Here is a 57,671-nt window from a genome sequence, read left to right on the forward strand (position 1 = left end):
CCGTCACATCAAAACGCGCCACACACGACTTCTACCAGCACCACCCAACACACCACCGAACCTTGAAGAGATCCGAATCCCAAACAGCTCCTAGGTGTGTCGTCCCGGCAGCGCCGGATCTGTCCGGGGCCGCCCCCGGACCCGGGCGTCATGAGCCGTACGCCCGGGTCCGGCGGCCGACCAGCCGCCGGTCGTCAGCTTTCGATATCCGTCGGCAGCAGGACCGGTTTGACCACCCGGCCCGCCTCGCAGTCCCGTTCGGCCGCGTCCACGGCGTCCAGCGGGTACGTACGGATCAGCTGGTCGAACGGGAAGAGACCGGCCCGCCAGAGCCCCGTCAGCCGGGGGATCAGCACCCCCGGCACCGCGTCGCCCTCGCAGAGATGGGAGATCCGGCGGCCCCGGTCGAGCGTTCCCACCTCCAGGGGGAGCGGATGGTGGAGCCGGGCCGCGAGCGCCAGCTGGCCGGTCGGGCGCAGGCCCCGTAGCGCTTCGTTGATCAGCCGGGCGGAGCCGGTGGTGTCCAGCGCGTACCGGGCGCCGCCGTCGGTCAGCCGCCGGACGCAGTCGGCGAGGCCCGGCGGACCTGCCGGGTCGGCGGGCAGCGGGGTCGCGCCGAACCGTTCGGCGAGCGCCAGCCGTTCGGGCCGCCGGTCGACGGCCACGGTCACCGCCCCGGCGGCGGTCGCCGCCATGACCGCCGCCAGCCCCACCGCCCCCGCGCCGTAGACGGCGACGGTGTCGCCGGGGCCCGCCCCGAAGGTGTTGAGTACGGCTCCGGCGCCGGTGAGGAAGCCGCAGCCGAGGGGACCGAGGAGTTCGACGGGCAGGGCGGAGTCGACCACGACGGCGTTCCGGGCCGGGACCACGGCGTACTCGGCGAAGGACGACTGGCCGAACCAGCGGGGCGCCAGCGGGCCCCCGGCGGCGTCGGTGAACCGGTCCCGGTGCTCGGTCCGGCCGCCGAAGAGATTGAGGGCGGCGAAGGAGTCGCAGTAGGCGGGGGCGGCGGAGAGGCAGCTCCGGCACTCCCCGCAGGAGTCGAAGCTCAGTACGACGTGGTCGCCGACGCGCGGGCCGCCGGTCCGCCCGCCGGTCTCCACCACGGTCCCGGCGCCCTCGTGGCCGAGGACCGCGGGCAGCGGGGAGCGGCCCCCGGAGCCCCGTACCGCGAGATCGGTCCGGCACATGCCGCAGCCCGCGATCCTGACCAGCAGTTCGTCCTCGGCCGGGCCCGCCGTGAGCCGGACCTCCTCGACGGCGAACCGGGCGTCGTACGACCGCAGTACGGCCGCGCGGAAGCTCAGGGTCACCGTACCTCCGGCTCTTCGGGGCGGTGGACGACGAACGGGCTGAGATTGCCGTACAGCCCGAACGGCCCGCCCGCGACCCCGACTCCGCTCTCCTTGACGCCCGCGAAGGGCTGGGCGAGGGAGAGTTCGGCATGGTGGTTGAGCCAGACCGTGCCGCACTCCAGCCGCTCGGCAACAGCCTCGGCCCGGTCCAGGTCGGTGCCCCAGACCGAGCCGCCGAGTCCGAAGCCGGTGCTGTTGGCGGCCGCCACGGCGTCGTCCGTGTCCCGGTACGGCAGTACGGGCAGCACCGGGCCGAACTGCTCCTCCACCACCACGGCGCTCTCCGGTGGGACGCCGGACAGCACGGTCGGGGCGAAGAAGTAGCCCGGCCGGTCCGGCCGGTGCCCGCCGGACGCCGCCGTGGCCCCGTCCGCCAGGGCCCGGGCCGTGAGGTCCTCGACCCGGGCCAGCTGGGGTGCGTTGTTGACGGGCCCCAGCTCGATACCGGGATCGAGTCCGGCGCCGACCACGACGGACCGGGCGCGCTCCGCGAGCGCCTCGACGACCCGGGCGTACAGCCGCCTCGGGACGTAGACCCGTTTGACCGCCATGCAGACCTGTCCGCAGTTGCGGAACGCCGCCCAGAACAGCCGGTCCGCGATCCGGTCCACATCCACGTCGTCCAGCAGCACGGCGGCGTCGTTCCCGCCCAGCTCCAAGGTGACCCGGGCCAGGGAGTCCGCCGCGCCCCGGCTCACGGCCCGCCCGGTGGGGACCGCCCCGGTGAAGGTCACATGGCGGATCCCCGGATGCGACACCAGCCGGGCGCCCAGCGGCTCCCGGCCGGTGACCACCGTCAGGACGCCCGCCGGGAGGGCGGCGGAGAGCACCGACGCCAGCAGCCGGGTCGCCAGCGGTGTCCGGGGCGACGGTTTGAGTACCACCGTGTTGCCCGCCGCGAGCGCCGGGGCGAACTTGGCCGACGCGAGCTGGAGGGGGAAGTTCCACGGCACGATCGCGGCGACCGGGCCGAGGGACCGCCAGCGGATCTCGCTCCGTACCGGTCTGCCGTCGGCGATCGGCCGGGGCTCGGGCACCAGCCCGGCGAAGTAGCGCAGCCGGGCCGCCGTCCTGGCGACCTCGGCGGCCGACTCGGCCAGTGGCTTGCCCTGCTCCCGGGTGAGCAGCGGGGCGAGTTCGGGCCCGGCGGCCGTCACGGCGTCCGCCGCCGCGAGCAGCGCCGCCGACCGGGCCGCCGAGTCGGTCCGCCACTCGTACCAGGCCGTACGGGCCCGTTCGAGTACGGCGTCGAGTTCGTCCGGGCGCTGGTCGGGCGCCTCGTCGAAGGGCTCGCCCGTCGCCGGATCGAGCACGGTGAACCATCCCTCGCGGGTCGCTGCTCCACGGCGGGACCGGCGCGTCGGCATACCGGGGTCAGCCCGTGGTGGTGGGCGCCGTGAGATCCCCGGTGTGCCGGTCCATCTCGGCCCGGAACGCGGCCACCAGTCCGGGCCGGATCCGGCCCCTGTCCCGGTCGCCGCCCTCGCAGACCGCGCCGCGCACTCCGACGATGTCGGTACCGATCCGGGTCAGGATGCCCAGGTCCTCGGCCCGGACGCTGCCCGCGAGGGCCGCGAGCAGGGCGGACTCGTGGGCGAGCCGGACGAATTCCGCGCACAGCTCGGGCCGCATGTGGTCGAAGAGCCGTGTCCCGTCCTTGATCGCGGTGTCGAGCATGGCCGCGTCGCAGCCCGAGCGCCGGGCGATGTCGGGCAGGGCCAGCGGGCCGACACAGCCCACCCGGTGGGAGTCGGCGTAGCCCGAGGCGACCACGAGCGCGTCCGGCCGGTACTCCTTCACCGCCCGGACGACCCCGGCCATCACGTCGACGCCCTGCTCGGGGGTCGTACAACCGTAGAGGCCGACCTTGATGTACGTGGCACCGGAGACGACCGCCCCGAGCGCGGCCTGGGCCACCGTCCCCGGCTTGTACGGCACGTCCCCGACCGTGGCGGAGACCGGCTTCTCCGCGGGTACGGTCTCCCGGATCTCCCGGATGACCCACGGGAAGTTCGCCCCGAGGGAGCCCTCGTCGGGCTTCTTGACGTCCACGATGTCGAGATACTCCGCCGCCTTGGCGCACTCGCGGGCTTCCTCGACGCTCTCCGGGGAGACGAGCAGCAGCAAATCGGGCTCCTTCCACCGTGTCCACGCCCGCACCCGCGCCCGTGCCTGGCACGGCGCGCGGACGGGCGGTGACGACAGGATCTTCGGACGGTCGGCTCATCATCGGGGGGCCGTCGAGCGCGCCGGTAGGGCGCGGAACCGGATCACCGCCCGCCCTCGCACGCGCCGCGTGCGCCGGTGCATGACGTTTCCCGCGTGCCACCGAGGCCGTGTTTTCAGGATGGCGCCGTCGGCCCGTAGGGCGGGGCCCGGGGCGTCCGGTGCGTGCGGTCGCGACGGCGGTGGGCCCCGGTGGAGCCAGGGGGTGGTTTCCCTCGTACGGGGCGTACTCGGGAAATCCCCGACAACGCGGGGGGCTCCGCCCGGGGATCCCGGTGGGCTACGGGGGCGAATGCGCGTTCCGGGCGCGATTTCGACGACACGGCCCAGGACGGCCCCGGGGCCGTCGCCGAGGGTGGCCGGAGCACTTCGCGCTGGCCGCGCGGCAGCCGGGAGGGCACGTCGGCCACGACGAGGACACGGCCCACGCCGCCCCCGGGCCCGGTCGCCGAGGGTGTGTCGTGAGCCCGCCGGGGTCCGGACGGGACGGCTATGCGGCGTTCTCCTCGGCACAACCGGGGGCGATGCCCTCCCGGAGCCGGAGCAGACCGCGCCGGGTATGGCTCTTCACGGTGCCCAGCGGGAGGCCGGTGCGTTCGGCGATCTGGGTCTGGGTCAGATCCTCGTAGAACGCCAGCCGGAGCACTTCGCGCTGGCCGCGCGGCAGTCGGGAGAGCGCGTCGGCCACGACCACCCGGTCCAGGACCTCGTCCGGGGCGTGGTCGCCGGTTCGCCGGACACCGGGGTCGGGGCCGGTCGCGGTGTCGATCAGAACGGGCCGCCGGGTCCTGGCCGACAGCGCGTCGACGATCTTGCGCCGGGTGATCCCGACCAGCCAGCCGCCGAGCGGGCCGCGTTCCGAACGGTAGCCGTGCCGACCGCGCCAGGCGCCGAGGAAGACCTGCTGGGTGACGTCCTCGGCCTCGTGGGCGTCGCCGAGCGAGCGGGTCGCCATGGCGTGGACCAGGGAGCCCCAGCGGCGGTAGACGGCCGCGAAGGCGATCTCGTCGGCGGCGAGCAGACCCCGGACGAGATCGTCCTCGCACCGGAACTCCCGGGCGGCCGGGGAGTCATCGGTACCGGCGTCGGCGTGTCGTGTGTCGGTGGGCATGGTCCGTTCCTCCTGCCGTCTGTGCCCGGGACATCGCGGAAGACCGCCTGCGGCCGGGTCGGGCACGGCGGGTGCCGTGGTCACCGGCCGGTGCGGTGCAGTCTGTTGAGACGGGACGGCGGGCACAACACGCGTCGTTTGTGCGTCGTAATCTGAGGGCGTGGTCATGACGACGGACGACGACGGCGCCGCATCCGGCCCGCCCGGACACCCCGGCCCGCCCGATGCGGCCAGGCCGGGTACCGGCGGGCTGACGACCGGTGAGGTGGCGCGGCGGCTGGGCGTGGCGCCGACGACGGTCCGCTCCTGGGACCGCCGTTACGGGCTCGGCCCCGCCGCCCGCAGCGGTGGCGGGCACCGCCGCTGGACCGCCGCGGATCTGGCCCGGCTGGAGCGGATGTGCGCGCTGACGGCCACCGGGCTGCCGCCCGCCGAAGCCGCCCGGCTGGCGCTGACCGAACCCGGCCCCGATCCGCGCCCGGCCTCCGTCCCCGTACCGGTTCCGGTTCCCGCGGCGCGTGGCCGCAGCCGGGCGGGATCGGGCCTGCGGCTGGGCGACGTCCGGCAGGAGTGCAAGGGGATCGCCCGTGCCGCCCTGCGCCTCGACGCCGCCGCGCTCGACGGACTGCTGACGGCGGCCGTGGCGGAACACGGCCTGATCGCCGCCTGGACGGAGGTACTCGTACCGACGCTGCGGGCGGTCGGCCGCAAATGGGAACGCGAGGGGGAGCGATATGTGGAGGTCGAGCACTTCCTCTCCTGGCACGTCTCCGGAGCCCTGCGGCGGTACGCGCCCGCCACGGCCGCCGACCGTCCCGGCGCCACCACGGTGCTGGCCTGCGCCCCCGCCGAACACCACACCCTGCCGCTGGAGGTGCTGGCCGCCGCACTGGCCGAACGGAACCTTCCGGTACGGATGTTCGGCGGCGGGCTGCCCGCCGAATCCCTCGCGGCCGTCGTCCGCCGGACCGGTCCCGCCGTGGTCGGACTGTGGGCGCAGGCCAGGGCCACGGCCAACCGCCCCCTGGCCCGGCACATCGCGGCGATCGAGTGGGGTGTGCGCGGCGCCCGCGGAGGGCCCGCCGTCCTCACACTCGGCCCGGGATGGGCCGGGCGGACAGTGCCGGGACTGGCGTGTCCTCGGAGCCTCGCGGAGGCCGTGGCCGCCGTCGAAGCGGCCGTACGCGGCTGAACCGGCCGCCTTCTGGGTACCCGGACACGACCGCGCCCGGCCGCCGGACCCACCGGCCCGGCCCGGACGTTCCCGGTCCGCCGGGCCTGTTCGGGTGAGCCGCATCCGGCGGCGGCTGTAACACGGAAGAGATCAGAGACGACACCGAGAAGATCGAAGAGCACGGCAGAGACGGCGGGCCCGGCGGACCGGGCCCGCGAACGGAGCGGAGATGAACCCCGACGGCGCGCAACCGCCGATGCCCCCGGCCACCGGTGCCCACGGCGGCGGCCCGCGTACGGTACCGGCGCCCCGCCCGCGACCGGGGGCGGCCGGTGCCGTACCGCCGCGTACCACCCCGGACGGCACTCGTGACGCCGAACGGCACACCTGGTGAACCGGACGGACCCCGCCCACCGAACCCGTCGGAGGATCCGGGCGGGTGAGGCGCCCGGCGGAACGCCCGATGTGATCATCATCGGCGGCGGCGCGGCCGGACTCAGCCTCGCCCACGAACTGGCCGCCCCGGGCAGTGCCGCCCCCGCCGTCACTCTCGTGGAGGCCCCCGAAGGCCCGCTCCGGCCCCCCGAACGGACCTGGTGCTACTGGGGCCACGGCCCCGACGGACTGGACGAGGCGGTCAGCGCCTCCTGGTCCCGGCTGCGGGTCCACGGCCCGGACGGCCGCGCCGTCACCGTGACGCCCGCCCCGCTGACGTACCGCATGCTGCGCTCCACCGACTTCGAACGGCTGGTCCACGCCCGGCTCGCCCGTTCACCCGGCGTACGGATCCTGCGCGCCACCGCCGACACCGTCCACGGCACGCCCGAAGGCGCGGAGGTACGGTGCACCACGCCCGGCGGCCGGGCGCTCTCCCTGTCCGCCCGGTACGTCTTCGACTCCCGCCCGGTCCCCGCCCCGCCGACCGCGAGAACCCGGCTGGTCCAGCACTTCCGCGGCTGGTTCGTCCGGACCGACACCGACCGGTTCGACCCCGGTGTCGCCGAGCTGATGGACTTCCGGGTCCCGCAGCCCCGCCACGGACTCGCCTTCGGCTACGTCCTGCCCCTGGCGGCGGACCGGGCGCTCGTCGAGTACACCGAGTTCTCCCGGACACCCCTGACCACCGAGGCGTACGACACGGCGCTGACCCGGTACGCCCGGGACGTGCTGGCCCTCGGCGGATTCACCGTGGAGGCCGCCGAACAAGGCGCCATCCCCATGACCGACGGCCGGTTCACCCGCCGGGCGGCACCCTCCGTCTTCCGGATCGGAACCTCCGGCGGCGCCACCCGCCCGGCGACCGGCTACACCTTCGCCGCCGTCCGGCGGCAGAGCCGGGCCATCGCCGCCGCGCTCCCGGGCGGCCTGGCCACCGTCCCGCCCCCGCACGGGCGACGCGCCCTCGCCCTGGACGCCGTACTGCTGCGGGCCCTCGACACCGGCCGGATCGACGGCCCCGGCTTCTTCACCGGCCTGTTCCGCCACGTCCCGCCGGAACGGCTACTGCGCTTCCTCGACGGCGGCACCTCACCCCGGGAGGAATGGACCATCGGACTCCGCACCCCGGTCGGCGCCATGCTCCGTACCGCCGTCGAACTGCCCTTTCTGCCCCGCAGGCCGCCACCGGCCCCGCACCAGGGAGACCACCGCCGATGACGTCACCGCTGCGCGACCACGACCTGGCCCGCGCCTTCGACCACGCCGCACACCGCTACGACCGCCTCACCGCCCTCAACCCCGGCTACCGCACCGACCTCCGCCGCTCCGCCCGCCGGCTGCGGCTGCCCCGGGGCGGCGCCGGGCTGCGCGTCCTGGACCTCGGCTGCGGCACCGGCACCTCCACCGAGGCCCTGCTGCGGGCCGCGCCGTACGCCCGGATCACCGCCGTCGACGCCTCGGCGGGGATGCTGCGACAGGCCCGGGACAAACCCTGGCCCGCCCGGGTGACCTTCCGGCAGCTGACCGCCGAGGAGACGGCGGACCTGGGGGAGGGGCCGTACGACGCGGTGTTCGCCGCCTACCTGTTCCGCAACGTCACCGACCCCGACCGGGTCCTCGCCACGGTCCGCGCCCTGCTCGGCCCCGGGGGACGGCTCGCCGTCCACGAGTACAGCCTCAGCGGCTCCGCCGTCCACCGCGCCCTGTGGACGGCCGTCTGCCGCAGCGTGATCATGCCGCTCGGCGCCGTCGGCGGCGACCGCGCCCTCTACCGCCATCTGTGGCGGAGCGTCCTCGACTTCGACACCGCCCCCGCCTTCGCCGCCCGGCTCGCGGACGCCGGATTCACGGCGGTCCGCGCGGCCCCCGTCGCGGGCTGGCAGACCGGCATCACCCATACCTTCCTGGCCCGCAACGGCGCCGCCCCAGCTCTGGAGGACACCCGGTGAACAGCCCCCGGCGGACGGCCCGGCGGGGCCGCGACCGCAAGGCCGAGATCCTGCCGCCCCCGGCGGGCAGGCCCCGCTTCACCCCGCACGACGCGCCCCGGATCGCCGTCGCGGGCGGCGGTATCGCCGGACTCGCCGCCGCCACCCTGCTGGCCGAACGGGGCGCCCGGGTCACCCTCTACGAACGGGAGGCGTCACTCGGCGGACGGCTCGCGGGCTGGCGGACCCGACTCGCCGACGGATCCACGGCCACCATGAGCCGAGGCTTCCACGCCTTCTTCCGCCAGTACTACAATCTGCGCGGCCTGCTGCGGCGGACCGATCCCGGACTCGACCGGCTGCGCCCCCTGCCCGACTATCCGCTCCGGCACAGCGGCGGACTGACCGACAGCTTCGCCCGCGTCCCGCGCACCCCGCCGTTCAGCGCCCTCGGCTTCGTCGCCCTCAGCCCCACCTTCGGCGCGCGCGACCTCACCGCGATGGACGCCCGCGCCGCCCTGCCCCTGCTCGACGTCCGGGTACCCGAGGTCTACGCCCGCTTCGACGACATCAGCGCCACCGACTTCCTGGACGGTGTCGGCTTCCCGCCGGCCGCGCACCATCTCGCCTTCGAGGTGTTCTCCCGCAGCTTCTTCGCCGACCCCCGCGAACTCTCCGCCGCCGAACTGCTGCTGATGTTCCACATCTACTTCCTCGGCTCCGCCGAGGGCCTCCTCTTCGACGTACCGGCCGAACCCTTCCCCCAAGCGTTGTGGGACCCCCTCGGCGACTACCTCGGGCGGCTCGGCGCCGACCTCCGCACCAACACCCCCGTCCGGTCCGTCCACCCGCTCGACGGCGGCGGAGCCGAGGTACGGACCGACCGCGCGGCGGACCGGTACGACGCCGTCGTCCTCGCCCTCGACCCCGGCGCCCTGCGCGCGACGGTCGCCGCCTCACCCGGCCTGGGAACCCCCGACTGGCGCGCCGACATCGCCGCCGTCGCGACCGCCCCGCCGTTCCTCGTCTCCCGGCTCTGGCTCGACCGCCCGGTCCGCGCCGACCGCCCCGGCTTCCTCGGCACCAGCGGCTACGACGGCCTCGACAACATCAGCGTCCTCGACCGCTACGAGGGCGAGGCCGCGCGGTGGGCCGCCCGGGGCGGCGGCTCCGTGGTCGAACTCCACGCCTACGCCGTCGCCCCCGGCACACCACCGGCGACCGTGCAGGACCGGCTCGTCGACGGGCTGCGCCGGATCTATCCGGAGACCCGGGACGCCCGGATCGTGGACGCCCGGCACGAATGGCGCTCCGACTGCCCCTTCTTCCCCGTCGGCTCCCATGCCCGGCGGCCCCCCGTGACGACCCCGCATCCGGGGATCGTCCTGGCCGGGGACGCGATCCGCTGCGAGCTGCCGGTGGCCCTGATGGAACGCGCGGCCACCACGGGCTTCCTGGCCGCCGGGGCGCTGCTCGCGCGGTGGGGCGTACGCGGGCAGACGCTGTGGACGGTGCCCCGGGCGGGCCGCTCCCGGCTGCTCCGGGCACTGGCCGGAGCAGGAGTCGGGGCCGGAGCGCGCTGAGTCCGGGCGGGCCCCGACCCACGAGCTGGTGAGGGGCCCGGACGGACCGGGCGAGGCGGCGCGGGAGCGCGGTCCGCCCGGAAACCGGCGCGGGCCCCCGGCGGAGACAAAAGGCGATTTCCCGGTCCGGCCCCGTACGGCACCCGACCGAGGACCCCCCGGCAAGCCGGGCCCGCCGCGCCCGCAGGGCCCCCGGGGGTGAGCCGGGAGCCCGGGGCCGGGCCGCGCCCGGGGACGCCCCCGGCTCACCCCGGGAAGCGGCCCGTGCTCCGCAGCTCCCAGCGCCGTTCCGCGTAGGCCAGATCGTCCCGCCAGAGCCGCGCCGAGGTTCGCCGCATCAACGGGCGCAGTACCGGCGCCGCGGCCCGCGCCAGGGCGAAACCGCGCCGGTCGGACGCCGCCACGACGGCCTCGACCACGGCGGTCCTCGGCCGGGCCGCCGACGCCCGGGTCAGCGGCGTGGCATGGGTCTCGACCACGGACGTCGCCCCCTCGCCCGAGGTGATCCGCATGACGACGGTACGCGGCCCCGGGGCGGTGAACTCCGCCCGCACCGGCACCACCAGACGGCGGCTCACCCGGAACGACACATCGACCACGAACGCGTCGTCGCTGTCCCCGTCGTCATCGAGGGCATCGCCGCCTTCGCCGACGCGTGGCGGCCGGGCCACCGTCAGATCCACGAACGCGTACGGATGGAACCACGCGCCGTGCCACGGATCGAGCCGGTTGGCGACCACGTCCTGCGGCTCGCACCGGCCGACCCCGGTATGGACCGCGGCAACGCCCAGCCCGGGCGCGGGCCGGACCGGCACCATCGGCCGCTCCGACGGCTCCTCGCCGCCGACCGCGTCCAGCCGTACCCACACCAGGACACCGTCGTCGTGGACCGGATACGGCTCCCAGCCCGCGAACGGACCACCGTCGAGGGCCAGTCCGTGCCAGTGGCACACCAGCGTCCCGCACACCACCCGGCTCTCCCGCAGCGGAGCCCCCAGATGCGGGCAGATCCCGGGGCCCGCGTGCGGCTCGCCGTCCGCCGACCGCCACAGCACGATTTCGACCCCGCCCACCGTCCGGCCGTACGGTCGGTCACCGGCCCGGATCTCCCGGGAGGAGCCGACCACGAACCAGTTCCCGGCGGGCCGCGCCCCGGCCCGCTTGAGCGCGTCCGCGATCACCGCCGGACGGGCCGCGCGCCAGGTCGGCTCCTGGTCGGCCCAGGCCGTCCGGCGCCACCGCCGCAGCGGGGACGTCCAGCCGCCCGGTCCCGTCGTACGGCCGCTCATGACACGGGTCCCTTCCGCAGCGGGGTTTCGACGGCGCCCGGCTCCGGAGCCCGCGGCCCGGTACGGGCCCGCAGCCTGGCCGCGACGACCCGGCCCACCCCGGCCGCCGCCGTCGCCGCGCGCCGCCCCCGGGACACCACGGCCCGCCGGTGCAGTACCGCGTACCCCTGGTCGGCGATCGCGTCGAGGATGCCGCCGTAGAGGGTGAACGCGGCCCGGATACAGGGCCGGGTCCGGGGATCGAGCAGGGCGATTCCCGGCTCCGCTGCCCGGTACACCCCGCGCGTCAGGGCCTCCGCGGCGACCAGGGCCGACCGGATCCTGGGATCGGCGCGGCCGGTCCGGCGGCTCCACTCCAGCAGCGGCCGGTCCACCCCGTGCGCCGCGAGCAGATCCGCCGGAAGGTACACCCGGCCCCGGTCCAGGTCCTCGCCCACGTCCCGGAGGAAGTTGGTGAGCTGGAAGGCGACCCCGAGATCGGCCGCGTACGGCGCCGCCTCCGCGCGGGCGCCGACCGTACCGAGGACGGGCAGCATCTGGAGCCCGATCACCGCGGCCGAGCCGTGCATATAGGACCGCAGATCGGCATAGGCCGGATAGTCCGTGACCCGCAGATCGCTGCGCATCGAGGCCAGGAAGTCCGCGAAGAGGGTGTGCTCGATCCCGTACCGTCCGGCCGTGTCGGCGACGGCCCGCACCACGGGATCGTGGCCCTCGCCGGTCCGCAGGGCGTGGGCCAGATCGCCCTCCAGCCGGCGCAGCAGCCGGTCCCGGTCCCCGGGCGCCGGAGCCGGGCCGCCGCTCCCGGCGGCATCGTCGGCGAGTACGTCCACGATGTCGTCCGCGCGACGGGCGAAGCCGTACAGCGCGTGGACGGCGGACCGGCGCTCCACCGGCAGCAGCCGGGTCGCCAGGAAGTAGCTCCGGCCGTGCAGGGCGTTCAGCCGCCGGCACTCGGCGTAGGCGGCGCGGAGCGAGGGCTCGGTGACGCCCCCGGCGTCCAGTTCACGACGGGTCATGGGCTGCCTCCCCGGCCGGGGCGCCGGTCCGGACGCCGGAAGAAGCCGTACGGATCCGGGTACGCGTACCCTGCCGACGGCCCCCGGACGACCGGCCGGACCCGGCGGATTCACCGGTCTCCCCGGTCACCCGCGCGGCGGCCAGCCGGCCACTGATCAGAACCGTCGGCACCCCCACCCCGGGAGTGGTCCCGCACCCCGCCAGCACCACGTTCTCCAGCCCGCGCACCAGATTGCGCGGCCGGAACGGACCGGTCTGGGCGAACGTATGGGAGACCGAGAACGGGCTGCCCGCCGCGAACCCCCGGTCCGCCCAGTCCACCGGCGTCACCAGCAGCTCCCGCTCCACCCCGGCGGCGAACCCGTCGAGCCCCCGGCGCTCCAGCTCGGCGACGAGCGAGTCCCGGTAACGCGGCCCCAGATCCCGCCACTCGGCACCGGACGGGCCGATGTCCGTATTGGGGCAGGGCGCCAGCACGTAGTGCAGATGCTTCCCCGGCGGAGCCAGCCCCGGATCGTGCGTCGTCGGCCGGGTGATCAGCAGCGACGGATCGCTCATCAGCCGCCCCGAGCGGGTCAGCTCCTCGAAGGTGCGCTCCCACGCGGAGCCGAAGGAGAGGGTGTGATGCGCCAGTCCTGGCCACGTACGGTCCGTTCCGGCGTGCAGGACGACCGCGGACGGCGCGTGGCGCAGCCGTACCGGACGCCTGGGAGCCCGCCCCAGCAGCCCGTACGCGGTGGACAGCTCACAGCTCAGCACCACGGCGTCACAGGCGATCCGCTCGCCCGACGCCAGCCGTACGGCCCGCACCCGGCCGCCCGACCGCTCCAACGAGGTCACCTCGGACGACCACCGGAAACCGGCACCCGCCCCCGCGGCGGCGTCCGCCATCCCCCGGGGCAGCGCGTGCACACCGCCCTTCGGGAAGAAGACCCCGGCCACCGTGTCCATATAGGCGATCACCGCATAGGCCGCGAGGGCCCTCGCCGGGGCGACCCCGGCGTACAGCGACTGGAACGAGAAGACCCGGCGCAGCCGGGGGTCGCCGATGAAGCGGCCGATCCGCCGGTCCAGCCGGCCGAAGCCGCCCAGCGCCGCCAGCCGGGCCAGATCCGGATGGAGCAGCCGCAGGGGCGAGTCGAAGTTCGTCGCGATGAACCGCCGCATCTGGGCCCGGTAGAGCCGCTCCAGCCACCGCCGCAGGTCCCGGTAACCGGCCGCTTCGGCGGGCCCCGCGAACCGCCGGACCTCCTCCTCCATCGCCGCGCCCTCGGTATGGACGTCGAGCGCGGAGCCGTCCGCGAAGCGGGCCCGGTACGCCGGGTGCAGCGGCGTCAGCTCGACATGCCGGTCGAGCCGGTCGCCGACGGCGGCGAACGCCTCGTCGGCCAGATCGGGCATGGTCAGCACCGTCGGCCCGGTATCGATCTCGTAGCCGCCGAGCCGGACCCGGCCCGCCCGGCCGCCGGGCCCCTCGTCCCGCTCCACGACCGTCACCCGGCGGCCCGCGCCCAGCAGATGCAGCGCACAGGCCAGCCCGGACAGCCCGGCGCCCACCACGACCACATGGTCCGTGGCCCCCGGTACCGTCCTCACGCCGCCTCCCCGGCGGCCCGCGACCCGACCCCGGCCGCCCGTTCCACCAGGGCGGCGAACTCCCGCCGTACGAGCGGATCCGCGCCGATCAGATCGAAATGCCGCAGGGCGGCCGAGGCCAGCTCGTGAATCGTCGACTCGACCACCGTCCGCGCCCCGGTGCGCTCCAGCGCCGCCCTGGCCCGGCGCACCGCGGCGTCGGACGGCCCGGCCGGGGCCGGGGCGAGCGCGGCGGCGGACTCCCGGTCGCCGGAGGCCCCGGCCAGCCCGGCGCCGACCGCGAGCAGACAGGTCAGCTTGCCGGACCGGAGATCGTCGTCGGCCGGTTTGCCGGTCAGCGCCGGATCGCCGAAGGTGCCCAGGAGATCGTCGCGGAGCTGGAAGGCGAGCCCGGCACACCGCCCGGCGGCCCGCAGCGCCGCCACGACCGGCCCGTCGGCGCCCGCCAGCGCCGCGCCCAGGGCCAGCGGCCGTTCGACCGTGTACAGGGCGCTCTTCAGGGTGGCGACGGTCAGCGCGTCGTCGAGTTCCCGCGCCCCGGTGGCCTGCGCGTGGAGGTCCCGGTACTGCCCGGCGACCATCTCCTCCCGCATCGCCCGCCATTCGACGGCCAGCCGATGGCCGTACGGCGAGCCGATCGCCGTCTCCATCAGCAGATCGTCCGCCCAGGCCAGCGCCAGATCACCGGCGAGTACGGCGCCGAAGGCACCGAACGTCTCCGGTGAGCCCGTCATCCGCGCGGCCTCGTGCGCCCGGGCCAGACCCGCGTGGACCGAGGGCGCGCCGCGCCGCAGCGGCGAGCCGTCCATCACGTCGTCGTGGATCAGGGCGCACGCCTGGACGAGTTCGATGGCCGCCCCCGTACGCAGGACCGGTGTGACGTCCCCCGAACCGCCCGCGGCCGCCCAGCCGCACCACACGAACGCCGCCCGGAGCCGCTTGCCGCCCCGCAGGACCAGCTCGGCCACCCGGTCGGCGACATCACGGGCGAACACCGGGTCCGTACTGTCGGCCCGGTGCCGCCCCGCGTCGAGGAAGCGCCCCAGCTCCGCGTCGACGGCCCGGACGGCGTCCCGGGCCGACGCCGGCCCGCCGGGCCCGTCGGGCGTCCCGGGCGGCTCGGCCGCGGTGGACCGCACTCCCAGCATGCGCACCCCTGTCTCGCTGTCGGTCACCTGTACACGAGTACTTCGGCCGGGTGCCCCGATATGGATGCGCTGATTCCTGCCCGGTGGGCGGGCGGTCCCGCGGATGGTCGCGAGGACGGTCACCCCACCGGCCCCGTGGCGCCACCGCCATGGCGGCGCGCGCAATGGGACCGGCCGGGTGCCGGGACGGTCAGACCGTCGTACCGGGTCCCCGCCCGGGCCCCGGTCCGGGCCGGGACCGGCGGTACCCGGACATCCCTCGGCTCGTCCCGGGAATCCAGCGGGAACGCGGTCCGGGGCGTAGACCCGCCCGATCTCCGGATCGGTGGCGCGGAAGCCGTTTCCCGGCTCCTCACCGAGCTCGGGCCGGTCCGGGTTCCGGATCAGCGGGCCGTCGCCGCTGACCGGCCCGGATGGAGGACGACCCGATGGTCACGGACGAGTGCGGGCACCGTCAGCCGCCGTACGTTCCGATCGCAGCCGAACCCGTGGGTCAGTACCACCGTCGGCCCCCGCGGGGCGCCGGTGACGGTGACATGGTTCCCGCGAGCGATATCCGGACCGGCCGGTCCCTCAAGCCCCGTACCCGGTCCGCCTCGCACTGTCCACAGGCCCTTTCCGGACAGCGGGACCCGCCCGGTCCGGCCGTACGGCCCCGTGACGAAGGCACCCGACGGCGGCCGTCGCCGATTTCCGGCCGCCCGGCTCCCGCCCGGGCTCCGGGCGCGCTCCGGGTGCGCCGTATCGTCGGACCCGGCAGGGCGACGGATCGGAGGAGCTGAACATGAACGCGGGGGACGCGGGGGGCGCGGGGGACACGGCCGGGACACTGCGGGCGATCCGCGACGAGCTGTCGGACCGCTTCTACGAGCGGGCCGATGTGATCCGGACCCTGATGGTGACGCTGCTCGCCGGACAGCACTCGCTGCTGCTCGGACCGCCCGGCACGGCCAAGTCCGAACTTGCCCGGGAGCTGACCGCCAGGATCGACGGGGCGTCCTACTGGGAGATCCTGCTCTCCAAGTTCACCGCGCCGACCAGGATGTTCGGACCCGTCGACGTGGCCGCGCTGACCCGGGGCGAGTACCGCCAGATCTACGACGGGCGCGCCACCACCGCCGACATCGCCTTCATCGACGAGATCTTCAAATGCTCCACGGCCGCGCTCAACGAGACCCTGGGCTATCTCAACGAGCGGATCTACCACCCCGAGAGCGGTGGCGAACCCGTCCACTGCCCCCTGATCGGGGCGATCACCGCCAGCAACGAACTGCCCGCCGGTGAGGACACCGCCGCGATCTACGACCGGCTGCTGGTCCGGATCGAGGTCGGCTATCTCGCCGACCCCACCCACTTCGCCGCCCTGGTCCGCTCCGCCGTACGCCGCCCGGAGGCACCGGTCAGAACCACCGTGACCCTCGCCGAGCTGCGGTACGCCGTCGAGGAGTCCGTTCCGGCCGTCGACGTCCCCGACCCGATCGTGGACGCGATCTGCGCCCTGCGGGCCGCCCTGCGCCGCAAGGAACTCATCGCCTCCGACCGCCGCTGGCGGCAGGCGGTGGGCCTGCTCCAGGCATCCGCCTACCTCGACGGCCGCCCGGCGGTCACCGACGCCGATCTGCCGGTACTCGGCCATGTGCTGTGGGACTCGCCCGCCCAGCGCCCCACCGTCGAACGCGAACTGCTCCAGCTCGTCAACCCGGACGCCAAGGAGGCCCTCGACCTCGCCGACACCATCGACGAACTGGAGTCCCAGCTCGACGCGATGGCCGGACAGTCCCGCGAGGCCCTGAGCGAGTGGGTCATCAAGAAGGCCCACAACAAGCTCGCCACCGCGGGCAGACGCCTGGAGGAACTGCGTACGGAGGCGGCCGGCGCGGGCCGCTCCACCACCGCCATCGACCGGGTCGCGGTCCGCCGCAGAGCCGTCCGCGCCCGCGTCCTCACCGAGGCCCTCGGCATGGACGAGAGCACGGCGCGGTCCCAGCTCTGACGGCGGAGGGCGAGAACGATGGACACCCGGCCGTACGATCCGGACGAGGCGCCGGACGCCGTACCCCGACGGCACACCGGCACCGTCGTCGCCGACCGGTACGACCGGATGGCCTGGCGCGACACCTGCGAACAGTCGGCGGCCCTGCGCGAACTGGTCACCGAACTGAGCGCACGGCACGAGCACGCCGCCGACCTCCTCGCCGATGTGTTCCTGGCGGCCTATAAACACGCCCCACGGCTGCGGAGCCCGGCCGAGATGTCCCCCTCCCGCCTGGTGAACCATCACATCGTCGGCGCGCTGATGGAATCACCCGAGTTCACCGGCGTACGCCGCGAGACGGCGGGCGACCCCTACGCCGCCGCCGTTGCCGTCCTCGCCCAGGCGACCGAGCTGCGCCGGATCCTCGAAAACACCCACGACGCCCACGAGCGGGCCCTGCGGGCCGAAACGGCCCGCTGGAACCCCGGGGACGCGGCGCCCCGGCCGCCCGCCGCCGAGGCGGACGGGCCCGACGCCGCCCCCGACTCCCCGGACCCCGGCACCGATGCGCGGACGAGTACCGCCGACGCCGAGCGGGCCGCCCGGTCCGAGGCGCGGCAGGCGGCCCGGGACGCGGCCCGGGCCCTCGCCGAAGCCGCCCCCGGCATCCGCGCCGCCGCCCGGAACGCGACCGCGAACGCCGCCCGCGCCGTCGCGGAGGAGGCGGCACTGATGCGTGCCTGGGGCGTCGGCCCCGGCGAACTGGAACGGATGCCCTACGACCGGCGCGCCCGGCTCGCCGAACGGCTGCGGACCGGCGGACTCGCCCGCTGGGCCGAACTGATCGGCCGCTTCCGGGAGATGGCCGCCGGTGAACGCGCCCGCAAGGTGGAGAATGCCACCGGCGAACTGGTCGGTGTCACCCTCGGCGACGACCTCTCCCGGATCATCCCCTCCGAACTGGCCAACCTCGGCCTGCCCGAACTCCGCGCGGTCTTCGCCGCCCGCTACGCCGCCGGTGAGCTGATGCTCTACGACAGCCGGGGCGAGCGCCCCACCGGCCGGGGCGCCGTGATCGCCTGTATCGACACCTCCCACTCCATGTACGTCACGGGGCCCGGCGGAGTCCCCCGGGAAGCCTGGGCCAAGGCATGCGCCCTCGCCCTGCTGGACCAGGCCCGCCACGCGAAACGCGACTTCGTCGGCATCCTCTTCGCCGCCGCCGACAAACTCCGGGTCTTCCGCTTCCCCGCCGGAGAACCCGTCGACATCGACCGGGTGATCGACTTCGCGGAGACCTTCCTCGGCGGCGGCACCAGCTATCAGCGCCCCCTGACGGAGGCCCGGGACATCCTGGCGGCCGAGTTCGCCGACACGGCCCGCGCCCGGGGCGACATCGTGATGCTCACCGACGACGAGTGCGAGGTCACCGAGGAGTGGACCCGCGACTGGAACGAGGCCAGAACCCGGCTGGGCTTCCGCGTCTTCGGCCTGGCCGTGGACGCCCCGCGCGCCGCCCGGACCGACTCCGTACTGGAAGCCCTCTGCGACAACCTCCGCTCGATCGAGGACCTGACGGACGTCCGGACGGCCGCCGACCTCTTCCGGCTCATCTGACCCGGCTCATCCGACCCGGCGACGCGGGTCCCACCTGACGCGGGGCGGCATCCCCGGGACCCGCCGCACGCCCCCCTTGGGGCGCGGACGTCCACGCGCCCGCGCCCCGGGGCCGTACGTCAGCCGTCGGAGAGTTCCGCGCGGACCGTGCGGGCCGCGGTGACCAGGTTCTCCAGGGTCGCGCGGGTCTCCGGCCAGGCGCGGGTCTTGAGACCGCAGTCGGGGTTGACCCAGAGGCGTTCGGACGGGATGGCCTTCAGGGCCGTACGCAGCAGGCGGGCCGCTTCCTCGGGGGACGGGACGCGGGGGGAGTGGATGTCCCAGACGCCGGGGCCGGCTTCGCGGGGGTAGCCGTGGGCGGCGAGTTCGCGGGCGACCTGCATATGGGAGCGGGCGGCCTCCAGGCTGATGACATCGGCGTCGAGGTCGTCGATGGCCTGGACGATGTCGCCGAACTCGGCGTAGCACATATGGGTGTGGATCTGGGTGCCCGGTGCGACGCCTGAGGTCGTCAGGCGGAACGCCTCCGTCGCCCAGGCCAGATAGCCGGCGTGGTCGGCGGAGCGCAGGGGGAGGGTTTCGCGGAGGGCGGGTTCGTCGACCTGGATGACGGCGGTTCCGGCCGCCTCCAGGTCGTTGACCTCGTCGCGCAGGGCGAGGGCGACCTGGCGGGCGGTGTCCGCGAGGGGCTGGTCGTCGCGGACGAAGGACCAGGCCAGCATGGTGACGGGGCCGGTGAGCATGCCCTTGACGGGGCGGTCGGTGAGGCTCTGGGCGTAGGAGGTCCAGCGGACGGTCATCGGTGCCGGGCGGGAGATGTCCCCGGCGAGGACCGGCGGGCGGACATAGCGGGTGCCGTAGGACTGGACCCAGCCGTTCCGGGTGGCGAGGTAGCCGGTGAGCCGTTCGGCGAAGTACTGGACCATGTCGTTGCGTTCGGGTTCGCCGTGGACCAAGACATCGATACCGGTCTTCTCCTGGAAGGCGACGACCTCGGCGATCTCGGCCCTGATGCGTACCTCGTAGGCGGCGGTGTCGAGCCGTCCGGCGCGCAGGTCGGCGCGGGCCGTCCGCAGTTCGCCGGTCTGCGGGAAGGATCCGATGGTGGTGGTCGGCAGCGGCGGCAGGCCGAGCCGGGTGCGCTGGGCGACGGTCCGTTCGCCGTACCGCTGCGACCGGCGGGTGTCCGCGCCGGTGACCGCCGAGGTACGGGCGCGGACGGCCGTGTCGCGAGTGATGGGGGAGTTCGCGCGGGAGGCCAGCGCGGCCCGGTTCGCGGCCAGTTCGCCCGTGATGGTGTCGGTGCCCCGGCTCAGGCCCTTGGCGAGGGTGACGATCTCGGCCGTCTTCTGCCGGGCGAACGCGAGCCAGCGCAGGACCTGCGGGTCGATGTCGCGTTCGAGGGCCGCGTCCAGCGGGACGTGCAGCAGGGACGAGGAGGCGGCGACGTCGACCCGGTCGGCCAGGCCGAGCAGGGTGCCCAGGGTGGCCAGCGACTTCTCCAGATCGTTGATCCAGATATTGCGGCCGTTGACGACGCCCGCGACCAGGCGCTTCCCGGGCAGTCCGCCGACGGCGGCCAGCTCGCCCAGCTGGGCGCCCGCGTGCTCGGTGAAGTCGAGGGCGAGCCCTTCGACCGGCGAGGCGGCGAGTACGGGCAGGGCCCGGCCGAGCCGGTCGAAATAGGAGGCGACCAGCAGTTTCGGACGGTCCGTCAGGGCGCCGAGATCGCGGTAGGCGCGGGCGACGGCGTCGAGTTCGGCCGGGGTACGGTCCTGGACGAGGGCGGGCTCGTCCAGCTGGACCCAGTCGGCGCCCGCCGCCCGCAGGTCGGCCAGGACCTCCGCGTAGACGGGGAGCAGCCGGTCCAGCAGGGTCAGCGGATCGAAGTTCCCGGCCACCCCGGGCGCGGGCTTGGCGAGCAGCAGATAGGTCACCGGGCCGACCAGCACGGGCCGGGCCGTCAGGCCGAGGGCCAGCGCCTCGGTCAGCTCCGCGACCTGCCGTCCGAAGTCGGCGGTGAACACCGTGTCGGGCCCCAGCTCCGGCACCAGGTAGTGGTAGTTGGTGTCGAACCACTTGGTCATCTCCAGCGGCGCCACGTCCTGGGTGCCGCGGGCCATGGCGAAGTAGCCGTCGAGCGGGTCGTCGGCGAAGGCCGTACGGTGCCGGGCCGGGATCGCGCCCACCATCACGGTGGTGTCGAGGACGTGGTCGTAGTACGAGAAGTCACCGGTGGGGACCTCGTCGATACCGGCTTCGGCGAGTTCGCGCCAGTTGGCGGCGCGCAGCTCGGCGGCGGTGGCCCGGAGGGCGTCGGCGGTGGTCCGGCCCTTCCAGTAGCCCTCGACCGCCTTCTTCAGCTCCCGGTTCCGCCCCTGCCGGGGGTAGCCGTACACGGTGGCCCGGGCCGCCGCGGCTGCGGACTTCGATGTCACGGAGATCTCCTTCACGAGATGAATCCCTGAGATCCCGGCGACGGGACGAGGCTGCGAAGGAGTGACGTACCGGCGGTGCCGGCGCGCCGGTTCGGCGCGGATCACCGCTGGTTCGTACGCCGACCCGCCCACGAGGTCACCGGGATGTCCGCGCGCGGAATCGTCCGCGTGCGGGCAACGGGCAGGTCTTCGGACTCGCGGGCACATCCACCGGATTCCCGGCGGACACCTACTGGCCGTCGCTTCCCAGACCCGGCCGGGCCCAGTGCGTATGACGGCGGTCGTTCCCGCTCACCGCTGCGGGGCAGTCCCGGATTCCCACCGGGTTCCCTCTTACGACGCTCCCGTCCGGCTGACGGGGCGAACCAGCTGCGCCGGTCAGCTTACGGTGCCGCCGGGCACACTGTCAGGGGAGGTCCGGCAGCCGGACCTCCCCCGTCCCCGTGATCCCCGCGTCCCGTGGCCCCGGGCGCCCTCAGTCCGTGAAGTCGACCCCGCTGTCGCGCCGGGTCCGGTCGACGGAGAGGGAGAAGACGTCGGGGCGGCCGTAGTGCCCGGCGACATCGAGGTCCAGGGTCTCCCCGTACCGCCCGGCGGTGTCCAGGGTCGCCGTGAGCAGCCGCGCCTCGCCGTAGACCGGTGGCATCACCCAGGAGCCGTCCGGGCCCGCGACACTCGAACCCCCGGTGAAGAGCAGACCGTCCTCGGGCGCGTCCGGACCGACCCCGGCCCGGTAGGCGGGGAGCAGATCGGCGGGGACGTCGTCGGTGGAGAGCACCAGTCCGGCCGAGACCACGAAGCAGCGGCCCTCCAGCGCGTACGAGCGGGCCGCGATCACATGGCTCTCCGGCATGTCGGGCCAGGCCGCGACATGGATCTCCTCGTGCTGCGCGTGCAGGGAGTGCCGGGCCAGCGGATGGAAGTGCTCCCAGCAGACCAGCGACCCCACCCGGCCCGCCGGGGTGTCGACGACCCGCAGTCCCGCCCCGTCGCCGGGCGCCCAGACGATCCGCTCGGTGTGGGTGGGCGTCAGCTTGCGGTGCACATTGAGGGTGCCGCCGTCCGGGCCGATCGTCAGCAGGGAGTTGTAGAGGGAGCCGGAGGCGGGCGCGGCCCGCTCGTTGAGGCCGAGGACCACCGTCACCCCGTGCTCCCGGGCGGCGGCCCGGACCGGGGCGAGGGCGTCGTCGCCCCCGGGGTCGAGTACCGGGCTCTGCTCCAGCAGCCGGGCGTACCAGCGTCTGGCCTCGGCGTCCCGCCACCCCGCGAGGCCGAACACCCAGGCCGGGTAGCAGGTCAGCCATGTCTCGGGGAAGACCACGAGATCGGCGCCCGCCCGCGCGCCGTCGGCGATGTGGGCCGCGGCGCGCCGCAGCGACTCGTCCAGGTCGAGCAGGGCGGGCGGCTGCTGGACGACGGCGACGGTGGTGGTCATGACGGCTCCTCCCGGGTACGTCCGTACAGCGCCGGACGCCGGTCCGCGTGGACGTCGTTCAGTTCACTGATGGCCTTGTCCCTGGCGTCGGCGAGGGGGAGGGCCGCCGTGAGGACCGCCTCCTCGCCGAGGCGCAGTGGTGTCACGGGGTAGCCGTCGGCGTCGATGATCGCACTGCCGCCGAGCCAGTCCTGGCCCCGTTCGGTGCCGGTCCGGTCGGCGACGGCGACGAACATCCGGTTGACGGCCGCGTCGGCCTGGACGCGGACGATCTCACCCGGCCGCTCGCCCTCCGGCCTCGGGTACAGCGGCCAGTTGACCGGGCCGCAGAGCAGTTCGGCGCCGTCGAGCGCCGCCAGCCGTACCCACTCGGGGAACTCCAGGTCGTAGCAGACCATGAACCCGATCCGGCCGTACGGCGTGTCGACGACCGGCGGCGGCCCGTCCCCCGGGGTGAAGCCCCAGGTCTTCTCGCCGTTCCACAGATGAGCCTTGCGGTACGTGGCGCGCAGCCCGGTCCGGTCGACGAGGGCGGCGGAGTTGTGGACCGCGCCGTGCTCGCCGCGCTCCGCGAAGCCGCCGACGACGACCAGGTCGTGCCGGGCGGCCAGCGCCTCCCACTCCCTGATCGTGGGGCCGTCGGACGGCTCCGCGACGGACCGGAGTTCGTCCGGGCCGGTGAAGACGTAGCCGGTGTTCGCCAGCTCGGGCAGGACGACGACGCGGGCGCCGCGGTCCGCCGCCGTCCCGATCGCGGTACGGATCCGCCGCCGGTTCCCCTCGGGGTCGCCGACCCGCGGCGCGATCTGGCAGACGGCGACCGTGACCGTGCTCGCGGACACCGCCCCGGGGCCGCCGGTTCCGGCCCCGGCCCCTCCGGCCGTGCTCCCGGTCGCTCCGGTGGTTCCGGCGGCACCGGTGTCAGCGGTGCCGGTGGTGTCGGCGGGGCGGTGTGCGGGCACGCTCATCGGGCGGCTCCCTCCAGCTCGATCTCGCTCGCCGCGCGGGCGGCGGCCTCCGCCTCATGATCCAGGTTCCGGGAGAACAGCAGATACAGCACGCCGGAGACGGTCAGTCCGACGGCGAAGGAGAAGTCCGCGCCGCCGAGGGCGTCCGCGACCGGGCCGACGTAGAAGCTGGTCGAGAAGAAGGGGACCATCGAGATGAAACCGATGATGTAGGCGGCGACCCCGCGCCAGGCCCAGCGGCCGTAGATGCCGTCCGGCTTGAGGATCTCGGCGATGGCGTACTTGCCCCGGCGGACGAAGTAGAAGTCGACCAGGTTCACCGCCGTCCACGGGACCAGGAAGTACAGCATCATCAGCACGAAGTTGTTGAAGCTGCCGATGTAGTCGTCCGGGATCAGCAGGGCGACCACCAGCGACACGATCCCGACCACGACCAGTCCGACGATCCGCAGCCGGACGGTCGGCCGCACCTTGCGGAAGCCGTCCAGCGCGCTGGCGCCGGTGAGCATCGCGCCGTACGCGTTGACGCCCATGATGGAGATCAGCGCCAGCACCGAGGCCATGACGACGATCAGACCGAAGCCCGGGAAGAGCAGATCGCCGACCTCGCGCAGGGCGATGATGGGGTCGGGGTCCGGCAGATAGCTGGCGAGGATCGCGCCGAGCGACATCAGCCAGACGGCGGAGAACGCGGCGCCCGCGTAGACCGCGGTGATCAGCTTCTTCGCGGGCACCTTCGCCGGGAGGTAGCGGGTGTAGTCGGAGACGTAGACCGAGTAGCTGATGTTGTATCCGGCGGCGAGGGAGAACTGCACCAGGAAGGCGGTCAGGTCCCAGCCCGCGGTGGCCGCGGGCACATCGGCCGGGGTCGGCTCGCCGCCGAAGTGGACGATCGCCACCACGGTCAGTACCGCGAACACCACGACCAGCAGATACGTCAGCCAGCGCTGGACGAAGTGGAGCAGGTCGTGCCCGACGACGGCGATCACGATGGAGACCGCGATCAGTACCGGGTACCAGAAGTACTCGCCGCCCGGCAGCAGCAGCCCGAGGCCCTGCTCGGCGAGGACCGTGTCGAAGACCAGGAAGCCCACATAGACGAAGACGGTCGCCGCGAACGGCACGGTCGAGCCCCGGCTGCCGAACTGCGCCCGGGACTGGATCATCTGGGGCAGGCCCATCCGGGGGCCCTGGTTGGCGTGGAAGGCCATGAAGAACGTTCCGGCGCCGACGCCGAGCACGATGGCCAGCACGCTGTACCAGACGCTCAGCCCCATGGAGGCGCCGACGAACCCGGCGACCATCGTCGGCAGGACGAAGTTGCCGGTGAACCAGAACGGTCCCTGGTGCCAGACCTTGCCGTGCCGCTCGGACGAGGGCACATAGTCGATGGAGTGCTGTTCGATGGCGGAGTCGCGCTGGGTCGCGGTGTCCGAGAAGGTCATGGCCTTCCCCTAACGCTCGTGCGGCCGGTCGGCCGGGCGGGGCAGGTGGTCCGGCGTCATCGCCGAGAGGATCTCGTAGCCGGTGTGAGCGGCGGCGACGGCCGTGAGCTGGGCGTGGTCGTAGGCGGGGGACACCTCGACCACATCGGCGCCGACCAGCCGGGTGGCGCGCAGGGCGCGGATCATCGCGAGCAGTTCGCGGCTGGTCAGTCCGCCCGCCTCGGGGGTCCCGGTGCCGGGGGCGTGCGCCGGGTCGAGGACATCGATGTCGACGGAGAGATAGACGGGCCGGTCACCGAGGCGGGCGAGCATCCGCTCGATCGCCCGGGGCAGGCCCTCCTCCTCGATCTCCGGGCTGGAGATCACGGCGAAGCCGAGACGTTCGTCGTCCCGCAGGTCCTGACGCGAGTACAGCGGGCCGCGGGTGCCCACGTGCAGGCTGGCGGTCCGGTCGATCAGCCCCTCCTCGGACGCGCGCCGGAACGGGGTGCCGTGGGTGACGGGGGCGCCGAAGTACGTGTCCCAGGTGTCGAGGTGGGCGTCGAAGTGGAGGACCGCCACCGGGCCGTGGTGCCGCGCGACCGCGCGCAGCAGCGGCAGGGCGATGGTGTGGTCGCCGCCGAGGGTCAGCAGCCGGGTGCCGTCCGCGGTCAGCTCGGTCGCGGCCCGTTCGATCTGGGCGACGGCCTCGTCGAGGCTGAACGGATTGGCGGAGATGTCGCCCGCGTCGGCGATCTGCTGGGCGGCGAAGGGTTCCACGTCCTGCGCCGGGTTGTACGGCCGCAGCAGCCGGGACGCCTCGCGGATGTGCGCGGGCCCGAACCGGGCGCCGGGCCGGTAGCTGACCCCGCTGTCGAAGGGCACGCCGACGACGGCGATATCGGCCCGTGGGACGTCTTCGAGGCGGGGCAGCCGCGCGAAGGTCGCGATCCCCGCGTAGCGGGGGCTGAGACTCGCGTCAGGGGGGCCGACCGGGGGCCTCGGGGGTTCGACGGCGTTCATCGGAACCTCGGATCTGGTGCGGAGGTGCGGAAGGGAAGTTACCTATACACAACAAATAATGCTTATTAGGCAACTTGCATTCCGGGTAGTGTTTGCTTCGGGCGACCACTCTGTCAAGAGTCGTCCGAAAATCGGACGAACGACGCGAGGTCTTCGATGAAAGCGCTGCACCCGACGCCGTCCGGCGATCCGGTCCGGGTCGGAGCGCGGCTGCGGGCCTGCCGCAAGGCTCAGGGCCTCACCATCGAGCAGGTGGCCGCCGCCACCGGGCTGACCAGGGGATTCCTCAGCCGGGTCGAGCGGGACGAGACCTCCCCGAGCGTGACGTCCCTGGTCACCCTCTGCCAGGTGCTCTCTCTGCCGGTCGGATCGCTCTTCGAGGGCGCCGATACCGAGGTCGTACGGCTGGACTCCGCCCCGCGCCTGAACATGGGCGGCCACGGCGTCGAGGACCGGCTGGTCACCCCCCGTGCCCAGTCGAAGATCCAGATCCTGCGGTCCCGGCTGGAGCCGGACGCCCACGGCGGTGACGACCTCTACACGATCAACTGCGATGTGGAAGTGCTCCACGTCGTCAGCGGCGAGATCGCGGTGCGGTTCACGGACCGTACCGAGACCCTGGCGGCCGGGGACACCCTGACCTTCTCCGGCCGCGAGCCGCACACCTGGCGCAACGCGGGCACCGGGCCCGCCGAGGTCACCTGGACCTTCGTTCCGGCCCCCTGGAGCGGCTCCCACTGACCCGGGGCCGACTGCGGCGACGGCGCCGTGGACCCATGGCGCCACTGTGGCGCTATACGGCTCGAATCCGGGTAATCCGGCCGGTCGGCGATCAGGCCGTTGCCGCGGGTGCCGTCCGCTCGTTCTCCGCTGGGAAGCCGCTCCCGGGGTCGGTCGCGGTCAGTGCGTCGCGGGTGCCCGACAGATGTCCGGCGGCCCGCCCGGCGTACCGTCCGACACGCCGCGACCGGCTTCCGGACCACCCCCGCTTGTGATGGCGCAACGTCTGCGCCATAATGGCGCCATGGGGATGGGTCGCCGGTGCGAGGGGCCCGGCCCGGACTCCGCGGCACGCCGGTCGGCGAGCCGTACGGGGCCGGTGCCGAGCACCTTCCGGGCACGCTGAACCGAACCGACCGTCGTCTGTTTCGTCCGGTACCACGGGGAGACCCACCGGACGTCCGAGAAGGGGCAGCCGTGCCTGTATTCGAGACTCCGAAGCCGATCACCGTCACGATCGACATGGGCGTCGGCGATGTCCAGATCGTCGCCGAGGACCGTACCGACACCGTCGTCGAGGTACGGCCGACCGACGAGTCCGATGCCTCCGATGTGAAGGCCGCGGAGCAGGCGGGCGTCGACTTCGCCGACGGCGTCCTGGTGATCACCACCCCCAAGACCAAGAAGCTGGAGTTCTCCCGCAAGACCCGCTCGGTGGACGTCTCCATCGTGCTGCCTCTGGGCTCCCGGGTCCGCGGCGAGGCGGAGGCGGCGGATCTGCGCGGCACCGGCCGGCTCGGGGAGTGCGGCTACAAGACCGCCGTCGGCCATGTCCAGCTCGACGAGGTCGGTCCGCTGCGGCTGAAGACCGGCGGCGGCCATCTCACCGTCCGCCGGGTCGACGGCGACGCCGATGTCGACACCGGCACCGGACGGATCCGGATCGGCGAGGTCGAGGGCGCGGCCGTGGCGAAGAACTCCAACGGCCGGACCGATATCGGCACGGTCGCCGGGACCGCCAGGATCCGCTGCGCCAACGGGGACATCTCCGTCGACCGGGCGCTCGGCGACCGGACCGAGGCGGAGACCGCCAACGGCAGCGTCCGGATCGGCGAGGTCGTCCGCGGCACGGTCGCCCTCAAGGCGGCCACCGGCGATCTGGAGATCGGCATCGGGGAGGGCGTCCCGGCCCGGCTCGACCTGTCCACCGGGTTCGGCCGGGTGAACAACATGCTGGAGAGCGTCTCCGAGTCGGCCGACGGCGGGGTCGACGTCCAGGGGAAGACCTCGTACGGCGACATCACGGTCCACCGCGCCTGACCCGGTTGTCGGTGGCGATGATTCCGCTACGGTCCGCGAACCGGGCCGGGAGGCCGCCGCGACGACGACGGGGTACGGACCCGCGGGTCCGTACCCCGATGCCATGCCGTGTGCCACGCGCCGCCCGGCGGGATCCGAAGGAAACCGTCTAACGGACCCAGCCGGTGAACTGCTGTTTGCCGCGAGGGGCCCGCTTGGCGCCGGCCAGGGCCGCCGCCGACGCGCGGATCATCCACGCGTTGACCGAGATGCCCTGCTTGGCCGCCGCTTCCTCGATCTGGTCCTTCATCGCCTGCGGCGGCCGGAAGTTGATCCGCGCCGTCGCGCCGCTCGCCGCGCCGCCGAGCGCCCCGGCCCAGTCCTCCGCCGGATCGCCTTCCCCGGCCGGGTCGCCACCGGCGGCGCCCTCGTCCCCGGTCGGCGGCGTGACCACGAAACTGGGTTCCATCCCCCGCAGCCGCAGATCGACCGAGCCGGGTGTCAGTTCCCGGCTGATCTCGTCGGCCGCGTCCGAGAGGACCTTGAACAGCGTGAGCCGGACGGCGGACTCCAGCGGGGCGACGAGCCGCTCGGCCACCGCGCGGGTCTCGGCGTCTCCCGCCGCGGAGGCGGTGATCAGCTCCTCACGCAGCGCCTCGACGTACTCCCGTAGTTCCATTGCTCCATGATGGCACAGCGATTGCGCCGCGCGGCGCCTGTCCGGCCCGGCGGCCGGCCCCCGCCTTTTCCCGAGGTGGATGCCGCGTACCGGGAACGGTGCGGCCCGACCCGGGCCGCCGTACGAGAGCGGGTGCCGACCCCGTACGCCATCGGGGCTCGGGATGGCGCCACGATGGTCCCCGGCCGGTCCCTCCGGCGCCGAACCGAGGGGCCGGTCAGTCCCGGTCCACCAGGACGGCGCTGCCCTGCCCGACCCCGACGCACATGGTCGCCAGGCCGCGCCGGTCGCCGGTCCGCCGCATCCGGTGCAGCAGCGTCGTCAGGATCCTGGCGCCGGAGCAGCCCAGGGGGTGGCCGAGGGCGATGGCGCCGCCCTGCGGGTTGACCCGCTCGGGGTCGAACCCCAGCTCCCGGACGCAGGCCAGCGCCTGGGCCGCGAACGCCTCGTTGAACTCGGCGGTGTCGATGTCCCCGACGGCCCGGCCGGTCCTGGCGAGCAGCCTGCGGACCGCGGGTACCGGCCCGATCCCCATCACATCGGGATGGACCCCGGCGCTGGCGCCGCCCGCGTACCGGCCGAGGGGTTCGAGGCCCAGCTCCGCCAGCGCCTCCTCGCCGACCAGCAGCAGCGCGGCGGCTCCGTCGTTCATCGGCGATGCGTTCCCGGCGGTCACGGTGCCGTCGGCGCGGAACACCGGCTTCAGGGCGGCGAGCTTCTCCGCCGTGGTGTCGGGCCGGATCGACTCGTCCGAGCCGACGACCGTCCCGTCGGCGAGGGTGACCGGGGCGAGTTCGGCGTCGAAGAGGCCCCGCTCGCGGGCGGCCGCGGCCAGCCGGTGGCTGCGGAGGGCGAAGGCGTCCTGATCCGTCCGGCCGACTCCGTACCGGGCGGCGACCTCCTCGGCGGTCTCGCCCATCGACAGCACCCCGTGCAGCTCGGCCATCCGGGGGTTGGTCATCCGCCAGCCGAGTTTGGTGTCGAAGAGCTGCTGCTGATGGGGGAGTGCCTGCTCGGCCCGGGGCAGCACGAACGGCGCGCGGCTCATCGACTCCGAGCCCCCGGCCAGTACGACATCGGCCTCACCGGAGGCGATGGCCCTGGCCGCCGTGGTCACCGCCTCCAGGCCCGAGGCGCAGAGCCGGTTGAGCGTCGCGCCGGGCACGCTGTCCGGCACCCCGGCCAGCAGCAGCGCCATCCTGGCCACATTGCGGTTGTCCTCGCCCGACTGGTTGGCGGCGCCCCAGTAGACGTCGTCGATCCGCGCGGGGTCGAGGGCGGGGACCGAGGCCAGTACGGCGCGTACGGCGGTGGCGGCGAGATCGTCGGGCCGTACGCCGGACAGCGCGCCGCGCAGCCGGCCGACGGGGGTCCGCCGGGCGGCGGCGAAGTACACGGGACGCATGGTCACGGCTCCAGGGGTGCGGACATCGGGGCGTCGGGGATTCGGGCGTCGGTGCTGCGCGATCCTTGCTGCGGATCCGTAAAACTAGCGGTGCGAGTTTTACGACACTATCCGCAGCCGATCATCCCGGGTCAACCCCTCCCGGCCCGTCCACCGGGCCGGGCGGGGGAGATGTACGGCACAAGGGGCGGCGGCCGGGCATCGGCCGCCGCCCCTCCGGGCCTTCGCGCGCGACGATCAGACGGCCGGGACGGTGTCCTCGAACGTACGGCCCGCCGTGCGGTAGGCGGCGACGCGCTCGGCGATCTGAGCCGGGGTCAGTACCTGGTCCTTGACGTGCAGGACGTAGTCCACCGACTGCTCGTAGGCGCGGGGCGTGGTGGTGTCGGGCTGGCCCGTGAGGCCGGTGAGCCACTGGTTGAAGGCGATCAGCATGCCCCGTTCGGGCAGGTACTGGGCGCCGTGGGTGGCGAAGAGGCGGCCGTCGACGTAGTACCGGATGGCGGTGTCGTCGATGGTGAGAACGAGATCGCGCCACCCCGCGTAGCCCGCCCGGTCGGCGGTGTGGGTGTTCACGGGCGGCTGGACGCCGGTGGAGTCGTAGGTCTCCCAGGAGGTGGTGAAGAGGGTGTTCCCGGTCTCGCCCCAGCCGCCGTTGGGCAGATACTCGAAGTCGTACTCGGCGTAGTCGTCCGCCATCGGCGCCTTGAGGTCGTTGATGGTGAAGAAGGTCTGGATGACATGGTCGCCGTCGGGCCCGTGGACGGGCGCGTCGCTGAACTTGACCCGGGCCGCGTAGGTCCCGTTGCGGAACTTCATCGTATGGGTGGAGAACTCGGCCTGCCGGGTGGTCGCGGCGGTCCCGGTGGTCTCGGTCTTCAGCTTCAGTACCGACGAGCCGTCCGTCGTCCCGAAGGAGACGTTCTCCGGCGCCCAGGTCGCCCCCGGGACACCCGGTCCGCCGCCCCAGCTCCGGACCATCCAGCCGTTGGCGCCGAGCCGCGGATCGTCGTGGGCGGTGTAGACGAAGTCGTCGAAGAGCACCCGCGCGGGCGGCGGCTCAACGGGCCCGCCGGGCGCGGTGCCCCAGACGGTGGTCCCCGAGTGATGGGCCGTCACCTTGGTCCAGTCGGCGTACGAGGTCCGCTCCGGGCCGAAGGAGTAGTCGTCGCTCTGCCGCAGCGGGTTCCAGTCCGAGCGGTGGAAGCGGAGCCGCAGATCACCACTGGTCGCGCCGGGCGCGAGGGAGCCCGCGGCGGTGGTGAAGCCGATCTCCAGATACCGGTCGGCGTCGGCGGTGCCGGGGGAGAGCGTCCCGAAGGTCCCGGTCACATTGGCGCAGCCGCGGACGGCCCAGTCGCAGGCGTAGCGGTACGAGGCGGCGGCCGTGTCGGCGCTGAAGTAGTAACGCAGCTTCACATCCGCCAACTGGACCGGGTCGGAGCCGGTGTTCCGTACGGTCAGCCAGGGCGCGGCCTGCCCGGCGGTGGCGCCGGTGACCCCGGTGCGGTACTGCACGGTGAGCGCCGGACCGGCCGCGCTCGTGGCCGTGTTCGCCGCGGCCGTGCTCCCGGTCGTCGCGGTGGCGGGGGTCGCCGCGAGCCCGAGGGCGGCGAGCCCGGCGGCGAGGATTCCGGCGACGGCGGTACGCAGCCGGGGGTGGGGGGTTCTTCGCATGGTGCCGTCTTCTCCCGAACGTCGGTCCTGTGTGGTCAACGGTGGTACCGAGCAAGCACAACGACCCGCAGGTATAGACCTGTTGATCACCGCCGAACCTACTGAACCCGCCGGTGGGAGAACAGATGCAACGATCAATTAATGTGTCGGGAAGGTGAGTTGACGTCGAGTACGAGGACTTCGTGGCCGGTCGCCACCACGATCTCCCCGTCGGGCCCGAACGCCAGCGCGCCGACGGGATGGGGGACCGGCCAGTGCCCCAGCTCGGCGCCGGTCGTCGCGTCCAGGAGGCGTACGACGCGGTTCTCCCCGCCCGTCGCCACGACCACGGCCTCCGGGGTGACCCGGCAGGCCAGGGCGCCGCCCGTCCACGCGGCGGACACCGCGCAGTCGGCACGGAGTCCGGCGGAGGCGAGGTCCCAGACGCGGATCTGCCCCGTTCGGGTGGCACAGGCGGCGAAGGACCCCTGGGCGGTCTCGGTGACGGCCAGGGCGCGTACCCGGTCGAAGGGGTCGCCCGCGCAGATCCGCTCCTCACCGGTGTCGGGGTACCAGACGGTGACCTGTCGGAGGGAGATGCCTTTCACGAGTTCGAGGTGATCGGGGCGGCGCCCGGGAACGAAGGGGGCGGCCAGGACGACGGCGGACCGGTCGTTGATCCGTACCCCGACGGGGTCGCAGCCGTGCAGTGGCCAGTCCCTCCGGAGCGCTGTCGTCGAACCCGTCTCCAGATCGCGTGCGATCAGGGAGAGCCCGTGCCGGGCGATCACCGCGAGCCGTCCCCGGACGGCGACACAGGTGTAACCGATCTGCCGATCCCCGTCGGTGGGGAGGACGCCCAGCGACGCCCCGCTGAGCGGATCGTGGACACGGAGGGGGCCGAAGTAGTGCTCCGCGCCGATACCGATCAGACGCCCGTCGACCACCGAACACCGCAGGGTGCCATGGCTGGGTGACCCGGCGTCGAATCGGGCCACCGGTTCACCCGTCGAGAGATCCCGTACCAGGAGGCCGTCGTCGGCCCCCGTGGCGACCAGCGCTCTGCCGTCGTGAACCACGAGCGCGACCGACTCGACGGCGCAGGCGTGTCCGGACCGCTCCTCGTCCGGCGCGGCCCGGCGTGGATCCCAGACCCGGATCTCGGTATCCGCCCCACCGGTCACCACGACGGGCTCACCGGCCACCTCGGTGAACACGGCACAGCGGACCGCGCGGGTGTGCCCGGAGAGCCTGCGGGGGCCGGTATCGCCGGTGAGGTCCCACAGCGATACCGGTCCCTCGTTCTCCCCGCAGATCGCCAGGGTCGAGCCGAGTCGGCTCCCGGCGGCGAGGGCCGTGAGAGGGATCTGCCGGTCCCCCGTCGCGACCTCCCGGTTCCGCCCGCGTCCGGTCAGATCCCAGAGCTGGAGCCGGTCGCCGTCATAGCCCACGGCCACGGGCACACCGGCCACCTCGGCGGTCGTCAGGGACCGCGACAGATAGTCCGCCGCGAAGCCCGCGAACTCGATTCCGGTACGGGGGTCCCAGACCCCCACGTACTCGGTGTGCGCCACGACTACGGGCGCACCGTTCACCACGGTACAGACGACGGCGTCGACCCCGGGAATCTGAGGCCGCATCTCGTGGCGCACCCGCCCCGAGGGCCACTCCCGGACCCGGAGACGATCGCCGTCGCCGATGACCAGGGCCGTCCAGCCGTCCGCGATGCTGAAGTCGACCGTCCGGGCGTTCCTTTCCTCGAAGGTCGCCAGCGCCTCGCCCGATCGCAGGTCCCAGACCCGGATCATTCCTTCCAAGGACGCGGTCGCGGCTAGCGGCCGCCCGTCGACCAGGGCGCAGTCCACGGAGTTCACGGCCGCCCCCACCGCGTAGGCGCATCGCTCCTCATAGGTCGTCAGATCCCAGACTCGTACCGTGCCGTCCATACCGCCGGAGACAGCGACCGGCACCCCGTCGATCTCGATACAGGCGATATCGCGGGTTCCGCCCTGATGACCCGCGAGTACCGCCCGCAGCGCCGGGCTGATCTGCGCGGCCGTCGTCCACCGCAGCCGCCAGGGGTGATCCCCGGCTAACCGCTCCGCCAGGACCGTCTCCTGGTGGCGCAGCGCGTCCACCGCGAGGATCAGCCGTCGGTCCGCTACGGACAGCGGCGCGTGCCGGGCGGCCGATGTGCGGTAGATCGAGGCGAGGGTCCGGCCGCGCTCCGTCGTCGTACGGCGCAGGGCCCGGAGCAACTGCTCGGGCGCGGCGGCCGACAGGAAGCCGGCATCCTCCAGCAGGGCGTCGATCCGGCCCGTGTCCGCCGTGTCCGCCGTGTGCGTCGAGAGGTGGCGCAGTACGTACGGATGGGCCCGGGCCCAGTCCCGTACGCCGCCCGGCCCGTACGGCACCGTGGCCGTGAGGGCGTCCGCGAAGGCGTCCCGTACCGCGTCCTCGTCCTGGTCGCGGCGGAGATGCTCGGCGAGGGCCATGTGGTACAGCCGGTACACCGAGCGGCCGTCCTCCGTCGCCTCCACCACATAGGCCCCCGCGTTCCGCCGCAGCCACAGCAGATCGGCATCGGTGTACCGGCGGCCCGCCAGGGCCGACGCGAGGGGTGCCCAGATGTCCTCCCAGGGCAGGCCCTGACCCTCGGCACAGGCCAGCGGCCGCAGCAGGTCCCGGGCCCGGGCCGCGTCGGGGCCGAGACGGCGGTCGAGGTCGCGGGCCATCGCCGCGTCGGCGGTGCCTGGCAGCCCGGCCCGCCATACGGGGTCGTCCGGGTCGGCGGGCTCCGGCGCGGCGGCGAGCGTACCGGCCACGATCCGGGCGACCAGGAACGACGGCTCGGCCGCCGCCGCGACGGCGTCGGCGACCCGGGCGTTGAGCGGCATCGGGCAGTCCCGGTACGGGCTCGCCGGATTCGAGTCCAGCAGTCCGGACAGCGCGTACTCCCTCAGTGCCCGCGGATCGCGGTGCTCCGAGCCGTCCAGATCGATCGCGGTAACCTCGGCCGGCAGATGACGTAGCAGATGGGGCCGGGTGCCGAGGAGAAAGCGGAGCCTGCCCCGGCCGTGCTCCAGCAGGGGCCGGATCAGCCGGGTCAGGAGCGTGTCGGGCGTGGCCGCCTCGTCCAGGGCGTCGATCAGTACGGTGAACGGCCGGTCCCGGCCCGCCAGGGCGTCCAGCAGTTCGCCCGGGGTCGCCGCCGTGGTTCGCGCGGCGGCGGCCAGGCCCCGCAGCACCTCGTCGTCGGTGAGCGACTGGGCGTACAGGGTGAGGTCGATCGCCCCCGCCCGCGGCACGGACACGGGGGTGAGGCCCAGGGTGTTCAGCGGGACCGTGAGCCGGTGTTCGGGATGGCACAGAGCCGCGATCAGCCCGAGGAGGGCGGTCTTCCCCGAGCCGGGTCCGGCGGTCACCACGAGGGCGGGCCGCTCGGGGTCGGCCTGCTCGATCGCGGGCCCGGCGAGCCACTCCATGATCTCGGCGACGGCCCGCCGCCGTCCGGCGAACCGCCACCGCTCGTCGTCGCCGAAGTGGGCCATGGCCCGGACCAGCATCCGCCGGTTGAACTCGACATCGCGGCGGCGGTCCTCCGCGCCCCACTCCACGGCGTGCTGGATGGCCAGATCCACCCCGCGCGGCCCGGCCCGGTGCCGGGGGTTGGGAAAGAAGTCCGGCACCGTCCCGGTGAGCCGGGCGGCGTCCCACTCGACCCGCTGCGTCGGCGGCCTGGCGGGATCGGCGTTCATATGGGTGACGAGAGCGCCGAGGTCGATCGTCGGGGGCCGCTCGCCCGCGAGCGACACGCTCTCCACGGCGGCCGTCAGGAGATCGGGGAACGCCCCTTCGAGGGCCTGCTGCGCGGGCTGGGCGGCGGAGACGACGGCGATCCCCGCCGGGTCGCCGTCGATGTCCCGGCGCAGACTCTCCAGAGAGGCCGCCACCGCGTCGCCGCCGCCCTGCCCGGCATGACAGGTGTCGAGCATCAACAACAACTGGGTGATCTTGGTGTCGTCGATCAGGGCGGCCGCGATCTGCGCGGTGGGCAGGGCCAGTTTGGGCTTGTCGAGGTCGGCGTCCGCGGGGAAGAAGACATGGCGGCGCGGGGTGGCTCCGATCAGCTGACCGTGACCGGCGAGATAGACCGCGACGAGGTCGTCGGGCCGCCGGTCGGGATCGGTCGCGAACCGGTCGAGCTGTTCGAGCAGGGTGTCCCGGTCCGGGTCGAGACCCAGATCCGATACGTGGACATAGCCGAGCCGCCGGGTGAACAGGTCCACGATCTTCCGGCGGGCGTCGGCGAGCCCCGGCAGATTCCCCGCCGGGGACCGCCGGTAGTTCGCCACCGCCGTCGCGATGAGGAAGCGCCGGGGCGCCGTACCCCCGTACCCCTCGCGAGCACTCACCGCAGCGCGGCCGCGATCGCCCGGCCCGTCTCCGCCTTGCCCAGATAGTGGGTGGCGTCATGCGCGTGCGACCCGTTCGGCACCAGATGGCAGACGACCCCGTCGCCGAACCGGGGCCGTAGATCCTTCGCCAGGGCCACCACGTCCCGGGCGTCGGCCACATTCGTCCACGCCAGCCCGGCCCCGCCCGGCCAGGTCCCCACCCCGTCGGCGGGCGACGGCACGAGCCGGTCGAAGACGAGATGGCGGATCCCCAGCGGCGACCCCAGGGTGACCAGGGCCCGCACCCCGTGCCCCGGCAGGGCGCAGAGCGCCTCGTACGCCGCCACCGTACCCAGCGAATGCGCCACCACGACCCGGGTATCGGGGCCGACGGCCCGCTTCACCCGGTCCGTCACCGCGTCCCGTACCTCCGCCTCCATCAGATAGCGCCGTACCTGCCGCAGATCGAGGACCAGGGCCCGTTCGGCGAGCCCGGCGAAGAACCGGGACTGCGAGAGGGCCAGCAGCGCCGTCTGCACCCGGACCGGGACCCCGCCCATGGTCCCGGCCGTACCCGGCGCCATGACCTGCGGTTCGGCCTCGGCCGCCGCGGCCCACCAGGCCATCAGCAGCTCCGCCTCCCAGCCGTCGCCGACATCGGCGGCCGTCAGATACGGATCGGCGGCAGAGAGCGTACGGCCCGGCGGCAGGAAGACGTCACCGTAGTACGCCATCGCCACCTCACCGCCGTTCACGGCCCCGGGCTCCCCGGCCCTGGTGAGACCGTCCCGCAGGGCGGGCAGCCACTCCTTCAGCAACTGCTCCTCGCCGAGCTGCTGCTTGCCGACACCGTGCACACAGACGATCCGCGCCATCGCGCCCCTTCCCCCGAACGGCGGTGTCACCACCTTATGATCGGACCGTCGGTACGAGGGCCGAACTCCCCGATCTCGTATGCCCGGTGACCCCCGCTCACCGCCCCGGCCGGACCGGACTACTGTGCGGGCGTGAGCCTTCAGATCGTCATCGGGTACGGGCCCGCCGGAGCCGCCACCGCGCGGCTGCTGGCCGGGCGGGGACACACCGTACGGGTCGTCACCCGGTCGGGCCGTCCCCCGGAACCCGGTATCGAGCACATCGCCCTCGACGCGACCGACGGCAAGCGGCTCGCCGAGGCCGCCCGGGGCGCCACCGCACTCCACAGCTGCGCCGCGCCGCCCTACCACCGCTGGGCCACCGACTGGCCGCGGTTGGCCGCGTCGCTGTACGCCGCCGCCGAGGAGACCGGCGCCGTGCTGGTCCTGCTGGGCAACCTCTACGGATACGGACCGGTCGACGGGCCCCTGACGGAGGAACTGCCGCTCGCGGCGACCGGCACCAAGGGCCGGGTCCGGGCCGGGATCTGGGAACGCGCCCGCGAACTGCACGAACAGGGCCGGATCCGGGCCGTCGAGGTCCGTGCCTCCGACTTCTTCGGCCCCGGGGTGACCGACGGGGGCCATCTCGCCGCCCGCGTCCTCCCGCCGCTGCTGCGCGGCAAACCGGTCTCGGCCCTCGGCGACCCGGACGCCCCGCACAGCTGGACCTACGTCCCCGATACCGCCGCCGCCCTCGTCGAAGCCGCCGGTGACGAACGCGCCTGGGGCCGCGCCTGGCATGCCCCGACGGCCCCCGCCCGCTCGGTCCGCGAGATGGTCGCCCTGCTCTCCTCGGCGGCCGGCACGCCCACCGTCCCGGTCCGCCGCCTCCCCGCGCCGCTGCTCGCCGCCGCGTCGCTCTTCTCCCCGGCGCTCCGCGAACTCAAGGAGATCCGCTACCAGTTCGACCGCCCCTTCGTGCTGGACTCCTCCGCCTACGAGTCCCACTTCACCGCCCGGCCCACCCCCGTCGAGGAACAGGCCGCGGCGGCCGTCGCATGGTGGCGCGCCAGAACGGCGCCCGGGGGCCGCTGACCGGCATCGGGACCCTCACCCGTTCGGACCGGCGGGGGCGCGGCCCGGGGCGCCGGATGGTCGGCTGCTGTTGTCCGCCGGGCGCCCGCCGGGACCGGCGCGCGCCCCGACCGAAGGAGTACCGGATGCCGTCGGAGACCGTCACACGCTTCCTCGCCGCCCTGGACCCCGGCCACCGGGAGGAGATCGCCCGGCGGCCGGACGAGGAACAGGAGCGGCTCGCCGCGGCCTGGGAGACCGAGCTGGCCGGGGACGAACTCGACACCCTCGACGAACTCTCACCGCCCGCGGCGGAGAGCGTCGCGGCCCGGCGGGTGGTGGAGGGACCGGACCGCTGAACCGTCCGGGGCCACCGGGGCCGTGGGCGCCGTCGTACGGTCGTCACAGCACCGCGATCCCCAGGGGCCGTTCGCCCCCGGCCAGCCTGCGCGTCCCGCCCGACGCCAGCTCGACGACCGTGATCCCGTCCCAGTAGCCGTCGCGGGTGAATCCGCCGGTCACATAGGCCGTCCGGCCGTCGGCCGAGACGGCGACGTCCTCGTGCGGGCCGTCCAGCGGCACGATCCGCTCCCGGCCGTCCTTGGTCCGGATCGTCAGCGACGCCGCGCCGTCCGCCGCGCCGATCGGACCCGTGCCGACGGCCAGCAGCGTGCCGTCGGGGGTGAGCGCGGCACCGTGCTGATGGGTGTCGGCCGTCATCCGCTCGACCGTGACCCGGCCCGTCCGGGGGTCGAGTACGGCCAGCCGCTCGCCCTCGAACGGGAGCAGCAGCCGACCGTCCGCCCGGACCACCGCGTAGTGCGGCTTCAGCCAGGAGCCCAGGCCGCCCTCGGTGCCGTACGGGGCGACCTCGAAGCGGCGGGTGTCCAGGGTCCGGGCGTCGATCGCGGTGACGTCGAAGGAGTCGTGGTTGGTGGCGTACACCTCCGTACCGTCGCGTGAGACGTCCACGTCGAACGGGCGGCGGCCGACCGGCACGGTCTCCACCACCGCGCGGGTCGCGGTGTCGATCACCTCCACGGTCCCCGGTCCGCCGGGCACATTGACCCCGACGTAGACCCGCTTCCCGTCGGGCGCCAGGGCGATGCCCATTCCGCCGCCCCGGTACTCGCCGTCGGTCACCGGACCGGTCGCCGTACGGTACGGGATCCGGCCGAGGCTCTTCCGCGCGGCGGTGTCCACGACCGCGACGCCCTCGGCGGTGGCCACCCAGGCCCGGCCGTCCGCGCCGACCGCGAGACCGTACGGGGCCGTACCGACCCGGACCGAGGCGAAGGGGCCGCGCCCGGGGTCGAGGAAGGTCACGGTGTCGGCACCGAAATCGGCGACCAGCAGCGTCCCGTCCGGGGTGGCGGTCCCCTCGGGCGGGGGCGGGGCCGAGGAGACGGGCGGCTCGGCCGGGGCCGCGGCCTCCGGCGTACCCGTACTCGTACCGGTGTCTCCGGCCGGGTCCGCGGCGCCGCAGCCCGCCAGGGCCGCCCCGGCGAGTACCGCGACGGCGGCGACGGTCGTACGGCGGCGGCCCCGGGCGCTCATCGGGCACCCGCCCGGGACACCCGGGGGCGAGGGTCGGCCGCCCGGGGACGGACGGTCGGCGTGGTGCTCTCGGCGGTCATCTGGCGGCTCCCGGTGGTGACGAGGGCGGGGTACGAGCCCCTGGCCCGGCGTCTCTCCACCCTGTCACCGCGCCCGGCGCCCGGCGGTCCCCGCTCCGGTCACCATCCTCGCCCCGGGGGGACCACCACCGTGTCGTCCGATCGGCCGATGCGGACGACGGCGGACCGGGCGTCCGGCGCCCTCGTCCCGGGTGAACGAGCCCGAACACCGGACCGGGACCCTCCCGCCGGGCAGGCCCTAACGGTCGAGACCGGCCACCGCACGGGCCGCCTTCAGACCGGACTCGACCGCGCCGTCGATACAGCCCGCCCAGCCGTCGGCGAGATCGCCTCCGGCGAAGACCAGCCTGCCGTGGGGACGCCGCAGCTCCCGGTGGGCCGTCGTCAGCGCGCCCGGACGGCGATTGCCCCAGCCGCCCTTGGCGAACGGGTCCCGGCCCCAGTCATGGGCCCGGTACTCGATCAGTTCGGCCTCCGGGACCAGCACCCGGACCGCCTTCTCGACCGCCGCGTGGTCGCTGATGTCCAGCCCCGGATCGACACTGAAGCCGACCATGATCTGACCGTCGTCCACCAGGGCGTGCGGCATCAGGGTGGAGATCGGGGCGCCCGCCGCGCCCTGGGCCAGGAACGGGCCCCGGTCGGTGGCCAGACGCAGCCAGAGCTTGACGCTGTCGGGCACCCCGACACCCGCCTCGGCCGTGGCGGTGTGCGCCCCGGGCAGCCCGGGGGTGAAGACGATGTCGGGCCAGACGTTGACCGGCACCGCGACCACGGCGCTGTCCGCGGTGAACCGCTCGCCCGCCCGGGTCGTCACCGTCACCCGGCGCCCGTCGTCGTCGATCGCGGCCACCGGGGTGTCGAGCCGGAGTTCGGTCCGGGCGTCGGCGAGTACGGCGTCGAGCAGCGCCCCCATGCCCGCCTCGGGCCGCAGACTGACCAGGGAGTAGTAGCCGTGGGTGGCCAGATCGCCCAGGGCCCACCACTGGGCCAGCATGGAGACCGCACCCCGGGTGCTGGAGCCGCCCAGTTCGGTGGAGAGCGCGCTCGCCACCATGGTCCGCTCGTCCTCCGTCAGCTCCAGCCGGTCCAGCCAGTCGGCGAGCGAGCAGCGGTCGAACTCGGTGAGCGCGTCGGCGCGGAACAGGGGGTCGTAGGGCCGGGGAAAGTAGCGGTCCGTACCGCGGAACACCCGGTTCAGCAGATCCGTGACCCGCGTCATGACATCGTCGGCGGGCAGGGCGAGGGGCTCCTCCTCGGTGGGGATCAGCACCTCCTCGGGCTCCTCGTCGCCCGTCACCGCCAGGCCGTAGCGGGTCAGCTCCGCCCAGACGTGCGGCTGGTTCCAGTGGATCCACGCGCCACCCAGCTCGACCGGCAGTCCGGCGAACTCCTCGGTCCGGATCCGTCCGCCGATCCGGTCCCTGGCCTCCAGCAGCAGCGTTCTGCGCCCCTGCGCCCGGAGTTCCCGTGCGGCCGTGACACCGGCGAGGCCGGCCCCGACGACGATGGTGTCGTACGCGCTGGTCATGATCTCCTCGTGACTGACTGACTGATCGACTGACTGGGCGGGTGGTGCCGGGGGTCGGCCCGGGGCGGGGCGACCGGTGGGGAGAGCGGGGGACGGGGGTGCGGGTGCCGTACGCGGTCCGGAGCGGGATCCGCCGGGGTGGGGTCAGTCCCGGCCGGGGCGGGCGAAGGCGAGTACGACGTTGTGCCCGCCGAACGCGAAGGAGTTCGACAGCACCGCCGTGCTCTCCGACTCCCGGGGCTCGGACCCGATGACATCGAGACCGACCGCCGGATCGAGGCTCTCCAGATTGGCGGTCGGCGGCAGCGTGCCCTGGCCCAGGGCCTGGATCGACGCCACGGCCTCGATCGCGCCCGCCGCGCCCAGGGAGTGCCCCGTCATCGACTTGGTCGCCGAGACCGGGATCCGGGCCGCCGCCTCACCCAGCGCCAGATGCAGCGCACGGGCCTCCGACGCGTCGTTGAACGGGGTCCCGGTGCCGTGCGCGTTGATGTACGACACCTCGTCCGGGGTCAGCCCGGACGAACGGAGCGCCGCCGTCAGCGCCCGTGCCGCCGACGTACCGTCCGGGTTGGGCGCCACGATGTGATGGGCGTCGCAGGACCGGCCGTACCCCCGGAACTCGGCCAGCGGCGTCGCCCCCCGGGCGGCGGCGTGCTCCGCGTCCTCCAGGACCAGGACGGCGGCGCCCTCACTGAGGACGAAGCCGTCCCGGTCGGCGCTGAACGGACGGCTGGCCCGCTCCGGTTCGTCGTTCCGGGTCGACAGCGCCTTCATCCGGGCGAAGCTGGCCACGATCATCGGGGTGAGCGGCGCCTCCGCACCGCCCGCGAGGACCACATCGGCCTCCCCCGCCATGATCATCTGATGGGCCGCCACCAGGGACTCGGCGCCACTGGCACAGGCCGTGACCGAGGTGGTGCAGGGCCCGGTGAGACCGTGGTGGATGGCCACCCACGCGGCGGTGCTGTTCGCCATCGACATCGGGACGAACCTGGCCGGAACGGCCGAGAGCCCCCGGTCGAGAAAGGCCCGGGAACTGTCCTCGATACTGGACGCCCCGCCGCAGCCGGTCCCGATCGAGACCCCGATCCGCGCCGGGTCCTCCGCCGCCAGATCGAGACCGCTGTCCTCGATCGCCAGCGCCGCCGCCGCAGCGCCCAGCTGGGTGCAGCGGTCGGTCGCCGCCCGCTCCCGCCGGGTCAGCGCCAGGTGTTCGGGCAGTTCGACCTCGCCGCCGATCCGGACCGGGAGATCCGAGGCGTCGAACCGGGTGATGGCCCGGACGCCGCTGCGGCCGTCCAACTGCCCCACATGGAAGTCCTTCGCCCCGACCCCGACGGGGGTCACCGGGCCGAGCCCGGTGACCACGACTCGGCGGGCGCTCACGCCGCGGTCCCGTCGGCGAGCCGCTGACGGCTCTCGATGAAGTCGACCACGGCCCCCAGCGTCGTCAGGGACCCGGCCATCGAGTCGTCCATGGTGATACCGAGCTGCTCCTCCATGATGGTCACCATCTCCACCATGTCCAGGGAGTCGAGTTCCAGGTCCTCCTTGAACCGGGCGGTACGGGTGATCTCCTCGGGCTGGAGGCCGAGGCGGTCGACCATGAACGCGATGATCTGCTCTTCGGCGCCGGCGGTGCTCATGATTGCGTGCTCTCCCGTAGGTCGTTGCGATGTCGTCGGATCGGTCCGGGCGGTGCTCCGCGCGACCGGCGTGATGCCGTGCGCCGCGCGGTCGGAACGGGTGGTGCGGATGCCGTACGAGACACGGTCGGCGGCCTCGTACGGCCCCGGCGGGCGGTGTCGGCGGCCCGCCGGGAGACGGGGCGTCGGGACGTTCAGGTCGCCGACGGTTGCCAGGCGCGGAGATCGCCGTGGAGGGCGAGGCTCTGGCAGACCGCGCCGACCGCCTCGACGAATCGATTCGCCTCGGCGCTGTCCAGGATCAGCGGGGGCTGGATCCGCAGCACCCGGTTCTGGTTCGCGGTGACGAACGTCAGGATCCGGTGGTCCCGGGCGAGTCCGCTGACGAACCGCAGACACATCAGATCGCCCATGGTGGACTCCAGCGCGCGGCCCGTCCTGGAGAGCGCCGAACGCAGCTCGTCCGGCAGGGTGTCGGCGAGCGCGTGCAGATCACCGGGGAAGCGGGTGAGCAGCTCGTCCGTCATGGTCCGGACCGCACCCGAGAAGTCGCCGTCGAACTCGATCGCGGACATCAGGCCGATACCCCGGACGTCCTTGACGAAGCCGTACGGCTCGCACGCCTTCCGCAGCCCCTCGCGCAGTTGCTCCCCGACCTCGCGGGCGTGCCGCGGCAGATCCTCCTCGATCAGTACGTCGAGGGTGGCCAGTCCCGCCGCGGCGGCGAAGTTGCCGCCGCCGAAGGTGGAGGAGTGCAGCATGGCCCGGTTGGTGCTGCCGTACGCCGCGTCCCACAGTTCGGCGCTGCTCAGGGTGGCCGCGATCGGTACCAGACCGCCCGAGAGGGACTTCGCGATACACAGCACGTCCGGGTCGAGCCCGTCGTGCTCGGCGGCGAACAGGGCCCCGGTCCGGCCGAGTCCGGTCTGGATCTCGTCCAGGACGAACGCGGCACCGGCCCGGCGGCACAGCTCACGGGCCGCCTTGAGATAGCCGTCCGGCGGCAGGATCACCCCGCCCTCGCCCTGGACCGGCTCCACGATGAACGCCGCCGCGCCCTCGATCGCGTCCCGCAGCGCGTCCAGATCGCCGTAGGGCACGGCGACCGTGTCGGGCAGCAGGGCCCCGAACGGCTCCCGGTGGCTCGCCCGGCCGGTGACCGAGAGCGCGCCGAGGGTCTTGCCGTGGTAGCTGTTGTCGGCGTGGACCAGCCGGGTCCGGCCGGTACCGGCGCGGGCCACCTTGAGCGCCGCCTCCACCGCCTCCGTACCGGAGTTGCTGAAGAACACCCGGTCCAGCCGGCCCGGCGCCAGATCGCTCAGCCGCTCCGCCAGCTCGGCGGACTTCGTCGGCATCGAGACGTACTGGACGAAGGTGGGCGTACCGGTGTCGAGGAAGCCGCGCAGGGCCTCGGTGACCCGGGGATGGTTGTGGCCCAGATTGAGACAGCCGTAGCCGCCGACGAAGTCCAGGTACTCCACCCCGTCGGCGGTGGTGAGCCGGGTACCGGAGCCCCGGGTGAAGACCCGGTCCAGGCCGTGGGCCGCGAACAGCCGCGCCATCGGCGGGTTCACCCGGTTGCGGAACCGGCGTACGGTCGCCGGGGCGGTGTCGTCGCCGGACCCGGCCGCCCCCGCGGCGGCCGTGCCCGGGGCGCCCGTGGCCCGCGCTGTTCCGTCGCTACCGGTGCCCCGGCGGGCGGCCGGAGGCCGGAAGTAGGGGGCGAGCCGGAGGATCTCGTCGTCCGCGAGCGGACGGCCGAAGGAGGCCAGCGGCACCGGTACGAAGCCGTGCTTGGCGGCCAGCGCGCCGATGGTCCGCACCCGGTCCAGATCCAGCTCGCGGCCGAGGGAGAACGACTCCGCCCGGCCCTCCAGCGCCAGCACGACGGTCTCGGCGAGACAGCCGTTGAGCTGCCGGGTGGGGCTGGGCAGACTGCCGTCGCCCACCAGGACCTCGGGCACGGCGCTGACCAGACCGCCGTCGACGACCACCACGTCCTGGTCGTCGCGGGGCGCCTCGGCGACGTCCCGGGGCAGCGCCACATCGACCACGATCGTGCCGGGCCGCAGCTTCTCCGGGGCCACCAGACCGCCGACGGACGAGGCGCAGACGAAGACCCGGGTCCGCTCCGAGCAGAGCGCCACGTCGTCCACCAGCCGGACCCGGCCGTGGTCCGCCGGATCGAGATGGCGGAGCAGCGACTCGGGCGACCGGTTCCCCTGACGGCACACCAGGTCCAGCTCGAACCCGTCGGCCAGCAGCAGTTTCGCCACCGCGAGCCCGATGGAGCCGGGGTAGCCGACGACGGCGATCCGGGTGTCCTCGACCGGCAGCCCGAGCAGCCGGACGACATGCCGGACCTCTTCGTGCGCCGCGTAGACGGTGAGGGAGTTGCCGCTGGTCACCGGGATGCCGACCTGCTGGGCCGTCCACAGCCCGCGGTCGCCGACGATGGAGGTCGCCCCGCCGAGCCCGGCGAGTACCGCGCCTTCGGCCCGGAGCTTCTCCACCTCGTCGGCGACCATCCGGCGGGCCGTCGTCGGCCGGGTCAGCAACTGCTCGGCGGTGTACGGGAGATACCGCACCCGGCCCGCGCAGCGCGCCCCGGTCGGCGACGTCACCGACCGGAACAGCGGGAAGGGGACGCTGTACCGGTTCCGCTCCGGGGGCGCCGGGGCGTCGCGGTGGTCGTCGACCAGCCGGTTCAGCAGGTCCATGCCGCGGACCTGGTTGCGGTGGCCGGTACTGATGGGATGGGCCAGGAAGCCGAAGGACGTGACGGGGTCGCCGCCCGGGGCGCGTACGGCCGGGTCGGGTGAGTCGGGGGACAAAGCAGTGCCTCCGTAAGGGGCCGGGCACACCGCGGGCACGGCGGTGGGCACGAGGGAGTACGGAATCGGGACGGGCGGGGCGGGACGGGTGCGGGTTACGCGCCGTTCGCCGGGTAGGCGGACCTGGCCGTCGCCCGGATGACGGTGAGACTGAGGTCGGACAGCTCGTCGCGCTGCCAGCCGTGCGCGGAGAGCAGACTGAGACCGTCACCCTCGTTGTTGTGGGCGATGGGCACCGAGCAGATGGTGACGGTCTCCCGCCGGGTGAGCCAGTCGCCGAGGTCGGTTCCGGCCACGTCGGGCAGATGCCGGTGGCGTACGGTCAGCCCGCTGAACGACCGGGTCCACTCGGGCTCCAGCAGATGGAGTACCTGGGTCTGCCGGCTCATGGCCGCGTCGGTACGCCCCTCGTGGTAGGTCCGGATCACGGAGTGGCCGCCGTCGATCAGCCGGAAGACGGTGACATTGCCGCGCAGGGGCCGCCCGTAGAGGCAGACCTGCTGGACCAGGGTGGGCACGATGTCCGGTACCAGCGCCGAAGCGCCGTCGCCGATGAAGGCGAGAACGTTGTCGTCCCGGGTCAGGGCGATCGCCGGGATCGCCTGGAGGGCGTCGCCCATCAGCGCCCGCCCGTACCAGCCGGAGAAACCGGGGCCGGTCCTCGGGAGGTTGCGGACCGCGGAGAGCCCGCCCCGGCCGACGTCGTAGACGCCGGTGTAGGTGTACGACTCCTCGGTGATCAGCCGCTCCAGCACCCCGCCGAGCCGGGCGAAGAAGTAGTTGGCGCTCATCGGCAGTACGGGGAGTTCGTGCAGGGCGTCGGAGGCGCTCTCCCGGGCCTCGGTGAGGGCCGAGGCCCGCCGTTCGAGTACGCCCGGGTCGACGTCCAGCCGTTCCCGTACCGCGGTGAGGAAGTCCAGGGCGTCGGCGCGTACCGGCAGATCCGCGTAGGGCGCGATGTGCTCCGGCTCCCGGGTGACCTGGGCGATCCGCAGGGACCGCTTCAGCACCCGGGGCGAGAAGGGCGTGGCCGCCTCGGCGATCCGGCTCTTGAGGAAGAGCAGGGACTGCTGGTCCCGGGCGCGCAGCCGTCCGTTGTCGTGGAGGTAGTCGTGGACCCGGGCGGAGAAGCCGTACACCCCGAGCGTGCCGAGGTATTCGGGGACGACGGCGCCGTCCCGGTAGCGGGCCACGGAGCCGGGCCTGGTCAGGGAGTCCGCCAGGGCGATCCCGGCCCTCCGGGCGATCTCGTGGACCAGCCCGGACTCCTGGGGGCCGAGGCTGCCGCACTGCCACAGCAGCCGGTCGGGGCCCCGGTTGATCTCGTCGACGACGGGGGCGAGTTCGTCCTCGCGGACGACGGTGACGGTCGGCCGGGCCGGGGGTGTCGCGGCGGCGGCCGCGCGCTCGGCGGTGGTCTCGTCGGCCGGGGCCTCCAGTACGGAGGGGGTGACCAGCAGGACCACCGGGCCCCGGTCCTCGTGGTAGGCGGCGAACGCCTCGGCGAGACCGGCGTCGAGCCGTTCGGGCGCGTCGAGATAGACATGGGGTACGCCGCGGGCGGCCAGCACCGCCCGGGAGTCCTCCGCGCCGTGGACGGTGCCCTGGAACGGGAACCAGGCGGTGGCGGGGGAGTCCGCGCAGACGATGAAGCCGCGGGCCCGGGCGTCCCGGAGATTGGCCAGGGTGCCGCGGAACTCGTCGACCATGCCGCTGGTGACGACGGTCAGGAAGGGCGCCCCGTCGAGCTGCCAGCGGGCGAGGGCGCCGCAGGCGAGACTGTGCTCGCTCGGGCCGCGCAGTACGGGGTTGCCCGCGGCCTCGGCGAGCCCGTCGAGATCGCGGATGGTGCCGGAGACCACCGAGCCCGTGTAGTAGTGCAGCCCCCAGGAGTTGCCGGAGCACGCGGTGAGGAAGGCGTGCAGGGCGTGGGCCAGGGCGGCGGGCGCGGTCCGGGCCGCGCGGGCGGCGGCACCGGCCAGACAGCGCTGGATGTGGTCGGCGAGCTGGCAGACCACATCGGCGGTATGGGCCCAGGGGTCGTCGGGGATCTGCCGTAAGTGGTACGGGCGGGCCACCAGCAGACCGTCGTCGGAGCCGTCCTCCGCGTAGACCACGGTATGCCGGGCCGGGAGCCGGTCGCCGGGGCCGCCGCTCAGTTCGGCGGCGAGTTCGTCGAGGGCCGTGCCGACGGACTCCTCGAAGGGGGCGGTACTCAGCCCGGCGCCGCCCGCGTCGACCAGGACCAGCGGTCCCACACCGGCGTCCGCTCCGGTGTCGGTGATGGTCCCGGCGGCGCGGGCCGCGTCGGCGGGGGTGTCGGCGGTGATCAGATGGAGTCCGGCGGTGGGCAGCGCCGCCGAGAGGAAGCGGCGGGCCTTGCCGAGGATGGCCCGGTAGGCGTCGGTCCCGCCGGGGTCCGCGGGACCGGCCGGTGCCGGTGGCGCGGTCGGTCCGCCGTGGGTGCTGTCGAAGTGCCGGTCGGAGTCGTCGGTGAGATCCGCGAGCGCCTGTCGCACCGCCTGGTGGAAGGTGTCGCGTTTACCTATGGAGAAGATGAGAAGTCGGGGTCCGGGACAGCCGGACACATCGTCGGAATGCATGGCACCCACGCTCTGAACCTCCGCACACAGATGCTACGAAGTGCATATGCGACCGCTGGGAGAGTCGCATTCGTACAGCGGTGACAAGGGATTGGGGAAAGTGGATCGTCCGGAAGGATTTCCGCACAAAGATTTGCCAAAGGAATGGAAAAAACTGGACGAGTTAGGGAGTCGGCGCCCCGAAGCTGTTCCAGGGGCCCGGGCGGCGGATTCTCAGCCGCGTGAGCCGGACCGTGGCGACGGTTTCCCGGCAACCCCCGAGCAGGGGTCCGTACCTGGTAGGACGTGCTCCATCCCGACGATCCCCCGTTCGGTCGTGGCGCGTTGTGCCTTCAAGGTGAGCAACCTTTGAGACCTTCGTCCTCGCCCCCCGGCGAGAACTCGTTGTATTTCTACTCTAGCGGACCGCTCCAGTCAAGTTAGACCCTCTACCCGAACGGCTGCCCCGCCAACCACGGAACGGGGCAACCGCTCGGGAACGAGACCGAAAATCAACCGTCCCGGAGGCCGGCCTTGTCATGGAACTTCCGCAGCGGTCCCGGTGCCCACCAGTTCGCCCGGCCCATGAGTTTCATGAACGCCGGGACGAGGATGCCCCGGACGAGCGTCGCGTCCACCAGGACGGCCAGCGCCAGCCCGGCGCCGAGCAGCTTCAGCAGACTCAGCCCGGAGGTCGCCAGCGCCGCCAGGACGGTGGCCACGATGAGCGCGGCGGCGGTGATGAGCCGCCCCGTGTGGTCCATCCCGAAGGCGACGGCCCGGGTGTTGTCACCCGTCACCAGGTACTCCTCGCGGATTCTGGAAAGCAGGAAGACGCTGTAGTCCATGGAGAGCCCGAAGGCGATACAGAACATCAGCAGCGGCACGGTGACTTCCAGTTGCCCGGTATGCACGAAGTCGCCCACCAGCCACTTGAGGTTGCCGTCCTGGAAGACGTAGACCATCGCGCCGAAGGACGCCGTGAGGCTGAGCAGATTGAAGACCAGCGCCTTGATCGGCACGACGACACTGCCCGAGAAGAGGAAGAGCAGGACGAACATGCTGAGGGCGATGATCCCCGCCGCCCAGGGGATCCGGTCGATCAGCGCGCTCTTGGTGTCCACCAGGGTGGCGGCGTCGCCGCCCGCCAGCCGCTTCGCCGGGGCCTCGACGTCCCGGACGGCCTTGACGTGCTTCTCGCCCGCGGCGGAGTTGGAGTCGACATCGGCGACCACGGAGATCCAGGTGCCCTTCCCGTCGGCGTACGCGGCCGACGCCGGTCCCGGTGGCGCGATCTGACGCCCGCCGCTCCAGGAGCCCAGGACGCTGTCCACCCGCTGGGTCTTCTCGATCCGGGAGATCCCCTCGACGTACCGCGTCAGCGCCTGCTTCTCCGCGGCGGGGTCGAGCGACGGCAGGACCACGGTCACCGGGGCCGTGGCGGCCCGGTCGAACTCGTCCCGTACGGTGTCCGCGGCCACCTGGGCGCTGGCGCCCTTGGGCAGGATCCGGTCGTCCGTCATACCGAATCTGGCATGCCCGAACGGCAGGGCGAAGAGCACCAGGATCACGACCACCGCACCGCCGATCAGGACCGGACGGCGCATCACCTTGACGGAGAGCCAGTGCCAGACGCCCGCGCCCTCCTTCTTGGCGCCGGGCATCCGGCGGCGCAGCGGCGCGAAGATGTCGAGCCGGTCGATCCGCCGCCCGATCAGCGCCAGCAGGGCCGGCAGGATCAGCAGTGACGCCAGCGCCGCCAGCACCACCACGGCGATACCGGCATACGCCAGCGACTGGAGGAAGTAGACCGGGAAGACCATCAGGGCGGCGAGGGAGATCGCCACGGTGAGCGCGGAGAACAGCACGGTCCGGCCCGCGGTGCGCAGACTCTCCACGATCGCCTCGGTGACCTCCCGGCCCCGGTCCAGCTCCTCCCGGTAGCGGGTGACGATGAAGAGGCTGTAGTCGACGGCCAGTCCGAAACCGAGCGCCGTACTGACGTTCATCGCGAAGATCGACACATCGGTCATCTCGGCCATCACCCGCAGTACCGCGAGCGTGCCCACCACGGAGACGATGCCGACGACCATCGGGAGCGACGCGGCCACCAGGGAGCCGAAGGCGGCCAGCAGTATCAGCAGGGTGAGCGGCGCCGCCAGGAGTTCGGCCCGGGTCAGATCCTCGGCGCTCTGCCGTTCGATCTGGTCGTTGATCGGGGCGAGCCCGGTCGCGGTGACCTTCAGCGGCCCCTGCTCGCCGGTGACGTCCGGCTGGAGTTCGTAGGACTTCTGGGTGAACTCGTCCTCGGTACCGCCGAGTTTGATCAGGATCAGCGCCGTACGGCCGTCCTTGGAGCGGAGCGCCGGATCCTTGGTGGTCCAGTACGAGTGGGCGAAGACGACCCCGGACTCCTTGCGGATCCGCTCGGTCAGCTCGGCCCCGGCGCGGGCGGCGGCGGCCTCCTCGACCGGTCCTTCGGCCTCGGCGACCAGGATCATATTGGGCGAACCGGCCTTGAAGCGGTCGCTGAGCAGATGTTCCGCCCGGGCCGATTCGGAGGTCTCGGGGGTATAGCCGCCGCTGGCGAGGTGTGGTGCGACACCCGCGCCGAGCAGCCCGGCGGCCACCGTGAGGATTCCGACGATCAGGAAGACGGGGACCTTCCGCCGGACCAGCAGCCGGGCCGTCCTGGCCAGCCAGCCCTGCCGGGTTAAGGGGTCGATGCCGTCGTTCACCGGTGTTCTCCCGCCGTCCTTGCCGGGGCGGGGCTGTGCAGAAAGAGCCATGGGCTCTCCCCCAGAGATCTCGGGGCGGGCGCGGTGATAGCCACGAACCGCCGCTTTCGGGGACTGGCCCGGACCGTCGCCGGGCAGTGGTTGATCACGGCGCGGCGATCGTGGAGCCGCCGCACCCAGAGGGCTGTGCCCGGCACGGGGAGCGCCGGGCACCGAGGAGATGTCAGTTGTGAGTCGTCGTGCGGAGGAGGGCCGGTCAGTCGACCCGGATGAGATCGCGGGTGAGCGCCGCGTGCACCCAGTCGGCCCACTGCTGCGTGGTCCAGCCCCGCTCCGTCACCAGAAGGTGGTAGATCTCGGGCCCCAGCAGGCCGTAACTGATGTCCACGGCCCGGTCGAAGGTGAGGTCCGTGGGGAGCTGCTCCTTCTCGGCCAGCGCCTTCATCAGTACGGTCTGCACCTCCAGCCGCTGCTCCTTGTTCCGCTCCCACAGCGGGGCGACGTCCGGATGCGAGGCGGCGGCGGTACGCAGCACCTCCAGCAGTTCGCCCACCCGCTCGTAGATCTCACGGGCGGCGGCGACCTGGTGGCGCAGCTGGGTGGAGGGGTCGCCCGCCGACATGGCCTGCTTCACCCAGGAGCGTTCCAGGGTGGGGATGGGCTCGTCGTCACCGGCCACCCGGATGTCGACCAGCTCTTTGAGGATCGTCTGCTTGTTGCCGAACTTGAAGTAGATGGTCTGGACGGCGACCCCGGCCTCGCGGGCGATCGACTCGATCGTGGTGCTGCCGTAGCCGTTGTCCTTGAAGAGGCGGAGTGCTGCGTCGAGCACCCGGTTCCGGGTTTCCTCCGCTTGGCGCCGTCTCGTCCCGGGCTTGGCTGTCACGACTGCACCATCCGTTCATTAGAGCTAAGATCTAGAGTAATACTACACAAGGTTGTTCCGTGGGGAGGCAGGTATGGTCGCAGAGCCTGATATACAGACGGGTGAGCGGGTCGAAAGGGTGCCCAAAGGATTGGTCCCCCTGCTCACCACCGGCATGGGGCTGGCGATGTTCGTCCTCTTCGCCCTCGGTGCCCTCGGACCGTCACTGCTGACGGAACTCGATATCTCGCGGTCCCAGTTGGGCACCCTGACCGCGCTCGCCTTCGGCACCGCCTCACTCCTCTCCCTCTACGCCGGGCACGTCACCGATCTGCTCGGCGGCCAGCGGACCCTGGTGGCCATGCTGGTCACCGTCGCGATCGCCTTCACCGCCCTCGCGGCGGGCGGCAGCTACGGGTGGCTGCTGGTCGCGCTGGTCCTCGCCGGAGTGGCGCAGGCATTCGCCAACCCGTCCACCAACCGGCTGATCGCCACGCATCTGCCGCCGCCGCGCAGACCCGCCGCGATAGGAGTCAAGCAGTCCGGCGTCCAGTTCGGCGCCTTCGCCGCAGGTCTGCTGATACCTTCCCTGGCCTCTGCCCTCGGGTGGCGTACCGCCCTCGCCCTGGTCGTCCCGGTCGCCCTGGCCGCCGCCGTGGTCGCCGCCCGACTGCCCGCCGACCGTCCCCAGGGCGAGCGGCCCGCCGGGAGCCTCCTTCCTGAGGCCCCCAACGCGGCCGCCCGCTGGCTGATCGTCTACTCCCTCGGCGTGGGTACCGGACTCGCAGCCCTCAACACCTATCTGCCGCTCTACGCCCACGAGGAGTTGGGCCTCGGCGCCCGGACGGCCGGTGCCCTGGTCGCCGCGCTCGGCGCCGCGGGCATCGTGGCCCGGGTGCTCTGGACCCGCTACAGCGGCCGGCTCGCCGATATCTCCGTCGCCCTGGTGACCCTGGCGGCCGTCGCAGTCGCCTTCGTGGTCCTGATCCCGCTCGCCGAATCGGCCACCGCCCTCGTCTGGGCCGGAGCCATCGGCCTCGGCGGCTCGGCCGTCGCCGCCAACGCCGTCTCCATGGTCGCCGTCGTCCGCAGCCCCGCCTTCGGCGCCACCGGCCATGCCTCCGCCCTGGTGTCCATGGGTTTCTTCGGCGGCTTCGTGGTCGGCCCGCTCACCTTCGGACTGCTCGCCGACGGCTCCGGCGGCTACCCCGCGGGCTGGGCCATGGTCGGCGTCGCCTTCCTCACCTCCGTCGTCTGCGGCTTCCAGGTACGCCGGACGGTGCGCGGATGAGCGGCCCGACCCGGCTCGAAGGAACCGAGACCCCCTTACGCCCGGCGGGCACACTCTTCCGGCCGGTCGACGGCGGCTACGAACCCACCGGCCTCGCCATCGGCCCCTGGCACGCCGAACGGCTGCACGGCGGCGCCGTCGCGGCGCTCGCCGCCCACGCCGCCGCCGCCGAACTGGGCCCCGAACGGCCCCTGGCCCGGATCTGCGTCGACTTCCTCGGCCCCGTTCCCGCGGCCCCCCTGCGGATCGATGTCCGCCCGGTCCGCAGCGGCCGGAGCTTCGCCGCCGTCGACGTCACGATCACCGCCGACGGCACCCCCGTCGCCACCGCCGGGGTACTCGGCGTCCGCCGGGCCGCCACCGATCTGCCCCCGGGGCTGCCCGGTGAGCCCGCCGCCCCGCCCCGCGACGGCGGCTGGGCCGTCGCCGACCCCTCCGACCATCCCTCGTTCAACCGCGACGCCACCGAGACCGTCCTGGTCGACGACCCGGACAACCCGCTCGGCGCCACCGCCTGGGCCCGGCTCCGTACCACCGTCGCAGGGGAACCGGGCGCGCCCGAACAGGCCGCGATCGCCCTCGCCGACCTCACCCACGGCATCGGCGCGATCCTCCCGCCCGACCTCTACCGCTGGACCAACCTCGATCTGACGGTCCACCTGATCAGGCCGCCGGTGGGCGAGTGGATCGCGCTACGGGCCCGGACCCGGCCCGGCGTCATCGGCCGGGGCGTCGCCGAGGCCGTACTCATCGACACCGCGGGGGAGTTCGGCACCGCCGCGCAGACCCTGCTCATCACCAAGGAGTGAGCCGCCGGTGACCCACGAGAACCATCACCACGCGATGACCGACGGCGGATCCGGCGCAGGATACGACGGCCGGGCCGCCGCCGACCGGATGATCGAACGCGTCCGCCGGACCGCCGACGAGGTCGGCGAGCGGTTCCCCCTCTACGCCGACCCCGCCACCGGCGTCTGGACCACCACCCGCCGGGGCTCCTGGACCGGCGGCTTCTGGGCCGGGCTGCTCCGGCTCACCGCCGCCCGCACCGGTGACCCCGCGGACCGGGCACGCGCCACCGCCACCACCCGCCGACTGCGGGAGCGCGCCGCCGACGACACCGACACCCGGGGCATGACCTTCTGGTACGGGGCCGCCCGCGGCACCCTGCCCGGCGAACCGGCCGAGGCAGCGGAAACGGCGGAGACGGTACGGGAGGGCGCGGCGGCGCTCGCCGCCGCCCGCCGCCCCGACGGCTCCGGCGGCGAGTACATCCCCCTCGGCTCGGCACTCGGCCACGGCGAACGCGGCACCACGACCCTCGGCGTCGACGCCGCCGCCGCCGTGATCTCCCTGCTCGCCCGGGCCGGACGGACCCACGGCGAACCCGGCTGGGAGAAGCTGGCCGAGGCCCACGCCACCGCCGTACTGACCCACTGCGTCACCCCCGACGGCACGGTCCTGGCCACCGCCCGGCCCGGCGACCCCGCCCCCGCCGGCCCGGCCCACCCCGGCTGGCCCCGCGGCCACGCCTGGGGCATGGCCGCCCTCACCACCGCCGCCCGGTCCCTGCGCTCACCCGCCCCCGTCTTCCTCGAAGCGGCCCGGCGCACCACCGACGTCTGGCTGGAGCGCACCGGGGGGACCGTACCGCCGTGGAGCTTCGACGACCCCACGGGCCCCAGGGACACCTCGGCCGGGGCGATCGCCGCCGAGACGATGCTCCGCCTCGCCGACACCCTCGACGGACCCGACGCCGTACGGTACCGGCGGGCCGCGCACCGGCTGATCGCCCGGCTGGTCGAGGACCACCTCGGCCGGCCGGGCCCGGCGGAAGGAGCGCCCCCAGCGGGGGCCCTGCGGGACGGCTGCTACGACATGGCCACCGGGACCGCCGTCGCCCACGAACTGATCTGGGGCGACTACTTCCTGCTCGCCGCACTGCTGCGCCCCGCCCCCACCGGGTGACCCACCGAAACGGCGGGTGCCGGTACGGAGACCCGTACCGGCACCCGCCGGACCACCCGCCGTCGCGGCGGCGGCCGTCAGAACACCTCCACCACCGTGTCGGGACCGGTGGCGAACGGCTTCAGCAGCCGCTTGGCGACCGTATGGGCGTGCAGCTCGTCCGGACCGTCGTAGATCCGGGTCGCCCGCGCCCGCCGGTACATCCGGCTGATCGGGGTGTCGTCGATCAGCCCCTCGGCGCCGAACACCTGCACCGCGCGGTCCAGCACCTGACAGAGCGCCCGGGACGCCAGCACCTTCGCCGCCGCGACCTCCACATACGCCCGCCGGCCCGCGTCCACCGCGGCGGCGGCCCGCAGCACCTGCGCCCGCGCCGACTGGATGTCCGTATACGAGTCGAAGACATGCTGCTGCATCAGCTGCTTCGCGGCCAGCGGCTCACCGAAGGCGCTGCGGGCATGCAGCCGGTGACCCATCAGATCGAAGGCCCGCATCGACTGGCCGAGCCACTGCACCGCGCGCAGCGTCCGGCCCAGATCGAGCCGCTCGCCCGCGACCGGGAAGCCCTTGCCGCGCTCGCCGATCCGGTACTCGTCCGGTACGACGACATGGTCGAACGCCATCTCGACATGGTCCCCGGTCGTCCCCAGCACCGACAGCTCCCGCACGATCGAGAAGCCCTCGGTGTCGGTGGGCACCAGGAACATGGTGAACGCCTGGCCGTTCGGCACGCCCAGCGGCTCCGTACGGCACATCACCGTGATGAAGTCGGCGTGCGCGCCCCGGCTGAACCACTTGCGGCCCCGGATCGACCAGCCCCCCTCGCAGGGCTCGGCCCGGGTCGTCATCAGCGACGGGTCCGAACCGGAGCGGCCCGGCTCCGACATCCCGTAACAGGGCATCACCTCACCGCCGACCAGACCCGGCAGCCAGCGCTCCCGGACCGGTGCCGCGGCGTGCCGGTGGAGCATCAGGGCGTCGAGGAGGTGTTCGGAGCCCAGGACGGCGGGGCCGAACTCGGACGCGCCCTCGGCCTCACCGATATGGACGTACTCGGCCAGGGAGAGAGCCCGGCCGCCCAGCTCCTCGGGATGGGCCAGCGCCCACAGCCCTTCGGCCTTCGCCTTCCCCTGGAGGTCGCGCAGCAGGGCCCGCGCCTCCGGGGTGCCGGAGGCCAGTACGGGCTCCGCCGGGAAGACCTCGTTCCGGATGAACTCCCGGACCTGACGGCGGAGGGCCGCGATGTGCTCGGGGAGGGCGAACGGATCCTGCACGGTGGTGCCGTCGCCTCTGTTGTCGATGTCGTCGGCGGAGTGAGTCAGCTGCGTGTTCATCGCGAATCTCGTCCTTCGGCCACGGGCTCAGGAGGCGGGGGAGTCGGCCGTCAGCGCGGCCTTCAGTACGTGCTTGTCGACCTTTCCGGCCGGGCTGATGGGCAGCTCGTCGAGGACCACCAGCCGCTCGGGCAGCTTGGCCCGCTCCAGACCGCGGTCCTCGAAGAGATAGCGCCGCAGCTCGTCCAGGTCCGGCACCGGCTGACCCGGCAGCGGCACCACCCAGACACAGACCTGCTCGCCGAGCCGCGGATGCGGAATACCCAGACAGACGGCGCTCTTCACCGCCGGATGGGTGTTGACCAGCGCCTCGACCTCGGCGGGGCTGATGTTGAGCCCGGCCCGGATGATGATCTCCTTCTGCCGGCCGGTGATGTTCAGCCGCCCGTCGTCGTCGATCCGCCCCAGGTCGCCGGTGCGCACCCAGCCGCCCTCGGTCCGGTAGAGCGCGTCCAGCTCGGGGGCGTTGACATAACAGAGGGGAGTCATCGGGCCGCGCGACCAGATCTCCCCGATCCCGCCCGGCGGCACCTCCGAGCCGTCCTCGGCGGTGATCCGGATCGTGGTGACATCGGGGTTGGGGCGGCCCGCCGTGCTCTGCACGGTCTCCAGATCGTCCTCGATCTGGGTATGGCAGTTGACCCCGTCGGCCGATCCGTAGAGATTGACGAAGGCGCAGCCGAAGGCCCGTACGGACTCCTCGACGGTACGCGGATCCACTCCGGCGCCCCCGCAGACCAGCCCGGTCAGGGACGAGGTGTCCACCCGGTCCGCCGCGTCGCCGCCGAGCCGGGGGTCGGCCAGCATCTCCTGGAACATCGTCGGCACGCCCATGATGTGCGTCGGCCGGTGCACCCCGATCAGCCGGACCGCCTCGGCGGAGCTGAACCGGGGCATGAGGACCAGACTGCCGCCCAGTACCGCGAGGGTGACGAAGGTGCCCGTGGAGCCGAACGACGACGCCAGCGGGACCATGAACATGATCCGGGGCGGTCCTTCGCCCCGGACCAGCGACCTGACGAACGCGCCCCGGCCGCCGGCCAGCGCGTTGTGCGAGTAGGCGACCATCTTCGGCTCGGCCTCCGAGCCGGAGGAGACCAGGATCCGGGCGACCGAGTCCGGGTCGGTCTCGGGCAGCGCCGCGGGCGGCTCGGGCAATTCGGCGAGCAGTGCGTCGACGGAGCGCATCCCGGGCAGCGGCTCGCCGGTGACGAAGACCTCCCGCAGCTCGGGCAGCTCCGGCCGCAGCTCCTCCATCAGCGCCCCGTAGTCGGTCTCGCCGACCTGACGGGTGATCACCGCGACGGTGGGGCGGGCCCGGCGGAACATGGCGTAGGTGTCCTGCCGCCGCCGGCCGATGGGGTACGGCAGCCCGATCGCGCCCACGGCGGCGACGGCCAGGTCCAC

General features: G+C 73.6%; 42 protein-coding genes, 1 pseudogene and 1 riboswitch (1 of these 44 running past the window's edge). Of the genes and pseudogenes, 14 read left to right on the top strand and 29 right to left on the bottom strand.

Going from position 1 to position 57,671, the window contains the following annotated elements; translation table 11 throughout:
• Positions 1 to 194: 194 nt before the first annotated feature.
• The 4 genes from AB0G74_RS23130 to AB0G74_RS23145 all read right to left on the bottom strand — a co-directional run bounded on the left by AB0G74_RS23130 (position 195) and on the right by AB0G74_RS23145 (position 4,692).
• On the bottom strand, positions 195 to 1,307 hold the full coding sequence (locus tag AB0G74_RS23130) for an NAD(P)-dependent alcohol dehydrogenase (protein WP_361149420.1): 1,113 nt from the start codon (positions 1,305 to 1,307) through the stop codon (positions 195 to 197).
• Between the two features lie 2 nt (positions 1,308 to 1,309).
• Positions 1,310 to 2,722 (bottom strand): aldehyde dehydrogenase family protein, encoded by a 1,413-nt coding sequence (locus AB0G74_RS23135; protein WP_361149276.1) that lies wholly within the window; start codon positions 2,720 to 2,722, stop codon positions 1,310 to 1,312.
• A gap of 7 nt (positions 2,723 to 2,729) precedes the next feature.
• The gene (locus AB0G74_RS23140; protein ID WP_361149279.1) at positions 2,730 to 3,482 is read right to left on the bottom strand and encodes a (5-formylfuran-3-yl)methyl phosphate synthase; all 753 of its coding nucleotides are present in this window, start codon (positions 3,480 to 3,482) and stop codon (positions 2,730 to 2,732) included.
• Positions 3,483 to 4,071: 589 nt separating this feature from the next.
• Positions 4,072 to 4,692 carry a sigma-70 family RNA polymerase sigma factor gene (locus AB0G74_RS23145; protein ID WP_361149282.1) on the bottom strand — a complete coding sequence of 207 codons (621 nt, stop codon included), beginning with the start codon at positions 4,690 to 4,692 and terminating at the stop codon, positions 4,072 to 4,074.
• A gap of 166 nt (positions 4,693 to 4,858) precedes the next feature.
• Between AB0G74_RS23145 and AB0G74_RS23150 the strand changes: the two genes are divergently transcribed.
• The 5 genes from AB0G74_RS23150 to AB0G74_RS23170 all read left to right on the top strand — a co-directional run bounded on the left by AB0G74_RS23150 (position 4,859) and on the right by AB0G74_RS23170 (position 9,815).
• The gene (locus tag AB0G74_RS23150) at positions 4,859 to 5,884 is read left to right on the top strand and encodes a MerR family transcriptional regulator (protein WP_361149423.1); all 1,026 of its coding nucleotides are present in this window, start codon (positions 4,859 to 4,861) and stop codon (positions 5,882 to 5,884) included.
• Positions 5,885 to 6,095: 211 nt separating this feature from the next.
• Positions 6,096 to 6,260: a hypothetical protein gene (locus tag AB0G74_RS23155; RefSeq protein ID WP_361149284.1), complete on the top strand. Its 165-nt coding sequence runs from the start codon at positions 6,096 to 6,098 to the stop codon at positions 6,258 to 6,260.
• A 71-nt stretch (positions 6,261 to 6,331) separates the two neighbouring features.
• Positions 6,332 to 7,522 (top strand): lycopene cyclase family protein, encoded by a 1,191-nt coding sequence (locus tag AB0G74_RS23160; RefSeq protein ID WP_361149287.1) that lies wholly within the window; start codon positions 6,332 to 6,334, stop codon positions 7,520 to 7,522.
• A complete protein-coding gene (locus AB0G74_RS23165; RefSeq protein WP_361149290.1) occupies positions 7,519 to 8,253 on the top strand; it encodes a methyltransferase domain-containing protein in 735 nt (244 codons plus the stop codon). Before AB0G74_RS23160 ends, AB0G74_RS23165 begins: the two co-directional genes overlap by 4 nt.
• Complete coding sequence (locus AB0G74_RS23170; protein ID WP_361149292.1) at positions 8,250 to 9,815, top strand: NAD(P)/FAD-dependent oxidoreductase; 1,566 nt, start codon at positions 8,250 to 8,252, stop codon at positions 9,813 to 9,815. The genes AB0G74_RS23165 and AB0G74_RS23170 overlap by 4 nt, the downstream gene beginning before the upstream one ends.
• 245 nt (positions 9,816 to 10,060) lie before the next feature.
• On the opposite strand, the gene AB0G74_RS23175 is transcribed toward AB0G74_RS23170, so the two are convergent.
• The 5 genes and pseudogenes from AB0G74_RS23175 to AB0G74_RS23195 form a co-directional block, all read right to left on the bottom strand.
• On the bottom strand, positions 10,061 to 11,104 hold the full coding sequence (locus AB0G74_RS23175) for a DUF5914 domain-containing protein (protein WP_361149294.1): 1,044 nt from the start codon (positions 11,102 to 11,104) through the stop codon (positions 10,061 to 10,063).
• On the bottom strand, positions 11,101 to 12,123 hold the full coding sequence (locus tag AB0G74_RS23180; RefSeq protein ID WP_361149297.1) for a phytoene/squalene synthase family protein: 1,023 nt from the start codon (positions 12,121 to 12,123) through the stop codon (positions 11,101 to 11,103). The genes AB0G74_RS23175 and AB0G74_RS23180 overlap by 4 nt, the downstream gene beginning before the upstream one ends.
• A complete protein-coding gene (gene crtI / locus AB0G74_RS23185) occupies positions 12,110 to 13,720 on the bottom strand; it encodes a phytoene desaturase family protein (RefSeq protein WP_361149299.1) in 1,611 nt (536 codons plus the stop codon). The genes AB0G74_RS23180 and crtI overlap by 14 nt, the downstream gene beginning before the upstream one ends.
• A complete protein-coding gene (locus tag AB0G74_RS23190; protein ID WP_361149426.1) occupies positions 13,717 to 14,868 on the bottom strand; it encodes a polyprenyl synthetase family protein in 1,152 nt (383 codons plus the stop codon). The genes crtI and AB0G74_RS23190 overlap by 4 nt, the downstream gene beginning before the upstream one ends.
• 416 nt (positions 14,869 to 15,284) lie before the next feature.
• Positions 15,285 to 15,470: pseudogene (locus AB0G74_RS23195) on the bottom strand (hypothetical protein); the annotation flags it as partial.
• Positions 15,471 to 15,652: 182 nt separating this feature from the next.
• Between AB0G74_RS23195 and AB0G74_RS23200 the strand changes: the two are divergent.
• Both AB0G74_RS23200 and AB0G74_RS23205 read left to right on the top strand, forming a co-directional pair.
• A complete protein-coding gene (locus AB0G74_RS23200; protein WP_361149302.1) occupies positions 15,653 to 16,861 on the top strand; it encodes an AAA family ATPase in 1,209 nt (402 codons plus the stop codon).
• Between the two features lie 18 nt (positions 16,862 to 16,879).
• Entirely contained in the window at positions 16,880 to 18,460 is a 1,581-nt protein-coding gene (locus tag AB0G74_RS23205) for a VWA domain-containing protein (protein WP_361149305.1), read from the top strand.
• Between the two features lie 119 nt (positions 18,461 to 18,579).
• On the opposite strand, the gene metE is transcribed toward AB0G74_RS23205, so the two are convergent.
• The 5 genes from metE to speB all read right to left on the bottom strand — a co-directional run bounded on the left by metE (position 18,580) and on the right by speB (position 25,748).
• Positions 18,580 to 20,898 carry a 5-methyltetrahydropteroyltriglutamate--homocysteine S-methyltransferase gene (gene metE, locus AB0G74_RS23210; RefSeq protein WP_361149309.1) on the bottom strand — a complete coding sequence of 773 codons (2,319 nt, stop codon included), beginning with the start codon at positions 20,896 to 20,898 and terminating at the stop codon, positions 18,580 to 18,582.
• 183 nt (positions 20,899 to 21,081) lie between these two features.
• Positions 21,082 to 21,234: riboswitch (cobalamin riboswitch) on the bottom strand.
• Positions 21,235 to 21,373: 139 nt separating this feature from the next.
• Positions 21,374 to 22,333, bottom strand: a complete 960-nt coding sequence (locus AB0G74_RS23215; protein WP_361149311.1) for a carbon-nitrogen hydrolase family protein — start codon at positions 22,331 to 22,333, stop codon at positions 21,374 to 21,376.
• Positions 22,330 to 23,301 carry a nitrilase family protein gene (locus AB0G74_RS23220; protein WP_361149314.1) on the bottom strand — a complete coding sequence of 324 codons (972 nt, stop codon included), beginning with the start codon at positions 23,299 to 23,301 and terminating at the stop codon, positions 22,330 to 22,332. Before AB0G74_RS23220 ends, AB0G74_RS23215 begins: the two co-directional genes overlap by 4 nt.
• Complete coding sequence (locus AB0G74_RS23225; RefSeq protein WP_361149317.1) at positions 23,298 to 24,746, bottom strand: cytosine permease; 1,449 nt, start codon at positions 24,744 to 24,746, stop codon at positions 23,298 to 23,300. The genes AB0G74_RS23220 and AB0G74_RS23225 overlap by 4 nt, the downstream gene beginning before the upstream one ends.
• Before the next feature lie 9 nt (positions 24,747 to 24,755).
• Positions 24,756 to 25,748 carry an agmatinase gene (gene speB / locus AB0G74_RS23230; RefSeq protein WP_361149319.1) on the bottom strand — a complete coding sequence of 331 codons (993 nt, stop codon included), beginning with the start codon at positions 25,746 to 25,748 and terminating at the stop codon, positions 24,756 to 24,758.
• Between the two features lie 156 nt (positions 25,749 to 25,904).
• On the opposite strand from speB, the gene AB0G74_RS23235 reads away from it, so the two are divergent.
• Together AB0G74_RS23235 and AB0G74_RS23240 are read left to right on the top strand one after the other, a co-directional pair.
• Positions 25,905 to 26,489: a helix-turn-helix domain-containing protein gene (locus AB0G74_RS23235; RefSeq protein WP_361149322.1), complete on the top strand. Its 585-nt coding sequence runs from the start codon at positions 25,905 to 25,907 to the stop codon at positions 26,487 to 26,489.
• Positions 26,490 to 26,945: 456 nt separating this feature from the next.
• Entirely contained in the window at positions 26,946 to 27,788 is an 843-nt protein-coding gene (locus AB0G74_RS23240) for a DUF4097 family beta strand repeat-containing protein (protein WP_361149324.1), read from the top strand.
• A gap of 148 nt (positions 27,789 to 27,936) precedes the next feature.
• Here the strand turns inward: AB0G74_RS23240 and AB0G74_RS23245 are convergent, their stop codons facing one another.
• The 5 genes from AB0G74_RS23245 to AB0G74_RS23265 form a co-directional block, all read right to left on the bottom strand.
• Entirely contained in the window at positions 27,937 to 28,446 is a 510-nt protein-coding gene (locus AB0G74_RS23245; protein WP_361149326.1) for a hypothetical protein, read from the bottom strand.
• Between the two features lie 217 nt (positions 28,447 to 28,663).
• Positions 28,664 to 29,851, bottom strand: coding sequence for an acetyl-CoA C-acyltransferase (locus tag AB0G74_RS23250; RefSeq protein ID WP_361149428.1), 1,188 nt, complete (start codon positions 29,849 to 29,851; stop codon positions 28,664 to 28,666).
• Positions 29,852 to 30,088: 237 nt separating this feature from the next.
• Positions 30,089 to 31,528: a cellulose binding domain-containing protein gene (locus tag AB0G74_RS23255; RefSeq protein WP_361149329.1), complete on the bottom strand. Its 1,440-nt coding sequence runs from the start codon at positions 31,526 to 31,528 to the stop codon at positions 30,089 to 30,091.
• 134 nt (positions 31,529 to 31,662) lie between these two features.
• Complete coding sequence (locus AB0G74_RS23260; protein ID WP_361149332.1) at positions 31,663 to 35,922, bottom strand: caspase family protein; 4,260 nt, start codon at positions 35,920 to 35,922, stop codon at positions 31,663 to 31,665.
• Positions 35,919 to 36,779 (bottom strand): hypothetical protein, encoded by an 861-nt coding sequence (locus tag AB0G74_RS23265; protein ID WP_361149335.1) that lies wholly within the window; start codon positions 36,777 to 36,779, stop codon positions 35,919 to 35,921. Before AB0G74_RS23265 ends, AB0G74_RS23260 begins: the two co-directional genes overlap by 4 nt.
• 132 nt (positions 36,780 to 36,911) lie before the next feature.
• On the opposite strand from AB0G74_RS23265, the gene AB0G74_RS23270 reads away from it, so the two are divergent.
• Together AB0G74_RS23270 and AB0G74_RS23275 are read left to right on the top strand one after the other, a co-directional pair.
• A complete protein-coding gene (locus tag AB0G74_RS23270; protein ID WP_361149337.1) occupies positions 36,912 to 37,856 on the top strand; it encodes an NAD-dependent epimerase/dehydratase family protein in 945 nt (314 codons plus the stop codon).
• Positions 37,857 to 37,981: 125 nt separating this feature from the next.
• Positions 37,982 to 38,194: a hypothetical protein gene (locus AB0G74_RS23275; protein WP_361149340.1), complete on the top strand. Its 213-nt coding sequence runs from the start codon at positions 37,982 to 37,984 to the stop codon at positions 38,192 to 38,194.
• Positions 38,195 to 38,237: 43 nt separating this feature from the next.
• Here AB0G74_RS23275 and AB0G74_RS23280 read toward each other — a convergent pair whose 3' ends face one another.
• The 8 genes from AB0G74_RS23280 to AB0G74_RS23315 all read right to left on the bottom strand — a co-directional run bounded on the left by AB0G74_RS23280 (position 38,238) and on the right by AB0G74_RS23315 (position 51,638).
• The gene (locus AB0G74_RS23280) at positions 38,238 to 39,392 is read right to left on the bottom strand and encodes a YncE family protein (RefSeq protein ID WP_361149343.1); all 1,155 of its coding nucleotides are present in this window, start codon (positions 39,390 to 39,392) and stop codon (positions 38,238 to 38,240) included.
• 318 nt (positions 39,393 to 39,710) lie between these two features.
• Positions 39,711 to 41,003 (bottom strand): NAD(P)/FAD-dependent oxidoreductase, encoded by a 1,293-nt coding sequence (locus AB0G74_RS23285; protein ID WP_361149345.1) that lies wholly within the window; start codon positions 41,001 to 41,003, stop codon positions 39,711 to 39,713.
• 144 nt (positions 41,004 to 41,147) lie between these two features.
• On the bottom strand, positions 41,148 to 42,392 hold the full coding sequence (gene fabF / locus AB0G74_RS23290; RefSeq protein ID WP_361149347.1) for a beta-ketoacyl-ACP synthase II: 1,245 nt from the start codon (positions 42,390 to 42,392) through the stop codon (positions 41,148 to 41,150).
• On the bottom strand, positions 42,389 to 42,652 hold the full coding sequence (gene acpP, locus AB0G74_RS23295) for an acyl carrier protein (protein WP_361149350.1): 264 nt from the start codon (positions 42,650 to 42,652) through the stop codon (positions 42,389 to 42,391). Before acpP ends, fabF begins: the two co-directional genes overlap by 4 nt.
• Before the next feature lie 194 nt (positions 42,653 to 42,846).
• Positions 42,847 to 45,486: an aminotransferase class III-fold pyridoxal phosphate-dependent enzyme gene (locus AB0G74_RS23300; RefSeq protein WP_361149353.1), complete on the bottom strand. Its 2,640-nt coding sequence runs from the start codon at positions 45,484 to 45,486 to the stop codon at positions 42,847 to 42,849.
• Positions 45,487 to 45,581: 95 nt separating this feature from the next.
• A complete protein-coding gene (locus AB0G74_RS23305) occupies positions 45,582 to 48,089 on the bottom strand; it encodes a hypothetical protein (RefSeq protein WP_361149356.1) in 2,508 nt (835 codons plus the stop codon).
• A 491-nt stretch (positions 48,090 to 48,580) separates the two neighbouring features.
• Entirely contained in the window at positions 48,581 to 50,857 is a 2,277-nt protein-coding gene (locus AB0G74_RS23310; protein ID WP_361149359.1) for an MMPL family transporter, read from the bottom strand.
• Between the two features lie 205 nt (positions 50,858 to 51,062).
• Positions 51,063 to 51,638 carry a helix-turn-helix domain-containing protein gene (locus AB0G74_RS23315; protein WP_358823356.1) on the bottom strand — a complete coding sequence of 192 codons (576 nt, stop codon included), beginning with the start codon at positions 51,636 to 51,638 and terminating at the stop codon, positions 51,063 to 51,065.
• Between the two features lie 127 nt (positions 51,639 to 51,765).
• Between AB0G74_RS23315 and AB0G74_RS23320 the strand changes: the two genes are divergently transcribed.
• The 3 genes from AB0G74_RS23320 to AB0G74_RS23330 are packed head-to-tail and all read left to right on the top strand — an operon-like array spanning position 51,766 to position 54,930.
• Positions 51,766 to 52,962, top strand: a complete 1,197-nt coding sequence (locus AB0G74_RS23320; protein ID WP_361149362.1) for an MFS transporter — start codon at positions 51,766 to 51,768, stop codon at positions 52,960 to 52,962.
• On the top strand, positions 52,959 to 53,771 hold the full coding sequence (locus AB0G74_RS23325) for a thioesterase family protein (protein ID WP_361149365.1): 813 nt from the start codon (positions 52,959 to 52,961) through the stop codon (positions 53,769 to 53,771). The genes AB0G74_RS23320 and AB0G74_RS23325 overlap by 4 nt, the downstream gene beginning before the upstream one ends.
• A gap of 7 nt (positions 53,772 to 53,778) precedes the next feature.
• Positions 53,779 to 54,930: a sugar ABC transporter permease gene (locus AB0G74_RS23330; protein WP_361149367.1), complete on the top strand. Its 1,152-nt coding sequence runs from the start codon at positions 53,779 to 53,781 to the stop codon at positions 54,928 to 54,930.
• A gap of 77 nt (positions 54,931 to 55,007) precedes the next feature.
• Here AB0G74_RS23330 and AB0G74_RS23335 read toward each other — a convergent pair whose 3' ends face one another.
• Positions 55,008 to 56,264: an acyl-CoA dehydrogenase family protein gene (locus AB0G74_RS23335; RefSeq protein WP_361149370.1), complete on the bottom strand. Its 1,257-nt coding sequence runs from the start codon at positions 56,262 to 56,264 to the stop codon at positions 55,008 to 55,010.
• Between the two features lie 27 nt (positions 56,265 to 56,291).
• Positions 56,292 to 57,671: the 3' portion of a class I adenylate-forming enzyme family protein gene (locus AB0G74_RS23340; RefSeq protein WP_361149373.1), read on the bottom strand. The gene runs 276 nt beyond the window's last position; only the last 1,380 of its 1,656 coding nucleotides appear in the window; its start codon lies off the right edge, out of view; it ends in the stop codon at positions 56,292 to 56,294.

It is taken from the genome of Streptomyces sp. NPDC020875, assembly GCF_040641415.1.
Classification (GTDB): domain Bacteria; phylum Actinomycetota; class Actinomycetes; order Streptomycetales; family Streptomycetaceae; genus Streptomyces.

Excerpts from the sequence above, each read along its gene's own strand:
- AB0G74_RS23135 (WP_361149276.1), bottom strand. The coding sequence starts at position 2,722 with ATGCCGACGCGCCGGTCCCGCCGTGGAGCAGCGACCCGCGAGGGATGG.
- AB0G74_RS23145 (WP_361149282.1), bottom strand. The coding sequence starts at position 4,692 with ATGCCCACCGACACACGACACGCCGACGCCGGTACCGATGACTCCCCG.
- AB0G74_RS23150 (WP_361149423.1), top strand. The coding sequence starts at position 4,859 with ATGACGACGGACGACGACGGCGCCGCATCCGGCCCGCCCGGACACCCC.
- AB0G74_RS23155 (WP_361149284.1), top strand. The coding sequence starts at position 6,096 with ATGAACCCCGACGGCGCGCAACCGCCGATGCCCCCGGCCACCGGTGCC.
- AB0G74_RS23165 (WP_361149290.1), top strand. The coding sequence starts at position 7,519 with ATGACGTCACCGCTGCGCGACCACGACCTGGCCCGCGCCTTCGACCAC.
- AB0G74_RS23175 (WP_361149294.1), bottom strand. The coding sequence starts at position 11,104 with ATGAGCGGCCGTACGACGGGACCGGGCGGCTGGACGTCCCCGCTGCGG.
- AB0G74_RS23180 (WP_361149297.1), bottom strand. The coding sequence starts at position 12,123 with ATGACCCGTCGTGAACTGGACGCCGGGGGCGTCACCGAGCCCTCGCTC.
- AB0G74_RS23190 (WP_361149426.1), bottom strand. The coding sequence starts at position 14,868 with ATGCTGGGAGTGCGGTCCACCGCGGCCGAGCCGCCCGGGACGCCCGAC.
- AB0G74_RS23200 (WP_361149302.1), top strand. The coding sequence starts at position 15,653 with ATGAACGCGGGGGACGCGGGGGGCGCGGGGGACACGGCCGGGACACTG.
- AB0G74_RS23205 (WP_361149305.1), top strand. The coding sequence starts at position 16,880 with ATGGACACCCGGCCGTACGATCCGGACGAGGCGCCGGACGCCGTACCC.
- AB0G74_RS23215 (WP_361149311.1), bottom strand. The coding sequence starts at position 22,333 with ATGACCACCACCGTCGCCGTCGTCCAGCAGCCGCCCGCCCTGCTCGAC.
- AB0G74_RS23220 (WP_361149314.1), bottom strand. The coding sequence starts at position 23,301 with ATGAGCGTGCCCGCACACCGCCCCGCCGACACCACCGGCACCGCTGAC.
- AB0G74_RS23225 (WP_361149317.1), bottom strand. The coding sequence starts at position 24,746 with ATGACCTTCTCGGACACCGCGACCCAGCGCGACTCCGCCATCGAACAG.
- speB (WP_361149319.1), bottom strand. The coding sequence starts at position 25,748 with ATGAACGCCGTCGAACCCCCGAGGCCCCCGGTCGGCCCCCCTGACGCG.
- AB0G74_RS23235 (WP_361149322.1), top strand. The coding sequence starts at position 25,905 with ATGAAAGCGCTGCACCCGACGCCGTCCGGCGATCCGGTCCGGGTCGGA.
- AB0G74_RS23245 (WP_361149326.1), bottom strand. The coding sequence starts at position 28,446 with ATGGAACTACGGGAGTACGTCGAGGCGCTGCGTGAGGAGCTGATCACC.
- AB0G74_RS23250 (WP_361149428.1), bottom strand. The coding sequence starts at position 29,851 with ATGCGTCCCGTGTACTTCGCCGCCGCCCGGCGGACCCCCGTCGGCCGG.
- AB0G74_RS23255 (WP_361149329.1), bottom strand. The coding sequence starts at position 31,528 with ATGCGAAGAACCCCCCACCCCCGGCTGCGTACCGCCGTCGCCGGAATC.
- AB0G74_RS23265 (WP_361149335.1), bottom strand. The coding sequence starts at position 36,779 with ATGGCGCGGATCGTCTGTGTGCACGGTGTCGGCAAGCAGCAGCTCGGC.
- AB0G74_RS23275 (WP_361149340.1), top strand. The coding sequence starts at position 37,982 with ATGCCGTCGGAGACCGTCACACGCTTCCTCGCCGCCCTGGACCCCGGC.
- AB0G74_RS23280 (WP_361149343.1), bottom strand. The coding sequence starts at position 39,392 with ATGAGCGCCCGGGGCCGCCGCCGTACGACCGTCGCCGCCGTCGCGGTA.
- AB0G74_RS23285 (WP_361149345.1), bottom strand. The coding sequence starts at position 41,003 with ATGACCAGCGCGTACGACACCATCGTCGTCGGGGCCGGCCTCGCCGGT.
- acpP (WP_361149350.1), bottom strand. The coding sequence starts at position 42,652 with ATGAGCACCGCCGGCGCCGAAGAGCAGATCATCGCGTTCATGGTCGAC.
- AB0G74_RS23305 (WP_361149356.1), bottom strand. The coding sequence starts at position 48,089 with ATGCATTCCGACGATGTGTCCGGCTGTCCCGGACCCCGACTTCTCATC.
- AB0G74_RS23310 (WP_361149359.1), bottom strand. The coding sequence starts at position 50,857 with ATGGCTCTTTCTGCACAGCCCCGCCCCGGCAAGGACGGCGGGAGAACA.
- AB0G74_RS23320 (WP_361149362.1), top strand. The coding sequence starts at position 51,766 with ATGGTCGCAGAGCCTGATATACAGACGGGTGAGCGGGTCGAAAGGGTG.
- AB0G74_RS23325 (WP_361149365.1), top strand. The coding sequence starts at position 52,959 with ATGAGCGGCCCGACCCGGCTCGAAGGAACCGAGACCCCCTTACGCCCG.
- AB0G74_RS23335 (WP_361149370.1), bottom strand. The coding sequence starts at position 56,264 with ATGAACACGCAGCTGACTCACTCCGCCGACGACATCGACAACAGAGGC.